General features: G+C 65.3%; 58 protein-coding genes, 1 other RNA gene and 1 pseudogene (1 of these 60 cut by a window edge). 31 read left to right on the forward strand and 29 right to left on the reverse strand.

Going from position 1 to position 55,525, the window contains the following annotated elements:
- Positions 1-142: 142 nt before the first annotated feature.
- Entirely contained in the window at positions 143-2,443 is a 2,301-nt protein-coding gene (parC, locus tag IE122_RS15540; protein WP_189622170.1) for a DNA topoisomerase IV subunit A, read from the reverse strand.
- A gap of 114 nt (positions 2,444-2,557) precedes the next feature.
- Between parC and IE122_RS15545 the strand changes: the two genes are divergently transcribed.
- Positions 2,558-3,097 (forward strand): type 1 glutamine amidotransferase domain-containing protein, encoded by a 540-nt coding sequence (locus IE122_RS15545; RefSeq protein ID WP_189622226.1) that lies wholly within the window; start codon positions 2,558-2,560, stop codon positions 3,095-3,097.
- A gap of 3 nt (positions 3,098-3,100) precedes the next feature.
- On the opposite strand, the gene IE122_RS15550 is transcribed toward IE122_RS15545, so the two are convergent.
- The 3 genes from IE122_RS15550 to IE122_RS15560 are packed head-to-tail and all read right to left on the reverse strand — an operon-like array spanning position 3,101 to position 5,543.
- Complete coding sequence (locus tag IE122_RS15550; RefSeq protein WP_189622171.1) at positions 3,101-3,433, reverse strand: 2Fe-2S iron-sulfur cluster-binding protein; 333 nt, start codon at positions 3,431-3,433, stop codon at positions 3,101-3,103.
- Positions 3,434-3,435: 2 nt separating this feature from the next.
- Positions 3,436-4,515, reverse strand: a complete 1,080-nt coding sequence (locus IE122_RS15555; RefSeq protein WP_189622172.1) for a cysteine desulfurase family protein — start codon at positions 4,513-4,515, stop codon at positions 3,436-3,438.
- Positions 4,512-5,543, reverse strand: a complete 1,032-nt coding sequence (locus IE122_RS15560) for a cysteine desulfurase family protein (protein ID WP_189622173.1) — start codon at positions 5,541-5,543, stop codon at positions 4,512-4,514. Before IE122_RS15560 ends, IE122_RS15555 begins: the two co-directional genes overlap by 4 nt.
- A 125-nt stretch (positions 5,544-5,668) precedes the next feature.
- Between IE122_RS15560 and IE122_RS15565 the strand changes: the two genes are divergently transcribed.
- Positions 5,669-6,325: an alpha/beta hydrolase gene (locus IE122_RS15565; RefSeq protein ID WP_189622174.1), complete on the forward strand. Its 657-nt coding sequence runs from the start codon at positions 5,669-5,671 to the stop codon at positions 6,323-6,325.
- 3 nt (positions 6,326-6,328) lie between these two features.
- Here the strand turns inward: IE122_RS15565 and IE122_RS15570 are convergent, their stop codons facing one another.
- Complete coding sequence (locus tag IE122_RS15570; RefSeq protein WP_189622175.1) at positions 6,329-6,538, reverse strand: hypothetical protein; 210 nt, start codon at positions 6,536-6,538, stop codon at positions 6,329-6,331.
- 64 nt (positions 6,539-6,602) lie between these two features.
- Between IE122_RS15570 and IE122_RS15575 the strand changes: the two genes are divergently transcribed.
- The 4 genes from IE122_RS15575 (at position 6,603) to IE122_RS15590 (ending at position 10,643) form a co-directional block, all read left to right on the forward strand.
- The gene (locus tag IE122_RS15575) at positions 6,603-8,468 is read left to right on the forward strand and encodes a DUF885 domain-containing protein (RefSeq protein ID WP_189622176.1); all 1,866 of its coding nucleotides are present in this window, start codon (positions 6,603-6,605) and stop codon (positions 8,466-8,468) included.
- 486 nt (positions 8,469-8,954) lie between these two features.
- A complete protein-coding gene (locus IE122_RS15580) occupies positions 8,955-9,188 on the forward strand; it encodes a type II toxin-antitoxin system Phd/YefM family antitoxin (RefSeq protein ID WP_189622177.1) in 234 nt (77 codons plus the stop codon).
- A complete protein-coding gene (locus tag IE122_RS15585; protein WP_189622178.1) occupies positions 9,185-9,571 on the forward strand; it encodes a type II toxin-antitoxin system VapC family toxin in 387 nt (128 codons plus the stop codon). Before IE122_RS15580 ends, IE122_RS15585 begins: the two co-directional genes overlap by 4 nt.
- Positions 9,572-9,794: 223 nt before the next feature.
- A complete protein-coding gene (locus IE122_RS15590; protein WP_189622179.1) occupies positions 9,795-10,643 on the forward strand; it encodes a hypothetical protein in 849 nt (282 codons plus the stop codon).
- Positions 10,644-10,750: 107 nt separating this feature from the next.
- Here IE122_RS15590 and IE122_RS15595 read toward each other — a convergent pair whose 3' ends face one another.
- The 3 genes from IE122_RS15595 to IE122_RS15605 all read right to left on the reverse strand — a co-directional run bounded on the left by IE122_RS15595 (position 10,751) and on the right by IE122_RS15605 (position 13,239).
- Positions 10,751-11,101: a hypothetical protein gene (locus IE122_RS15595; protein WP_189622180.1), complete on the reverse strand. Its 351-nt coding sequence runs from the start codon at positions 11,099-11,101 to the stop codon at positions 10,751-10,753.
- Positions 11,102-11,170: 69 nt separating this feature from the next.
- Positions 11,171-11,626, reverse strand: a complete 456-nt coding sequence (locus IE122_RS15600) for a phage tail protein (RefSeq protein ID WP_189622181.1) — start codon at positions 11,624-11,626, stop codon at positions 11,171-11,173.
- Positions 11,627-11,637: 11 nt separating this feature from the next.
- Entirely contained in the window at positions 11,638-13,239 is a 1,602-nt protein-coding gene (locus IE122_RS15605) for a phosphoenolpyruvate carboxykinase (protein ID WP_373299145.1), read from the reverse strand.
- A 233-nt stretch (positions 13,240-13,472) separates the two neighbouring features.
- Between IE122_RS15605 and IE122_RS15610 the strand changes: the two genes are divergently transcribed.
- From IE122_RS15610 to IE122_RS15640, 7 genes are all read left to right on the forward strand, one after another.
- A complete protein-coding gene (locus IE122_RS15610; protein WP_189622183.1) occupies positions 13,473-14,243 on the forward strand; it encodes a response regulator transcription factor in 771 nt (256 codons plus the stop codon).
- Positions 14,224-15,837 (forward strand): sensor histidine kinase, encoded by a 1,614-nt coding sequence (locus IE122_RS15615; RefSeq protein ID WP_189622184.1) that lies wholly within the window; start codon positions 14,224-14,226, stop codon positions 15,835-15,837. The genes IE122_RS15610 and IE122_RS15615 overlap by 20 nt, the downstream gene beginning before the upstream one ends.
- Positions 15,830-16,276 carry an HPr kinase/phosphorylase gene (locus tag IE122_RS15620; RefSeq protein ID WP_229814261.1) on the forward strand — a complete coding sequence of 149 codons (447 nt, stop codon included), beginning with the start codon at positions 15,830-15,832 and terminating at the stop codon, positions 16,274-16,276. The genes IE122_RS15615 and IE122_RS15620 overlap by 8 nt, the downstream gene beginning before the upstream one ends.
- Before the next feature lie 65 nt (positions 16,277-16,341).
- The gene (gene rapZ / locus IE122_RS15625; protein ID WP_189622186.1) at positions 16,342-17,286 is read left to right on the forward strand and encodes an RNase adapter RapZ; all 945 of its coding nucleotides are present in this window, start codon (positions 16,342-16,344) and stop codon (positions 17,284-17,286) included.
- 66 nt (positions 17,287-17,352) lie between these two features.
- Complete coding sequence (locus IE122_RS15630; RefSeq protein ID WP_189622187.1) at positions 17,353-17,757, forward strand: PTS sugar transporter subunit IIA; 405 nt, start codon at positions 17,353-17,355, stop codon at positions 17,755-17,757.
- Complete coding sequence (locus IE122_RS15635) at positions 17,754-18,032, forward strand: HPr family phosphocarrier protein (protein WP_189622188.1); 279 nt, start codon at positions 17,754-17,756, stop codon at positions 18,030-18,032. Before IE122_RS15630 ends, IE122_RS15635 begins: the two co-directional genes overlap by 4 nt.
- A gap of 18 nt (positions 18,033-18,050) precedes the next feature.
- Positions 18,051-18,857, forward strand: coding sequence for a TrmH family RNA methyltransferase (locus tag IE122_RS15640; protein ID WP_189622189.1), 807 nt, complete (start codon positions 18,051-18,053; stop codon positions 18,855-18,857).
- 265 nt (positions 18,858-19,122) lie between these two features.
- Here the strand turns inward: IE122_RS15640 and IE122_RS15645 are convergent, their stop codons facing one another.
- Complete coding sequence (locus IE122_RS15645; protein WP_189622190.1) at positions 19,123-20,646, reverse strand: DNA recombination protein RmuC; 1,524 nt, start codon at positions 20,644-20,646, stop codon at positions 19,123-19,125.
- An 81-nt stretch (positions 20,647-20,727) separates the two neighbouring features.
- Positions 20,728-21,297, reverse strand: coding sequence for a peptide deformylase (def, locus tag IE122_RS15650; RefSeq protein ID WP_189622191.1), 570 nt, complete (start codon positions 21,295-21,297; stop codon positions 20,728-20,730).
- 173 nt (positions 21,298-21,470) lie between these two features.
- On the opposite strand from def, the gene IE122_RS15655 reads away from it, so the two are divergent.
- The gene (locus tag IE122_RS15655; RefSeq protein WP_189622192.1) at positions 21,471-21,650 is read left to right on the forward strand and encodes a hypothetical protein; all 180 of its coding nucleotides are present in this window, start codon (positions 21,471-21,473) and stop codon (positions 21,648-21,650) included.
- 15 nt (positions 21,651-21,665) lie between these two features.
- Here IE122_RS15655 and recR read toward each other — a convergent pair whose 3' ends face one another.
- Positions 21,666-22,262 (reverse strand): recombination mediator RecR, encoded by a 597-nt coding sequence (recR, locus tag IE122_RS15660; protein WP_189622193.1) that lies wholly within the window; start codon positions 22,260-22,262, stop codon positions 21,666-21,668.
- A gap of 58 nt (positions 22,263-22,320) precedes the next feature.
- Here recR and fmt point away from each other — a divergent pair, with 58 nt between their 5' ends.
- The 3 genes from fmt to IE122_RS15675 all read left to right on the forward strand — a co-directional run bounded on the left by fmt (position 22,321) and on the right by IE122_RS15675 (position 26,001).
- The gene (fmt, locus tag IE122_RS15665) at positions 22,321-23,229 is read left to right on the forward strand and encodes a methionyl-tRNA formyltransferase (protein WP_189622194.1); all 909 of its coding nucleotides are present in this window, start codon (positions 22,321-22,323) and stop codon (positions 23,227-23,229) included.
- 136 nt (positions 23,230-23,365) lie between these two features.
- Positions 23,366-24,109, forward strand: coding sequence for a tRNA pseudouridine(38-40) synthase TruA (truA, locus tag IE122_RS15670; protein WP_189622195.1), 744 nt, complete (start codon positions 23,366-23,368; stop codon positions 24,107-24,109).
- A 113-nt stretch (positions 24,110-24,222) separates the two neighbouring features.
- Positions 24,223-26,001 (forward strand): MASE1 domain-containing protein, encoded by a 1,779-nt coding sequence (locus IE122_RS15675; RefSeq protein ID WP_189622196.1) that lies wholly within the window; start codon positions 24,223-24,225, stop codon positions 25,999-26,001.
- Between the two features lie 3 nt (positions 26,002-26,004).
- On the opposite strand, the gene IE122_RS15680 is transcribed toward IE122_RS15675, so the two are convergent.
- From IE122_RS15680 to IE122_RS15690, 3 genes are all read right to left on the reverse strand, one after another.
- Complete coding sequence (locus tag IE122_RS15680; protein WP_189622197.1) at positions 26,005-26,790, reverse strand: energy transducer TonB; 786 nt, start codon at positions 26,788-26,790, stop codon at positions 26,005-26,007.
- A gap of 4 nt (positions 26,791-26,794) precedes the next feature.
- Positions 26,795-27,787, reverse strand: a complete 993-nt coding sequence (gene cobS, locus IE122_RS15685; protein ID WP_189622198.1) for a cobaltochelatase subunit CobS — start codon at positions 27,785-27,787, stop codon at positions 26,795-26,797.
- Between the two features lie 72 nt (positions 27,788-27,859).
- A complete protein-coding gene (locus tag IE122_RS15690; RefSeq protein WP_189622199.1) occupies positions 27,860-28,564 on the reverse strand; it encodes an HxlR-like winged helix-turn-helix transcriptional regulator in 705 nt (234 codons plus the stop codon).
- Between the two features lie 144 nt (positions 28,565-28,708).
- Between IE122_RS15690 and IE122_RS15695 the strand changes: the two genes are divergently transcribed.
- The 8 genes and pseudogenes from IE122_RS15695 to IE122_RS18570 form a co-directional block, all read left to right on the forward strand.
- A complete protein-coding gene (locus IE122_RS15695) occupies positions 28,709-29,386 on the forward strand; it encodes a glutathione S-transferase family protein (RefSeq protein ID WP_189622200.1) in 678 nt (225 codons plus the stop codon).
- A gap of 23 nt (positions 29,387-29,409) precedes the next feature.
- Positions 29,410-29,781, forward strand: coding sequence for a DUF1428 domain-containing protein (locus IE122_RS15700; RefSeq protein ID WP_189622201.1), 372 nt, complete (start codon positions 29,410-29,412; stop codon positions 29,779-29,781).
- 2 nt (positions 29,782-29,783) lie between these two features.
- Positions 29,784-30,578, forward strand: a complete 795-nt coding sequence (locus IE122_RS15705) for a VOC family protein (RefSeq protein WP_308430422.1) — start codon at positions 29,784-29,786, stop codon at positions 30,576-30,578.
- A gap of 29 nt (positions 30,579-30,607) precedes the next feature.
- Positions 30,608-31,237 carry a glutathione S-transferase family protein gene (locus IE122_RS15710; RefSeq protein ID WP_189622202.1) on the forward strand — a complete coding sequence of 210 codons (630 nt, stop codon included), beginning with the start codon at positions 30,608-30,610 and terminating at the stop codon, positions 31,235-31,237.
- Positions 31,234-31,734 carry a VOC family protein gene (locus tag IE122_RS15715; protein WP_189622203.1) on the forward strand — a complete coding sequence of 167 codons (501 nt, stop codon included), beginning with the start codon at positions 31,234-31,236 and terminating at the stop codon, positions 31,732-31,734. Before IE122_RS15710 ends, IE122_RS15715 begins: the two co-directional genes overlap by 4 nt.
- Positions 31,731-32,384, forward strand: coding sequence for a glutathione S-transferase family protein (locus IE122_RS15720; protein WP_189622204.1), 654 nt, complete (start codon positions 31,731-31,733; stop codon positions 32,382-32,384). The genes IE122_RS15715 and IE122_RS15720 overlap by 4 nt, the downstream gene beginning before the upstream one ends.
- A 15-nt stretch (positions 32,385-32,399) precedes the next feature.
- Positions 32,400-32,840: an SRPBCC domain-containing protein gene (locus tag IE122_RS15725; protein ID WP_189622205.1), complete on the forward strand. Its 441-nt coding sequence runs from the start codon at positions 32,400-32,402 to the stop codon at positions 32,838-32,840.
- 594 nt (positions 32,841-33,434) lie between these two features.
- Positions 33,435-33,575, forward strand: a pseudogene (locus IE122_RS18570) (transposase); the annotation flags it as partial.
- A 114-nt stretch (positions 33,576-33,689) separates the two neighbouring features.
- Here IE122_RS18570 and IE122_RS15730 read toward each other — a convergent pair.
- The 13 genes from IE122_RS15730 to hrpB form a co-directional block, all read right to left on the reverse strand.
- Positions 33,690-35,546: a M2 family metallopeptidase gene (locus IE122_RS15730; RefSeq protein ID WP_189622206.1), complete on the reverse strand. Its 1,857-nt coding sequence runs from the start codon at positions 35,544-35,546 to the stop codon at positions 33,690-33,692.
- Positions 35,547-35,624: 78 nt separating this feature from the next.
- Positions 35,625-36,386, reverse strand: coding sequence for an alpha/beta fold hydrolase (locus tag IE122_RS15735; protein ID WP_189622207.1), 762 nt, complete (start codon positions 36,384-36,386; stop codon positions 35,625-35,627).
- The gene (locus tag IE122_RS15740) at positions 36,383-36,832 is read right to left on the reverse strand and encodes a GFA family protein (protein WP_189622208.1); all 450 of its coding nucleotides are present in this window, start codon (positions 36,830-36,832) and stop codon (positions 36,383-36,385) included. The genes IE122_RS15735 and IE122_RS15740 overlap by 4 nt, the downstream gene beginning before the upstream one ends.
- A 22-nt stretch (positions 36,833-36,854) precedes the next feature.
- A complete protein-coding gene (locus IE122_RS15745; protein ID WP_189622209.1) occupies positions 36,855-37,256 on the reverse strand; it encodes a type II toxin-antitoxin system VapC family toxin in 402 nt (133 codons plus the stop codon).
- A complete protein-coding gene (locus IE122_RS15750) occupies positions 37,256-37,495 on the reverse strand; it encodes a FitA-like ribbon-helix-helix domain-containing protein (protein WP_189622210.1) in 240 nt (79 codons plus the stop codon). Before IE122_RS15750 ends, IE122_RS15745 begins: the two co-directional genes overlap by 1 nt.
- A gap of 70 nt (positions 37,496-37,565) precedes the next feature.
- Entirely contained in the window at positions 37,566-38,264 is a 699-nt protein-coding gene (locus IE122_RS15755; RefSeq protein ID WP_189622211.1) for a hypothetical protein, read from the reverse strand.
- A 5-nt stretch (positions 38,265-38,269) separates the two neighbouring features.
- On the reverse strand, positions 38,270-39,301 hold the full coding sequence (locus IE122_RS15760) for an aspartate-semialdehyde dehydrogenase (protein ID WP_189622212.1): 1,032 nt from the start codon (positions 39,299-39,301) through the stop codon (positions 38,270-38,272).
- Positions 39,302-39,589: 288 nt separating this feature from the next.
- Positions 39,590-41,989, reverse strand: coding sequence for an endopeptidase La (lon, locus tag IE122_RS15765; RefSeq protein WP_189622213.1), 2,400 nt, complete (start codon positions 41,987-41,989; stop codon positions 39,590-39,592).
- A gap of 172 nt (positions 41,990-42,161) precedes the next feature.
- On the reverse strand, positions 42,162-42,497 hold the full coding sequence (locus IE122_RS15770; RefSeq protein WP_189622228.1) for a YbaB/EbfC family nucleoid-associated protein: 336 nt from the start codon (positions 42,495-42,497) through the stop codon (positions 42,162-42,164).
- Positions 42,498-42,499: 2 nt separating this feature from the next.
- Positions 42,500-44,425, reverse strand: coding sequence for a DNA polymerase III subunit gamma/tau (locus tag IE122_RS15775; protein WP_189622214.1), 1,926 nt, complete (start codon positions 44,423-44,425; stop codon positions 42,500-42,502).
- Between the two features lie 122 nt (positions 44,426-44,547).
- Positions 44,548-44,642: signal recognition particle sRNA small type (ffs, locus tag IE122_RS15780), an RNA gene on the reverse strand.
- Between the two features lie 47 nt (positions 44,643-44,689).
- A complete protein-coding gene (locus IE122_RS15785) occupies positions 44,690-44,968 on the reverse strand; it encodes an ETC complex I subunit (RefSeq protein ID WP_189622215.1) in 279 nt (92 codons plus the stop codon).
- Positions 44,969-45,013: 45 nt separating this feature from the next.
- Positions 45,014-47,470, reverse strand: coding sequence for an ATP-dependent helicase HrpB (gene hrpB, locus IE122_RS15790; protein WP_189622216.1), 2,457 nt, complete (start codon positions 47,468-47,470; stop codon positions 45,014-45,016).
- 129 nt (positions 47,471-47,599) lie between these two features.
- Between hrpB and IE122_RS15795 the strand changes: the two genes are divergently transcribed.
- Positions 47,600-49,552 (forward strand): putative bifunctional diguanylate cyclase/phosphodiesterase, encoded by a 1,953-nt coding sequence (locus IE122_RS15795; protein ID WP_229814265.1) that lies wholly within the window; start codon positions 47,600-47,602, stop codon positions 49,550-49,552.
- On the opposite strand, the gene IE122_RS15800 is transcribed toward IE122_RS15795, so the two are convergent.
- Entirely contained in the window at positions 49,553-50,350 is a 798-nt protein-coding gene (locus tag IE122_RS15800; protein ID WP_189622218.1) for a hypothetical protein, read from the reverse strand. It abuts the gene before it with no gap.
- A 272-nt stretch (positions 50,351-50,622) separates the two neighbouring features.
- Here IE122_RS15800 and IE122_RS15805 point away from each other — a divergent pair, with 272 nt between their 5' ends.
- Positions 50,623-51,603, forward strand: a complete 981-nt coding sequence (locus tag IE122_RS15805; protein ID WP_189622219.1) for an MlaA family lipoprotein — start codon at positions 50,623-50,625, stop codon at positions 51,601-51,603.
- Between the two features lie 5 nt (positions 51,604-51,608).
- A complete protein-coding gene (locus IE122_RS15810; RefSeq protein WP_189622220.1) occupies positions 51,609-52,874 on the forward strand; it encodes a glycosyltransferase family 4 protein in 1,266 nt (421 codons plus the stop codon).
- Between the two features lie 7 nt (positions 52,875-52,881).
- Here the strand turns inward: IE122_RS15810 and IE122_RS15815 are convergent, their stop codons facing one another.
- Positions 52,882-53,898, reverse strand: coding sequence for a polyprenyl synthetase family protein (locus IE122_RS15815; RefSeq protein ID WP_189622221.1), 1,017 nt, complete (start codon positions 53,896-53,898; stop codon positions 52,882-52,884).
- Positions 53,899-54,029: 131 nt separating this feature from the next.
- Here IE122_RS15815 and IE122_RS15820 point away from each other — a divergent pair, with 131 nt between their 5' ends.
- From IE122_RS15820 to IE122_RS15830, 3 genes are all read left to right on the forward strand, one after another.
- Complete coding sequence (locus tag IE122_RS15820) at positions 54,030-54,350, forward strand: chorismate mutase (RefSeq protein WP_229814267.1); 321 nt, start codon at positions 54,030-54,032, stop codon at positions 54,348-54,350.
- Between the two features lie 134 nt (positions 54,351-54,484).
- Positions 54,485-55,465 carry a DUF7064 domain-containing protein gene (locus IE122_RS15825; RefSeq protein ID WP_189622223.1) on the forward strand — a complete coding sequence of 327 codons (981 nt, stop codon included), beginning with the start codon at positions 54,485-54,487 and terminating at the stop codon, positions 55,463-55,465.
- A 2-nt stretch (positions 55,466-55,467) separates the two neighbouring features.
- On the forward strand, positions 55,468-55,525 hold the 5' portion of the coding sequence (locus IE122_RS15830) for a carotenoid biosynthesis protein (RefSeq protein WP_189622224.1). The gene runs 818 nt beyond the window's last position; 58 of the gene's 876 nt are visible here — the first part of the coding sequence; the start codon lies at positions 55,468-55,470; its stop codon lies beyond the right edge, outside the window.

Genomic DNA, 55,525 nt, shown 5'->3' on the forward strand with positions numbered 1-55,525 from the left:
TATCTCGACATGGCAGCACCTGTCTGAGGTGTTGCACTTCGTTTGTGAACTCAGAGGGGCCCCGCTTAATCCGGCTGGAAGAAAAGCGGGATCCCGGGTCAAGCCCGGGATGACGAGCTGGGTAGCGAGCTTATCGACCCGCTCAGAACTTGTTGTCCCGCGGAAAACCATTCGGCGGCAGCCGCCCCGCGGCCCCGCGCGCCACCTTCCACATCACCAAGTCCTTTTCGGTGCGGGTGCGGCCGCTCTCGCCGCCCATCGTCCACGACAGGCCCTCTTCCAGCCGCAGCGTCACCGCGTCGGACAGGCCGCCGTCGCGATAGCGCTGGAGAGTGACGCCCTGCCCCTTGGCCATGACCGGCAGTTCCTCAAGGCTGAACACCACCAGCTTGCGGTTATCGCCGACCACGGCGACGTGATCGTGCTCCGCCGGGATTTCGCGCACGATCGCGAGGCGCACGCCCGGCTTGGTCGACATGACGCCCTTGCCCTTGCGGGTCTCTGCCAGGATTTCACCGGTCTCGACCGCAAAGCCGCGCCCGGCGTTCGATGCCAGCAGCAGTTGCCCGTTCGGCTTGTGGATCAGCGCGGCGACGATCTGCGCATCGGCGTCGATATCGACCATCGTCCGGATCGGCTCGCCAAAGCCGCGCGCGCCCGGCAGCTTGTCAGCCCCCAGGGTGTAGAACCGGCCGTTGTCCGCCGCGATCAGCAGCTTGTCGGTCGTCTGCGCGTGGAAGGCAAAAGCGGGGCCATCCCCTTCCTTGAACTTGAAATCGCCCCCCTTGCTGTCAGGCCCCAGCGCCACATGCCCCCTGGCCGCCCGGATCCAGCCGCGCGCCGACAGGATCACCGTCACCGGCTCCTTCTCGATCATCGCGTCCATGCTGAATGCCACCGTCGGCGCAGCGAGCGCGATGGTGGTGCGGCGGCGTCCGAGCGCAGTGTCCTCGGCATAATCCTTGCGCAAGGCGTGAAGATCGCGCTTCAACCGGGTGCGTTGGCGCGCCGGGCTGTCGAGCAGCTTGTTGAGCTCGTCCTGCTCCTTCAGCAGGTCGTCGCGCTCCTGGCGCAGTTCCATTTCCTCCAGCCGCCGTAAGGACCGCAGCCGCATGTTGAGGATCGCCTCGGCCTGCCGGTCGGTCAGGTCGAATTCGGCCATCATCACCGGCTTGGGCTCGTCCTCGGTCCGGATGATCTCGATGATCCGGTCGAGGTTGAGGTACGCGACGATATAGCCTTCGACCAGTTCCAGCCGGCTGGCGATCTTTTCCAGCCGGTGCCGGGTGCGGCGCAGCAGGATGTCGATCTGGCTGTAGATCCACTCCGACAACAGCAGCTTGAGCCCCAGCACCCCCGGCGTGCGATGCGAATCCAGCACGTTGAGGTTGAGACTGAAACGACTTTCGAGGTCGGTCAGCCGATAGAGGCTTTCCTTCAGCAGTTCCGGATCGACATTGCGGCTCTTGGGCACGAGGACGATGCGGATGTCCTCATCGCTCTCGTCGCGCATGTCATCGAGGATCGGCAGCTTGCGATCGACGATTGCCTGGGCAATCTGCTCGATCAGCTTGCCCTTGGGCAGCATGTAGGGGATTTCGCTGATAACCAGTTGCCACTGGCCGCTGCCCAGCTTCTCGATGCCGGTCGCTTCCCAGTTGCCCTCCGCATCGCGCCCGGTGGAAAACCGCCCGCGAACCCGAAACGCACCTTTGCCGGTTTCGTAAGCGAGCGAAATCGCCTCGGGACTGTCCACCACCAGGCCGCCGGTGGGAAAGTCGGGGCCGCTGAACAGTGTCATCAGTTGAGCATGGTCGGCCTGCGGGTTGTCGATCAACAGCAGCGTCGCATCGACGATCTCGGCGACGTTGTGGCTGGGGATCGAAGTCGCCATGCCCACCGCGATGCCGGTCGCGCCGTTCGCGAGAAGATTGGGGAACAGCCCCGGAAAGATTTCCGGCTCGCTCTCTTCGCCGTTGTAGGTCGGCAGGAAATCGACCGTGCCTTCATCCAGCCCGGACATGAGTTGGATCGCCGTGCGCGTCAGCCGGGCTTCGGTATACCGATAGGCGGCGGCATTATCGCCATCGATGTTGCCGAAGTTGCCCTGCCCTTCAACCAGCGGATAGCGCAGCGAGAAATCCTGCGCGAGGCGGACCATCGCATCGTAGACCGAGGCATCGCCGTGCGGGTGATATTTGCCGATCACATCGCCGACGACGCGCGCGGATTTCTTGAACGCCTGGCCCGGATCGAGCCGAAGCTGGCGCATTGCCCACAACAGCCGGCGGTGCACCGGCTTCAGGCCGTCTCTCAGGTCCGGCAGCGAACGTGCTGTAATCGTGGACAGGGCATAGACGAGGTAACGCTGCGACAGCGCCTTGTCGAAAGGCGCGTCGATGATCGCGTCGAAGGGATCGGCTGCGTCGTTCGGGCTCACCATGGCCAAATGGCCCTAGCAACGCGCCCGGCCGAGGGGAACGCCGGGAACCGAAGTTTTCCGCCGTTCATTGATCGCCATATCCCTTTCCCCATGCCATTTATCCGGAGAACGATGATGACCAAGCCCGTGCTGATCCTGGCAACCGACGGTTTCGAGCAATCCGAACTGACCGGCCCGCGCGATGCGTTGAACAAGGCCGGGCACAAGACCGTCATCGCCAGCCTGGAACCGGGCGAGATACGCGGCTGGCAGCATACCGACTGGGGTGACAGCGTGCAGGTGGACCTGACCGTGGATGCGGTGCGCCCGGAAGAGTTCGCCGGTCTGGTCCTCCCGGGTGGCCAGATGAACCCGGACGTGCTGCGAATGAACGCCCAGGCGATCGAGATCGTTCGCGAGATGGCGGCGCTCGAACGGCCGGTCGCAGCGATCTGCCACGGGCCGTGGCTGCTGGCCGAAGCGGACCTGATCCGAGGCCGCACGGTGACAAGCTGGCCCTCGATCCGCACCGACTTGCGCAATGCAGGGGCAAACGTGGTCGATCAGGAAGTAGCGGTGGACGGCAACCTTATCACCAGTCGCAAGCCGGACGACATCCCCGCGTTTTCTCAGGCGTTGATCGATGCGCTGGAGCATGCCAGCGCCAGCGCATAACCCTCAGCCGATCTGCATATCGTGCGCGACTGCGGGGATTTTCACCCGCATGCCATCGAGCGCCGCCGTCAGGGTGATCTGGCAGGACAGCCGGCTGGTCCGCTGCACCCCGGCGGCAAGGTCGAGCATATCCTCCTCTTCACCCGAGGCCGCGGGCAGCTTTTCGAACCAATCCGGCGCGATCAGCACGTGGCAGGTCGAGCAGGCCATCTGCCCTTCACAGGTGCCTTCGAGCGGCATCCCGGCGTTCTGCGCCACTTCCAGCAGGCGCGCGCCTTCCTGCGCCGTCACCGTGGCGCGCGTGCCGTCAGCGCTCAAGAATTCAATGTTCAGCAAATTCACACTCCCTGCGCCGCTGCCGCCTCATCGATCATTGCGCAGGCATCCTCGATTTCCCGGAGCGTACTATATCGTCCGAATCCGAGACGGATAGAGCTTTTGGCCTGTTTTTCGTCCAGTCCCAGCGCCTTGAGCACATGACTGGTCCGTCCCGACCCGCTCGCGCAGGCCGATCCTGCCGAAAAGGCAAGCCCGCGCAGATCGGACATCAGCCTCGCCACGTCGAGCCCGTCGCGCCGGACGTTAAGGTTACCGCGCCAACGCGCCTGTTCGCAGCCGTTGACGGTCCACCGCGAAAGCACCCCGCGCGCGGCAGTCCACAGCGTTTCGACATGCGCCGCATCCGCCGCCATCTCTTCGCGCGCAACCACAGCAGCAGCGCCGAACCCGGCGCACAGCGCCGGTGACAGCGTGCCCGATCGCAGCCCCTGTTCCTGCCCGCCGCCATGGATCAAAGGTGCCAGCGCAACGCCGTCACGCACCCACAGCGCACCGATGCCTTTGGGGCCATAGATCTTGTGGGCCGATATCGCGATCAGGTCCGCGTCTGCGGGCGCGGTCATCTTGCCATACCCCTGCACCGCATCGCACAGGAACAGCGCGCCCGCTTCATGCGCCCGCGCCGCCAGCTCTGCGACCGGCTGCACCGTGCCGATCTCGTTATTGACCTGCATCACCGAGACCAGCCCGATTTCGCCATCGGGAACGGCCGCCGGATCGACCAGCCCCCGCCCGTCTACCGGCAGGATCGTCAGCCCCGCATCGTACACGCGCGCCGTATCCAGCACCGCGGCATGCTCGATCGCGCTGACCGCGATCCTCGTGGCAGCCGTCCCGGCGATTGCAAGGTTCAGCGCCTCGGTCGCGCCGCTGGTGAAGATCACCCGGCCGCCCGCTGGCAGCAGTGCCGCCACCTGATCGCGCGCCACTGCGACGGCGGCGGCAGCGGCGCGGCCTGGGCGGTGCGGGCTGTGCGGATTAGCGCAGCCCAGCGTATCCGGCCCGCCCAGCCACGGCAGCATCGCCTCGCGCGCTTCGGGGGCGAGCGGCGTGGTCGCCTGGTAATCGAGATAGATCATGCCCCTGCGATCTCCCGCCAGCCGGCCAGGAACCGTAGAACATCGGCCTCGCGCGTCTCCCGGCCGAGCGATACCCGGATCACCTCCGCCGCACCATCGACGTTCATCGCCGTCAATACATGGCTGGTGCGCAGCGAACCCGAGGAACAGGCGCTGCCGGCGGACACCGCGATGCCCATCCCGTCGAAACGGATGAGTTGCGCATTGGCGGACCGGCCCGGCATGCGATAGGCCGCGATCGTCGGCACCCGTTCGGCCTGCCCGGCGATCAACTGGCCGCCCATTTCGCCGATGCCTTGGTCCAGCATCGCTCGCAACCGCGCAGCCTCGATCAGCCAGCCGCGCTCCGTTTCCAGCGCCGCCACCATCGCCAGAACGCCGGGAAGGTTCTCTGTACCGGCGCGGTAGCCACGCTCCTGCCCGCCAGTGGGCGAAAGCAAAGCCCAGTCACGCACCAGCAGCGCCCCGGTGCCGATCGGCCCGCCGAACTTGTGTGCCGATAGCGCCACCAGATCGGCCGCCGGAACGGGCAGCTTCCCCGCACCCTGCGCGGCATCGACCAGTAGCACCCCGCCGCCTGCGCGCACCGCCTCGGCAATGGCGGTGAGCGGCTGAATCACCCCGGTCTCGTTATTGACCTGCTGCACGGCGACCAGCCCGGCCAGCGCACAAGTTTGCGGATCGACCAGCCCGTCAGCCCCCACTGCCAGCCGCCGGGCATCGCCCGCGTGGCGCAGCACCGCTTCATGCTCCACCGCGCTCACCGCCGCCAACGGAGCCTGCGCGCGCGTGATCGCCAGCGCCAGCGCCTCGCTCGCGCCGGAGGTGAACACCACTTCCCCATCCCAGCCCAGCGCTGCTTTCATCCGCGCGCGGCCATCCTCCAGCGCCGCGCGGGCAGCCCGCCCGGCACGGTGCGGGCTCGATGGATTGGCCCACATTTCAACGCCCTGCGCCCAGGCTTCGCGGGCCTGCGGCAGCAGCGGCGCGGTGGCCGCGTGATCGAGATAGAGGTCCTGGTAAGTCATCGCCTTCGCGAAGTTGTTTTCGTGACGAAGGAATCTATATAGCGATCCTTCACAATTTCACTGCCACGTCCATCCGCTTGCCTCTGTTTCGCGGTGGTTTCAACAGGTCAGGTCACAAAACGCTCATGCCAGCCGTTATTTTCCCCGGTCCCGAAGGTCGTCTCGAAGGTCGCTTCCAGCCCGCGCCGCGCCCGCGCGCGCCTGTGGCGATGATCCTTCACCCGCATCCGCAGGCGGGCGGGACCATGAACGACCGCGTGACCCAGCACCTCTACAAGACCTTCGTCAACCGCGGCTTTGCCACCCTGCGGTTCAACTTCCGCGGCGTCGGGCGCAGCCAGGGCAGCTTCGACAACGGCATCGGCGAACTGTCCGACGCTGCCGCCGCGCTCGACTGGGTGCAGTCCATCCACGCCGAAGCATCGACCACGTGGATCGCGGGCTATTCCTTCGGCGCGCTGATCGGCATGCAGCTCCTCATGCGCCGCCCGGAAATCCGGGGCTTCATCTCCGTTTCGCCGCCGGCCAACATGTACGATTTCAGCTTCCTTGCCCCCTGCCCCGCCTCGGGCATCATCGTCCAGGGCGCGGGTGATACGGTGGTGACGCCAAATTCGGTGCAGAAGCTGGTCGACAAGCTGCGCACCCAGAAACACATCACCATCCACCACGACGAGATCCCGCGCGCCAACCACTTCTACGAGACCGAGATCGAGCCGTTGATGGCCTCGGTCGATAACTACCTCGACATGCGCCTCTCGCCGGATTGCCCGATCAAGTAACGGTCATTTCGGCAATTGCTTCTCCGCCTCGGCCGACAGGGTCGAGCCGGAGGGGCCGGGCAGCGTCCAGATCACGATGTTCCCTGCCAGGATCGCCGCCAGCACCAGCATGAGCAAGGCTTGCCGGCGATAGCCGTCGCGCTTCCACAGGAAGAGCGCGCCAAGAACGAGGGCAATGGCGGTGAGCGAGAGCAGGGAGAGCGCCAGATCCATGGCCCGCTCCTAACCCATTGCCCCAAGGTTTGACAGCCCGCCCGCACCGGGCCATCAACCCGGCATGAACGATTTTTCAACTTCGACGCCGCTTGATCGGCGCAGCGCACTGGGCATGCTGGCGGCCTCGACGGCAGCGATTGCCTGTTCCGGCACGGTCGGCCTTGCCGGTCCGGCGCTGGCGGCGGCCCCCGCTGCACCGCCCGCCGATCCGGCCGCCGTGCTGGACCGCATGGCCTGGCGCTTGCTGGAATGCGCGCCCGAAGGAGCCACCGGGCTGGGCGTGGACACGGGCGAGCATGCGGGTCTGCGTGAGCGCCTCGAAGATCGCTCGATCGCCGGGCGGCAGGCCGTGGCGCGGGTGCTGCGCGCCGATCTCGCTACATTGTCCGCGATCGACAGCGCGCGGGTGGATCACACCACCGCCACCAGCTTCGCCGTGGTGCGCAGCGCCTATTCCACCGCTCTGGACGGCTTCGCCCTGCCTTATGGCGATGTGGCGGTGGGCGGCTGGCGCAACGCGCCCTACGTCGTCATCCAGAACGTGGGGGCATACCTTGATACGCCCAAGTTCCTTGATGCCGATCACCCCGTCAAGAATGCCGAGGATGCCGAGGCGTACCTGGCGCGGCTCACCTTTTTCGACGCGCAACTCGACGGCGAACTTGAGCGGATGCAGGTCGCCACCGCGCACGGCCTCGTCCCGCCCGATTTCCTGCTCGATCGCGCGCTGGCGCAGTTGGCCAGCACCATTGCGGACGCGCGGCGCGGCGGCGGCGGGCTGGTCCATTCACTGGTCAGCCGCACGAACGGCATTCCCGGCGACTGGTCTTCCCGTGCGACCGCCATCGTCGCCGCCAAGGTCGTCCCGGCGCTGGAACGCCAGTTGGCCGAACTCCAGCGGCAGCGCGCCGTGGCGAAGTCCGATCCCGGCATGCGCGAACGCCCCGATGGCGATGCCTTCTATGCCTGGGCCCTGCGCGCCAGCACGACCACGCGCGTGCCGCCCGCCGAAATCCACCAGCGCGGGATCGAGGAACTGGCCGCCCTCCACGCGCGGATGGAGCCGATCCTGGTCTCGCTCGGCTACACCAAGGGCACTGTCGGCCAGCGCATGGCCGCGCTCGGCAATGACAAGCGCTTCATCTTCCCCGCCGGCGATCCCGGCCGGAGCGAGATCATGGCCTTCATCCGCGCCCGCATTACCTGGATTCGCCAGCAGATGCCGCGCGCGTTCCGCCAGACGGTGCCCGGCAATGTCGAAGTGCGCCGCCTGCCCCTGTCCGAGGAACCCGGCGCACCCACCGCCTATGGCGGGGCGGGATCGAAGGACGGCAGCATCCCCGGCAAGATGTGGATCAACCTGCGCACCACCGATCTGCACCGCAAGTACGACCTGCCGACACTGGTCCACCACGAATCGATCCCCGGCCACGTCTGGCAGGGCGAATACGCCAACCGCCTGCCGCTGATCCGCTCCATCCTCGCCTTCAACGCCTATTCCGAAGGCTGGGCGCTCTATGGCGAGCAACTGGCCGACGAACTGGGCGCGTATGACAGCGACGCGGTCGGCCGGCTCGGCTATCTCCAGTCGATCGCCTTCCGCGCCTGCCGCATGGTGGTCGACACCGGCCTTCACGCCAAGGGCTGGACCCGCGAACAGGCGATCGCGTTCTTCATGGAAAAGAACGGCAACAAGCGCGAGGAAGTGGTCAACGAAGTGGACCGCTACTGCTCGTGGCCGGGCCAGGCGTGTGGTTACAAGATGGGCCACTCCGAAATCAACCGCCTGCGCGACGGCGCGAAAGCGAAGCTCGAAGGCGCATACGACCTGCGCGATTTCAACCAGGCGGTGGTGGATGGCGGCAACGTGCCGCTGGACGTGCTGGCGGGGAATGTGGACGCCTATGTGGCGCGGCGGCTGGTTTAGACGAAGCAGGCGGGCAACTGCAGGTTGTGAGGCCAAGCCGGCAAGCGGTGCCCGGGGCGCAGATACCCGCTCCGAAGTTTACAAAGGTTACAGTGTGTAACTTTCGAAAATCGCATTTTTCCGTTTTTTAACAATGCTTTGTCGGAAATATCGAAAGTCACAGTCTACGCCGCCGATTCGCTGAATCCAGTATCTCGTCATCGTGCGCGACCGGAGGTCGTGAGATGATCCAGAGGCGGCTCCAGCCGCCCTGGATTGCTTCGCCTGCGGCTCGCAATGACGAAGAATGGGTCGGGCGCTCCTCAATATATCGTGAGGTCCCGGCTGGCGAATGGCGTGCGTGGGTGGGGCGGATCGACAATGGCAAAGAGCGGCGCGGAGGATAGCGCAGGCCGGGCGGTGTAGGAAAGCGTGGGACGTCGATCTCACTACGCTCGTTGCGATTGCCAAGCACCTTAGCTATATAGTTAGCCAAGGAGACAAGCCATGGCCCAGTTTTCGGTTCACGATGCCAAGACCAACCTCTCCCGGCTGATCGCCGAAGCGCTGGCGGGGGGTGAGGTCGTGATCGCGCGCGGGAACGTGCCGGCCGTGCGCTTGGTGCCGGTCAACCCGCCGGGGCGGCGGTGTTTCGGGGCATTCAAAGGCAAAATCGCGATGGATGAACGGTTCGACGATCCGCTGCCCGAGGACGAGCTGGGCGGCTGGAACCTCGGTTGAGACTGCTGCTCGACACCCACGCGCTGATCTGGTGGCTGGCGGGCGACCAAGCGCTGAGCATGACTGCGCGAACGGCAATCGCCGACGCGGACAACGCCATCTTCGTCAGCGCCGCCTCGGCGATGGAAGTCGCCACCAAGTTCCGCATCGGCAAGCTGCCCGATGCGGTATTACTGGCGCAGGATTTCGAAACGATCATCGCCGGGCAAGGCTTCGTCGCGCTGCCGATCAGCCTCCATCACGCCCGGATGGCTGGAGAAATGAACATCCCGCACAAGAACCCGTTCGACCGCTTGCTGATCGCGCAGGCGCAAGCGGAGGATATGGCGCTGGTTTCGAACGAGGTGCTGTTCGACGGGTTCGCGGTGAAGCGGCTGTGGTAGTTTCCGGTGGCGTGGCAGTTGGAATGGGGTGCTGACTTTCGCCGGGGAAAGTGCCGTTCCGGACATGCCGACAAAAATGTCGTAACGTCCAAGGCTGCTTAGCGCCCATTCTTGCCCTAGCTTTATCCGAATTGATCTTGGAGAACAGACGGGCAATTGGCTCTTACCGAGTTAAATATTAGAGAGACCATGTATGCCCACAAAATCTAAGTCGCATGCCGAGATGGCAGATCTCTTCGCTTCTCTTGGGGCCTTCCTCGGCAAAGATATTGCCGTCGCCATTTCCGAAATTGCTGAGACTGCCGATTTTGAAATGAGCGACGCGGCAAATGAACCTTTTGTGAAGTTCATAGAATGGATCAATCCGCGCCCGGCGTTCATCGCGGCTTGGCGTAGCGATCCCGCGCTGGAGCGTAAACACTATTTGCGTTTCATGTCAGGTCTCGAAGCTGCCCGTGACGGGTATCGCGCAGCCGTGTACCATCTTGAGCGACTGCGTGGGATGGAGGACCAGTTGCACGCCATTCTCGCAAAGTTCGATTTCGCCAAGTCAGTGCCGCCCGGCAGTGTGGCGGCGATCGGGAATGCGAGACGTTGGTCATTTGAGTATCAGGCCTTTGTTCTTGCTTACAGACGTGCGCTTGACAGCGTAGCGTGGGGTCTTTCGACCTATTTCAAAGCAGAACAATCTTCTTTCAAACAGTTTGCAAAGAATCTGGCGAAACACCATCCTGCACCAGTTGCATGTGTTCTAGCAAGGGCATGCGCGCGCCACATAGAGCATTTCGATTTCGTGATCGGCACCGAGCGCGGGCGATCGGTGCGCGACAGAATTGCCCATCGCGAATCGATACAAGCTGGCTATATCAATGTTGGCGCGTTCGGCTTCCGAATTGTGGGAGGAGGTGAGCGCTTAGGCATCTCCGATTTCAACGATAGACAGCGCCTCGCCGACGTTCTCGAAAATAGACTGCAGGTGCTTCACGCCTGCCTTGCGGATATTTTAGATACTTTCCGAGAAGCAGTAACCGCTTATGAGGCGGAGGTGATCGTGTCCCCGCCCTCCCGTTAACCGAAATCCAGATTTTTCGAACGCGCGATTGTGCCGCCGTCTGAAAGCGGTGAGTTCATCTTGGATGAGCGTCAACTTTGACCGACTTCTTCGCCAGAGCCCGCCGCTCAGCTCCCGAACAGCCCCTTCGCCAGTCTGCCCAGATCGTTCAGCGGATTGCCGTCGCCGTCCTTGTCGAAGAACGCCGAGATCTTCGACGGGTCCGCAGCGATGGCGCTGGCGAACTGGGAGAGCGAGCCTTCGCCGCCGATCGCGCCGATCACCTGCTGGATGGTGCCGAGATCGAGACCGGTCTTTTCAGCGGCCAGCGTGGCCGTATCGCCGGGTTGCTGATGCGCGACGCCGAGCGCGGCGATGGCTTTTTCGGCCATGGCGGGATCGATACCGAGCTTGCCGGCAAGGTTCGCCACATCGGCATGTTCGCTCACCTGGCCGAGGATGCCGTCGAAAAGTCCCATAGCGCGTCTCCTGGATAGGCGGCCACTGCATACCCCTTGCGCCTGCAAGTCAAGCGCCGGGAGCGCGCGTCAGATTTCGGGCGGCGCAATCGGCGCGAGGTCGGGCTCCACCCAGGCCCTTCGCGCTGCGATCGAGAACAGGCGGTCCCGGCTGTAGTGGCTGAGCGGCCAGTCGCGCAGGGCGATCGGGCTGGCCAGCAGCGCCTGGACCGTATCGGCCAACGACCCGCCGCCATGGCGCGCCAGGAACGCACGGATCGCGCGGATATAAAGCTGGGTGACGGTTTCGTGATAGCCCTGCGTATCGTCGTTCACGCCGCCCAGGCTTTCGTTGTAGCCGGCGATGATGCCCGGCATGTCGCGCTCGGGCACGATCTCCGGGCGCTCCACAAGCAGAAAGACGCACGCGGCCAGATGGGCCTCGTGCGTCCATTCCTGTTTCGGCAATGTCCGGTGGATCAGGCCTTCGCCGATCCGCCGCACACTCGCGTCATCGGCGAAGGCGCGGTGGGCACCCTCGCTCATGACCGATAGTCTCAGGCTGCGACCGGGGCGGCCTTGCGCACGCCTTCATCGACATGCGCTTCGAACTGGGCGAAGTTGTCGATGAACTTGCGGACCAGTTCCTGCGCCGTCTTGTCGTACTCGGCCGGGTCGGCCCAGGCACCGCGCGGGTCGAGCAGCTTGCTGTCAACCCCGGCAACGGCGACCGGAACTTCGAAGCCGAAGTTGGGATCTTCCTTGAACTCGGCGCTGTTGAGGCTGCCGTCGAGCGCGGCGTTGAGCAGCGCGCGGGTTGCCTTGATCGGCATCCGCTTGATGCCTTCCATGGTGGCCTTGCCGCCCGACCAGCCGGTGTTGACCAGCCAGCACTTCACGCCGCCCTTGGCGATGCGCTCCTTGAGGAGGTTGCCGTAGATCGACGGGTGACGCGGCATGAACGGCGCGCCGAAGCAGGTGGAGAAGGTGGCTTCCGGCTCGGTCACGCCGATTTCGGTTCCGGCGACGCGCGCGGTGTAGCCCGAAAGGAAGTGATACATCGCCTGATCGGGCGTGAGGCGCGCGATCGGAGGCAGCACGCCATAGGCATCCGCCGTCAGGAAGATGATGTTCTGCGGCACCGGGCCGAGGTTTTCGGCCGAGGTGTTGGGGATGAAGTCGATCGGGTAGGAGCCGCGGCTGTTTTCGGCCAGCGACGCATCGTCGAGATCGATTTCGCGGGTTTCGGCATCGATCACCACGTTTTCCAGCACCGTGCCGAAACGCTTGGTGGTGGCGAAGATTTCCGGCTCGGCTTCGGCCGAAAGGCGGATCATCTTGGCGTAGCAGCCGCCTTCGAAGTTGAACACGGCGGTGTCCGACCAGCCATGCTCGTCATCACCGATGAGCTGGCGCGAAGCATCGGCCGAGAGCGTGGTCTTGCCGGTGCCGGAAAGGCCGAAGAACACGGCGGTATCGCCATCGGGGCCGATGTTGGCCGAGCAGTGCATCGGCATGACGCCCTTGACCGGCAGCAGGTAGTTGAGAATGCCGAACACCGACTTCTTCATTTCGCCGGCATACTTGGTGCCGCCGATCAGGATCAGCTTCTCCGAGAAGTTGACCGCGATGACGGTCTCGGTGCGGCTGCCGTGGCGGGCCGGATCGGCCTGGAAACTGGGCAGATCGATGATCGTGTATTCGGGGGTGAAGCCGGCGAGTTCATCGGCGGTGGGACGGACCAGCAGGGTGCGGATGAAGAGATTGTGCCAGGCGAGTTCGTTGATCACGCGCACCTTGACGCGGTTCTCGGCCTGCGAGCCGCCGAACAGATCGGCGACATAGAGCTTGTCCTTGCCGCCCAGCGCGGTGATGAAATCCGCCTTGAGGTTGGCGAAGTGCTCCGGCGTCATCGGCACGTTGGTCTTGCCCCACCAGATCGTGTCTTCGGTTTCGGCATCGCGGACGATGAACTTGTCCTTGGCCGAGCGGCCCGTGTGCTTGCCGGTCTCGACGACGAAAGGACCGTCCTTGGCCAGCACACCCTCGCCGTTGCGGACGGCGTGTTCAACCAGGGGAGCCGTGCCCAGATTGGCGAAAATCTCGGCGTTGGTTTCGATGCCCTGTTTGGCGAGCGGGTAGCTAAGCGCAGCGGTCAATGTCATCTCCTCGAAAGTCGCAACGGGCAAAGGAACACCCGTGATCAAACCTGCAATTCCGTCCCAAGAATCGAGCGGCGAATAGTCGACGCATCCTTTTCCGTCAAATTGCGCAAAATTGGAACCTTATCGTGCACACATACCCGCTGGGGATGGCGCAAATCCGCAATTGTCAGGGCCGATCCGAAGCGCTAGCAACGCAGGCAGGCGGAAAATTACGTTTGCACTGCAGCATGACAGCAAGCCCCCAGGTCCCGGAGCCGGCCACCGCCGAGTCGCTGCCCAGCCCCGGCGGCCGCAAATGTATCGCGCTCGTCGATGATGATCGCAACATCCTGACCACCGTGTCGATCGGCCTCCAGGCCGAAGGCTTTGCAACCCGCGTCTATACCGACGGCGAAAAGGCGCTACGCGCGCTACTGGATAACCCGCCCGATCTGGCCATCTTCGATATCAAGATGCCGCGCATGGACGGCCTGCGCCTGCTGCAAGCACTGCGCGCGCAGTCCAGCCTGCCGGTCATCTTCCTGACATCGAAGGACGAGGAGCCGGACGAGGCGCTGGGGCTGGCGCTGGGCGCGGATGATTACATCACCAAACCGTTCAGCCAGCGCCTGCTGGTGGCGCGCATTCGCGCCATCCTGCGCCGGGCGGAACTGGCCGGCGTCCCACCGGAGGACCGCGATGCCGAAAGCGTGCCCGAGGCACTGGTGCGCGGCCGGCTGAGGCTTGATCCGGCCCGCCACGAAGTAGCGTGGGGTGGCCGGCCGGTGGCGCTGACGGTGACCGAACTGCTGATCCTCGAAGCGCTGGCGACGCGGCCCGGCGTGGTCAAGAGCCGCAACCAGTTGCTGGACGCGGCCTATCACGAAGACGTCTTCGTCGATGACCGCACGATCGACAGCCATATCAAGCGCCTGCGCCGCAAGTTCCGCGCGGTCGATTCCGAGTTCGCCGGGATCGAGACCCATTACGGTGCCGGCTATGCCTTTTCGGACGGCTAGGTCGGAGCGGGATCTCCTTTCACCGCTGCACCGCTTCACCGCAACCCGGCTCGGCATTTCCTGGCGCGTCTCGCTCACCGCGCGCATCCTTGCGGTCAACATCATCGCCCTGGCCCTGATGGCCGGCGGGCTGTTCTATATCGACAGCTATCGCCGCGAACTGCTGGCCGAGCGCTTCCGCCTGGCGCGGGGCGAGGCCGAGATCGCCGCCGATGCGCTGTCGGGCGCGGCCGGGGCGGAGCGGGACCGGATCATGGTCGCGATCGGCACGCGGCAGGACCTGCGCCTGCGGCTCTACGGCGCGGATGGCCGGCTGCTGGCCGACACCTTCCGCCTCGCCCCGCCCTCCTACGTGCTGATCGATCCCGCGACCGAACCGTGGTACCAGCAGACCGCCCGCATGCTCGATCGCGGGATGGACGCGATCCTCGGCGCGCCGCCGATCCCGCGCTATCACGATGCGCCGGACACCACGGCGGCCGACTGGCCGGAAATCCGCACCGCGCTGGCCAAGCGCATCACCAGCACGCACCAGCTCGCGGCGCCGGATCGCACGCCGGTCATTGTCGCCGCCACGCCGGTCGGCACCGGCGGCACGGCGCTGCTCGTCACCCGCAACGCGCGGGACATTACCGAGAACGTGCGCGAGGCCCGCCAGACGCTCGCGATCATCGTGGCCGGCGCGCTTGGCGTGTCGATCCTGCTTTCTCTGTTCCTGGCGCGGACCATCGTCGAGCCGCTGCGCAAGCTGGTTCGCGCGGCGGTGCGCGTGCGGCTGGGCCGTGATCGCAGCGTGGTGGTTCCCCGCCTGCCCGACCGGCGTGACGAGATCGGCCTGCTCGCCCGCGCCATTTCGGACATGACCGCCGCGCTGCGCCAGCGGATCGACGCGGTGGAAAGCTTCGCCGCCGATGTCGCGCACGAATTGAAGAACCCGCTCACCTCGCTGCGCAGCGCGCTGGAAAGCCTTGATCGGGTGGCCGATCCGGACTTGCGCCGGCAACTGCTCGGCATTGCCGCTGACGATGTACGGCGGATCGACTTCCTCGTCACCGAAATCGCCGACGCCAGCCGGATCGACGCGCAATTGAGCCGCGCCACGTTCGAGCCGGTCGATATGTGGCGGCTGGTCAACGGCCTGGTGGGCGAGCGCGATCAGCGCGGCGTCAACGGGGCCTGCCGCGTCCTCGTCAGCCGCCGCGACGCCGAGGATCTCGTGGTGGCAGGCGATGCCGCCCAGCTCGAACGGGTGCTGCACAACCTGCTCGATAATGCCGTGTCGTTCTCGCACGAAGGAACGGCGATCGAGGTCGAGCTGTCGCGCAGCGGCCCGCGCGTCCAGATCGCGGTATCCGATCACGGCCCCGGCATCCCCGCCGAGGTGCGCGAAAAGGTGTTCGAGCGGTTCCATTCGCTACGCCCCTCGGACGAGGCTTTCGGCAAGCACAGCGGCCTCGGGCTGGCGATCGGCCGGACCATTGCCGAGGCCCACTACGGCAAGCTGGTAGCCCTGCCACGCCACGATGGACGGCCCGGCGCGCGGCTGCTGGTCTCGCTTCCGGCATGGCAACGCGAGGATGCGGCCGGTGGCTGAGCCGCCCTCCCTCTCACCCATCGCCCGGCAGACCACCTGCATCGCCATCGGCGGGCGCGCGGTGCTGATCACCGGCGCACCCGGAACCGGCAAGTCGAGCCTCGCGCTCATGCTGATCGATCGCGGCGCGCTGCTCGTCGGCGATGACAGCGTCATGCTGCAAGCACGCGCCGGCACGCTTTACGCCGCGCCGCATCCGCAGACGCGCGGGCTGCTCGAAGTGCGCAACCTGGGCCTGCTGCCGTTTCCCTGCGCGGATGATGTGCCGGTGGCGCTGTCGATCCACCTCGATCCCGCCGCGCCGCGCTTCATCGAGACGCCGGAAGAAGTGGCGCTGCTGGGCGTATCGCTGCCCCACTTGCGCCTCTGGCCCGAGCCGGCGTTGCTGCCGCGCAAGGTCGAACTCGCGCTCGATCGCTACGGCGCGCAAATCGGTTGAAGGTTCGGCGGTGACGGCGACACCCCCTTCCTTTTCCCCGGTGCCGGGCGCAAAGTGATCGCTTCATGCCAGACGATTCTGCCGTTTCCAGCGCCACGCTTCCCCCGCAACGCCTGCTGCTCGTCACCGGCATGCTGGGTGCCGGGAAGACCACCGTGCTGCGCGAGCTGGAGGATCTGGGCTGGGAAATCATCGATAATTTCCCCATCCGCCTGCTCGACCGGCTGATGGAAACCCCCGGGGCCGGCGGCGGCCAACCGGGCGTGCGCGCGCCGATCGCGATCGGCTTCGATTCCCGCACCCGCGGCTTCGATCCCGAACAGGTGATCCGCCGGATCAAGACCTTCTCCAACCGTCCCGAACTGGAACTCAGTACGCTGTTCCTTGACTGTTCGAGCCAGGAGCTGGAACGGCGCTACAACGAAACCCGCCGGCGACACCCGCTCGCCAGCGATACGCCCGCCGCTTCGGGCATCCGGGCCGAACGCGAACTGCTAAGCCCGCTGCGGCGCTGGGCGGAAATGCTGATCGACACCACCGAACTGACCACGAACGATCTGCAGCGGCTGATCCGCGAACGCTTCGCGGTCGGCACGGATGAAAAGTTGGTGCTGACCATCTCCAGCTTCGGCTTTTCGCGCGGAATGCCGCCGGTTGCGGACTTCGTTTTCGACATGCGGTTTCTTGAAAATCCGCACTGGGACGCCGATCTTCGTCCCATGACAGGCAGGGATGCCGCCGTTGGCGACTATATCCGCCGCGACCCGGCCTTTGACGAGGCTTTCACACGCATACGCGACCTGATCCTGATGCTGCTGCCGCGCTTCGAAGCGCAGGGCAAAAGCTATGTGCATATCGCCTTCGGCTGCACCGGCGGGCGGCACCGTTCGGTGTTCACTGCGGAGCAGATCGCCGAAAGCTTGCGCCAGAATGGATTTTCCCCCACATTGCTGCACCGCAACCTGGGATCGCGAGCGACCGACCTGCTCGAAAGGGGCGCAGTGACGTGAAGGCGACGTTAAGGCGCGTTGGGGCACCCCGATGCATTCAGACAAGACTCGGAGCATGACGGCCAGATGATTGGCATGATTCTGGTGACGCACGGCGAGCTTGCCGACGAATTCGTCAAGGCGATGGAGCATGTCGTGGGTGCGCAGGCCGATGTGGCGACCGTGTGCATCGAAGCCAACGACGATATGGAACAGCGCCGCGAGGATATCGCCCAGGCCATCGTCCGGGTGAACTCCGGCAACGGCGTCATCATCCTGACCGACCTGTTCGGCGGCACGCCGTCCAACCTCGCCATTTCGCTGATGCATGCCGGCAATGTCGAAGTGATCGCGGGCATCAACCTGCCCATGCTGATCCGCCTTGCCAAGGCCCGCGGCTGCATGCCATTGCGCGAAGCAGTCGCCGCCGCGCGCGACGCCGGGCGCAATTACATAACCATCGCGTCCGAGTATCTGGGGCAGGACGCATGATCGATTGCCGCGAAGCTGTACTCATCGTCAACAAACGCGGGCTCCATGCCCGGGCCAGTGCCAAGTTCGTCAACAATGTTGCCGAACTTCCGGGATCGGTTCGCGTCGTCGTCAGCAAGGACGGCACCGAGGCTGAGGGCGGGTCGATCCTGGGCCTGATGATGCTGGGCGCGGCCAAGGGCGATACCATCGAGATCTGCTGCTCCGGCGAAGGTGCCGAAGACGCCCTCGCCCACCTCGCGACCCTCGTGCGCGACGGTTTCGGCGAAGAGTGACGGGCTGGAGCTGACGCCTTGGCCTTGCGCCGCACCATCACCGGTTTTTCCAATCCGCTGGTCAAGTTCCTCCGCTCGCTGCGCGACAAGAAGCATCGTCGGCGCGAGGGGAAGTTCCTCGCTGAAGGCCTGCGCCTGCTGACCGATGCGCGCGCCAGCAGCGTGCTGCCCGAAATGCTGGTGATGGCCACCGGGCGCGAACCGCACCCGCTGCTCGACGCGCTCGAAGCGGCAGTCGCGGCGGCGGGGGGCGAGATCGTCGAGATGGACGTCGATATCCTCGCCAAGGTAACCGGCAAGGACAACCCGCAGGCGGTGGCCGGGGTCTTCGCCGAATTCGATACCCGCATCGCTTCGCTGGACCGCCATGCCGCACCGATCTGGCTGGTCGCGCAGGCGCTGCGCGATCCCGGCAACCTCGGCACGATGCTGCGCACCGGCGATGCCGTCGGCGCGGGCGGGCTGATCCTGATCGATGACTGCGCCGATCCGTTCTCGGTCGAAGCGGTGCGCGCCAGCATGGGCGCGATCTTCACCCAGAAGCTGGCCTGCGCGCGCTGGGACGAATTCATCGGCTGGCTGCGCGCCAGCGAAGGCCAGTTGGTCGCCGCATCGCTGCGCGATCCCACCGACTATCGCATCGCCGCTTACGCCGCGCCCTGTTTCCTGATGGTCGGCAACGAATCGCAAGGCCTGCCCGCTTCGTATGAGGAAGCCTGCGACTTGCGCGTAACAATCCCGATGCGCGGCCGCGCCGACAGCCTTAATGCCGCTGTTGCGGGCGCGGTGCTGGCCTATGAGGCGCTGGCGCGGCTGGAGGGGTGAGTGTTCGGCGGTGAGTGCCGCCGCCTCTTTTCTTCGTCACTCCGCTCTCTTTCGTTATCCCTGCCTTCTTTTCGTCATCCCCGCGCACGCGGGGACCCATCTGATGTTCGTGCAACACGAACCGTCAGGAGCTGGGTTCCCGCCTTCGCGGGATTGACGAATTTTTTGGATAATCTCAGCGTTACGCAGGAACGCCACGCCGGAAGTGGCGCAAAATCGTTCAAACCGCCAATTGGACGAGGTGAGGTGCCGTCAATGCAGCAACCTACTTTGCCACATCAGATTCCGGCAATTCATCATCGAAATCCGCTATATTCGCCGCATCAGCCAAACCATAGCGCGGTCGGGATTCAACAGTTGCAACATCTTCAATCTCGCGCTTGCCAATTTCGATGTGCTTGTCCCGAAGCCGGCGGCCTGATACTAGAACTTTGCTCTCAAAGCTACCGACAAACTTGTTATAATTGGTAACAGCGGTTTCTAGGCCACTACCTACCCGCTTAAGATGTTCGGCGGCCATGGCTAGCCGGTCATATAGTTCGCCACCCATGCGCCCTATTTCTTTGGCTTCACGAGCAAGACCATCTTGCCGCCAAACTTGTGCAACTGTCCGAGCAATAGCTACCAAGTTCGTGGGCGTCGCGAGAAGCACGCGATTTTGAAACGCGAAATCCCACAGCCCCGGGTCCTGTTCAAGTGCGGCGGCGACGAAATGTTCGCCAGGAACGAACATCACTACGTAATCCGGGGTGTCTTCGAACTGGCTCTGATACGATCGAGCTGCGAGCGTCTGTACATGATTGCGCATTGAGCGAACGTGCAAATCCAAGTGACGTTTGCGCGTATCGTCGTCAACAGCCTCGAACGCCGCTTGATACGCATTGAGCGAGACCTTGGCGTCGATCACCAGTTGCTTGTTGCCGGGAATGCGCACGATCGCATCCGGCCGCAGCCGCCCCTCATCCGTGTTGAGCGAGTGCTCCAACTCAAAATCGGTGTGCTCGGACAGGCCGCACTGTTCGAGCACGTTCTGCAATGCCCGTTCGCCCCAGCGCCCCCGCGCCTTGGGCGCATTGGTCAGCGAGTTGCCCAGCCGCGCCGCTTCCTCGCGAACCTTTTCCTGCCCTTCGCGCATCGACTGGATCAGACCGGTCAGTTGGCCGAACGAATCGACGCGCTTGGCTTCCAGCGCGGTGACCTGTTCCTCATAGCTTTTCAGCCGCTCCCCGACCGGGGCCAGCAGCGTGCGCAGGCGCTCGGCATTGGCCTTCTCGGTCTCGGTGAAGCGCGCATCGGCGCGACGCAGGAACGCTTCCTGCGCCCCTTCCAGAACCTTTGCCCCGGCGTTCTCGAATTCCTTGCGCAAAGCTTCCTGCGCCTCGATCAGCAGCCGCTTCTGTTCGTCGAAGTTGGCCGTCTTTTCCCGCAGCGTGGCAAGTTCGGACGCGAGCTGGCGCTGTTCGGTGCGCAGGGCCTCCACTTGCGCGGCATGGTCCTGCCGGGCGCGCTCCAGCGTTCCGGCCGCTTCAAGGCGCAGGCGGTCCAGCGTTTCGGCATGGCCGACCCGCGCCGCGTCAAGCGCCTGGCCGAGATCATCCGCCCGGCGCGCGCGTTCGCTTTCGGCGGCCAGATCGACGATAGCCTTGCGAAACCGCTCCTCCAGCTCCGCCATCGCGCGCTCGCGCACAGCGGCTTCGGCACGCAGCGGTGCGGCCGCCCGCGAAGCGAGCAGCCAGCCCAGCGCGAGGCCGATGACAAGGGCGACAATGGCGGTGACGGCAATTTCCATGCCGCCACTATAGCCGGAACATTAAGAGAACGCCAGCCCAGCGCCGGATTTATCCCCGGCGCGGGCCAATGCAGCGGAAACTCACGCCGCGCGGCGCAGCTTGTCCAGCTTCTTGAGCAGCATCTGCCGCTTGAGGCGCGACAGGTGGTCGATGAACATGATGCCTTCGAGATGGTCCATCTCGTGCTGGAGGCAGACCGCGATCAGCCCTTCCAGTTCCTGCTCATGGAAATTGCCGTCCAGATCCTGCCAGCGGGCACGGATCCGGGCCGGGCGTTCCACCTCGGCATAAATCTCCGGAACCGAGAGGCAGCCTTCCTGAAAGGCGCACCATTCCTGCGATTCGTCGAGAATCTCGGGATTGATGAACACTTGCGGTTCGCGCTTGTGGACCTTGTGATAATGCGCGTGGCCGCCGTGCGTGGTGCACAGTTCCGGCTCGGCCTCGGTATCTTCGGGTTGCAGGTCGATCACCAGCACCCGCAGCGGCACGCCCACCTGGATTGCCGCCAGCCCGATCCCGGGGGCGTCATACATCGTCTCGAACATGTCGGCGATCAGCGTGCGCAGATCTTCGTCGAACACGGTGACGGGTTCGGAGATCTGCTTGAGGCGCGGATCGGGGACTTCGATGATTTCGCGAATGGCCATGAGGCGCAGATAATCGCGGGCGGGCAGGAGTGCAAGCAGGGACCGGACGATCAGAGAATTCGCTACAAACGATTTAACGGACGTTCAACTTTGTTCCTATATTACTTGTGTCAGCAAGCAGCCAAAAGCGGATCGGCGCGGATCGGGCGTCACCCGCAAAAGGGGACAGGACGATGTATTACGATCATCACAGCTTCGCCGCCGCCGCGCCGCCCTATCGCGCCTACGATGCGCTGCCCGAACTGGAATGGATCGCGCGCAAACGCCCGCGCGATGTTCTGAACGGCATGGTCTTCGCGGTCGGCTTCTCCGCCGTATGCTGGATCGCGCTGGCAGCCTGGTGGCTGTCCTGATTCGAACGGCCTGATCTAACCCAGCGGCCGCCGCGCGCGGATAGCTTGCGCCAGCGTGCCTTCGTCCAGATAATCCAGCTCGCCGCCCACCGGCAGGCCATGCGCCAGTTGGGTGACCCGCACCGGCAGACCTTCCAGCCGCTCGGCAATATAATGCGCGGTCGTCTGCCCCTCCAGCGTGGCGTTCATCGCCAGCAGCACCTCATCGATGCCGCCCGCAGCCACCCGTGCCAGCAGCCGGTCGATCGTCAGATCCTCGGGCCGCACGCCGTCCAGCGCCGAAAGCCGGCCGCCCAGCACGTGATACCGGCCGGTGAACAGCCGCGCGCGATCGAGCGCCCACAGGTCCGCCACTTCCTCCACCACGCACAGCGCGCGCGCATCGCGGCGCGGATCGGCGCAGATGCTGCATGGATCGGTGGTGTCGACATTGCCGCAGGTGCCGCATTCGACGAGCGTGGCGCGCACCGCGCCCAGCGCCTCGACCAGTTCGACCAGCGCACCTTCGCGGCGCTTGATCAGCCACAGCACCGCGCGCCGGGCCGATCGCGGGCCCAGCCCCGGAAGGCGGGCGAGCGCGGCGGTCAGACGTTCGATCTCTTGCGATGCCATGTTGCCGGAGATAGGGCTTGCCGCCCGTCCTGCAAAGCCGAGAGGCCCGTCCGTCCACATGCGCATCGTCTTCATGGGAACCCCCGATTTCGCAGTGCCGGCGCTGCGCGCGCTGGTTGCGGCGGGGCATGACGTCGGCGCTGTCTATTCGCAGCCGCCGCGCCCCGGCGGGCGGCGCGGCAAGGAACTGACCCCTTCCCCCGTCCATCAGGCCGCGCAAGCGCTCGATATCCTGGTCCGCCACCCGGTCTCGCTCAAGCGCGCGGACGAACAGGCCGCCTTTGCCGATCTTGCGGCGGACATCGCGGTGGTGGCCGCTTACGGGCTGATCCTGCCGCAGCCGGTGCTCGACGCGCCGCGCCTGGGCTGCCTCAACATCCACGCCTCGATCCTGCCGCGCTGGCGCGGTGCCGCGCCGATCCAGCGCGCGATCCTGGCCGGCGATCCCACCACCGGGGTGACGATCATGCAGATGGAAGCCGGGCTTGATACCGGGGCGATGCTGGCCACCATCCGCACGTCGATCGAAACCAAGACCGCCGGCGAACTGACCGCCGAACTGGCCGACAAGGGGGCGGCCCTGATGGTGGAAACCCTGCGCCACCTCCCCCACCATCGCCCGGTCCCGCAGCCCGATGCCGGGGTGACTTATGCCCGCAAGATCGACAAGGCCGAAGCCCGCATCGATTTCAGCCAAAGCGCCGGGCAGGTGGAACGGCTGGTCCGGGCGATGAACCCGGCCCCGGGCGCGTTCTTCGAACTGGAGGGCGAACGCTACAAAGTGCTGACGGCCGAAGTGGTCGATGGCGAAGGTTCGGCGGGCACAACCCTGGACGACGCGCTGACAGTCGCCTGCGGCGACGCCGCCCTGCGCATCACCCGCATCCAGCGCGCGGGCAAACCGGCGATGGACACCGCCGTGCTGCTGCGCGGGCGACCGATACCGGCGGGGACGCGGTTGTGTTGAGGGCCGCGTCGCTCTCTCCCCTTCAGGGGAGAGATACGCAGGCTTGGGCGCTTGCCGCCCTAGCCGAAGTAGAGAGGGGCATGTGCCCTTACGCCCCCCTCTCCCAACCCTCTCCCCTGAAGGGGAGAGGGCTACAGTGACCCGCTTCGCTTTCACGCTCGAATTCGATGGCGGCCCGTTCATGGGTCTGCAGCGGCAGGCGCATGGCCCATCGGTGCAGCAATGCGTGGAAGAGGCGGCGGAAACGATCCTGGGGCAAAGCGTCATCATGCATGCCGCCGGACGCACCGATGCCGGCGTTCATGCGCTGGGGATGCGGGCGCATCTCGATAGCCCCAAGCCGCTGAGCCCGTTCCGTTTCATGGAAGCGATGAATGCGCGGCTGAAGCCCGCGCCGATCGCGGTGCTCGATTGCGTGGAAGTGGCTGATGACTGGCACGCCCGGTTTTCCTGCATCGGCCGTGCTTACCAGTATCGCATCGCCAACCGCCGCGCGCCGCTGACGCTGGAGCGCGGGCGGGCCTGGCAGGTGGTCCGCCCGCTCGATGCCGCTGCCATGCATCGCGCGGCGCAGGCGCTGGTCGGCAAGCACGATTTCACCACCTTTCGCTCCACCCAATGCCAGTCCGCCAGCCCGCTCAAGACGCTCGACGTGATCGCGGTGCGGCGCGAGGGGGAGACGGTGCTGATCGAGACGTCGGCGCGCAGCTTCCTGCACCATCAGGTACGCTCGATGGTGGGCTGCCTGGCGCTGGTCGGCCTGGGCCACTGGCCCGAGGGCCGGATCGCCGATGCGCTGGCCGCGCGCGACCGGTCTGCGCTGGGCCATAATGCTCCGCCGGAGGGGCTATATTTCGTTAACGCGTTTTATCCAAAATAATCGGATCCGGGACGCCGCCGCGACGGATTTCCGCAGAAAATCGATCCAATTCGGGACGCGGATGACGGTTTTGTAAGCGAAGTCTTAACCAGATCGCCTTCAAATGTCATCGCATGAACAGCGCCGAAATCTCCGTGGATCACGGTGACAGCCGGGGCCGGGGTGCGGACGCCGCACTGACGGCGGCCCTGTGCTATTTCGTGCTCGCGGCGGCGACTATTCATCTGACCAGCGACGGGCGCAATCATGCGACGATGTGGCCCGCCGATGCGGTCATCCTGGCGCTGCTGCTGCAACATGCCCGCAAGCACTGGCCGGTGATCCTGGCCGCCGGCTGGGTGGCCAACCTGGCAGCCAACGCGGTGACCCGCGGATGGAGCATAGGGGTGCTGCCCTATGGCGCGATCAACATGGCGCAAAGCTGCATCGCCGCGCTGATCCTGACCCGCGCCGGGCGGGTGGACAATCTGCTGCGCGATCTCCCCACGGTGGCGATCTTCATCCTCTCCGCCGGTATCGTCGCGCCGTTGCTGGGCGCACTCGCGGGATCGGTGGTGTCGATGGTGAACTATGGCGAGCCGTTCGGCCCGCAGGTGCTGCGCTGGTTCATGGGCAATTCGATGGGCTACCTCATCGCGACGCCGTGCCTGGCGGCGCTGTTCGACGGCAGCTATGTCCGCAATATCCAGAAGATGAGCCGCATGCAGCGGCTGGAAGTGCTGGTGCTGCACGCCTCGCACGCGATCACCGCCTACGTCGTGTTCGCGGTCGCGCGGATGCCGTTGCTGTTCCTGCCGATCACCACGCTGACGCTGTTGGCGTTCCGCACCGGCCGGCTCGGCATCCAGCTCGGCATCGTCATCCTGGCGTTGGTCGGTGCCGTCCAGACTTTCCTCGGCCACGGCCCGCTCAACATGATCGCTGGGGACCTGCAACTGCGCGATTTCTACTTCCAGGTCTACGTCGCGGTGCTGCTGCTGACCGCGCTGCCGATCGGCGCGGCGGTCTCGACCCGCACCGAAGCCTTGCAGATCGTGGCCGAACGCGGCGAGGCATTGCGCCTGATCCTGGGCCAATCGCGCGATGTGGTGCTGGGTTTTGACGGCAACGGTGCCTGCCGCTGGGCCGACGGCCCGATCGAACGGCTGATCGGCATAGACCGCGCGGCCATCCTGGGCCGGACCACCGAAGTGCTCTGCCTGCTCGCCCCGCCGGCACTGGGGCGGATGCTGGCCGATGTCGAGCGCATAGCGGAAGGCGGCGAACGCCTGGAATTCACCCCGCTGCTGCGCAGTCACCTGACGGTGGAAGCTGCCGTGAGCCCGATCCCCCGAACCGCCGATACCGCCGGTTTCGTGATCGTCCTGCGCGATGTGACCGAGCGCAAGGCCGCCGAGCGCGCGGTGCGCGCCGAGGCTCAGACCGATGATGTCACCGGCGTGCTGACCCGCCCCTCCTTCCGCCGCATCGGCGCGACGACCAAGCGCAAGGGCGGTGCGAGTTGCCTTGCGCTGATCGATATCGATCAGTTCAATTCGATCAACGAAACCTATGGCCACGAAGTGGGCAACGCAGTGCTGGGTGAGATCGCCCGGCGGCTCGCCGTGCACTTGCGCGAGACCGACATCATCGGCCGCATGGGGCACGATGAATTCGCGATCCTGTTCGAATGCGATCTGGCCACGGCCCGAACCATCGGCGAACGGCTGATCGAGGCAGTGCGCAGCACCCCGGTCTACACCCGCGATACGGTCTCGATCATCGCCACCATCAGTTGCGGCATGACGACGCTGGACCAGACCATCGGCCTCGACGACGCCTTCGAAGCCGCCGACCGCGCCCTGCGCGAAATCCGCCGCACCGGCCGGAACGGTATCCTGATCGCGGCGTGAGGCCTATCTGCGCTCTTGCGCGCGCCTGTCCATCTGCGTCAGGGACAGGAGCATCTTGCGACTGGGAGCCTCGAGAACATCGACGAACATCTGGTCCGGATGGCTTCTGCATTTCATTCGCGCGGCATCCCATTCGGCGCGATGGGCCGCTACCATGCTGCGAAAGCCAGCAAGGCCACCGGCAAAGACGCCACCGGGTTGAAGCAATGTGCGCGATCCCAGCAGAATGCGGTCGAGAGCATCGGGCTCGCGCTTTCCATTCTTTTCCGGACTGACTGAGTCCCACCAGTCCTGATCGAGCGTGAAATCGGCGCAGGAATAACCCGAAAATCTGCGGTCATCCCCGGGCAACTCCCATTTGTAGAACTTGTAAACGACCTGGCCCCGCAATTCCCCCTGGCGGTTGCCAGCCATTGCAGCCACCCTGAATTTCGCCTTCTCCAATGCCTGCGTCGCCGCCGCATCAAGCAGAGGTGAATGGCTGCTGTTCACAAGTTCGCTAGCCTGCAGGGTCCCATCTGCGCCGACCAACACCGAGAAAACAACTTTTCCGTGATGGCCGAGCGCCTTCGCTGCCTCCGGGAAATCGGTAACGGCACCACTCAGGATGATCGACCCCGAACCAGAGCCTGGCAACGTCGGAGAAACCGTAGACGGCGGCGGAGGTGGTGCGGCTCCCGGCTCTTCGACCGCGCTGATCTTGCCCCCTGAAACGGGGGACTCGGCGCGAGCCGGAACCGAGGCGGCGGTCAGCAAAAGGCAGACTGTTGCCCAAACTGCCTCCCGCATCGCCTCACGCCTTCCCCACGACGCTTTCCGGCAGGTCCTTGCCGAACACGCGCTGATAGTATTCCGCCACCAGCATCCGCTCGGTCTCGTCGCACTTGTTGAGGAACGAGAGGCGGAAGGCAAAGCCGATGTCGTTGAAGATCGCCGCGTTCTGCGCCCAGGTGATGACCGTGCGCGGGCTCATCACGGTGGAGATATCGCCGTTGATGAAGCCTTGGCGGCTGAAATCGGCAACCTTGACCATGCTGGCCACAGTGCCCGCGTCGATCTGCGGCACCTTCTTCCCAACGATTTCGGTCTCCACGTCCGCCGCGAGGTAGTTGAGGCCGACGACGATGTTCCAGCGGTCCATCTGGCCCTGGTTGATCTGCTGGGTACCGTGATAAAGCCCCGATGTATCGCCGAGGCCCACCGTGTTGGCGGTGGCGAACAGGCGGAAATGCTTGTCCGGGCGGATGACCCGGTTCTGGTCGAGCAGGGTCAGCTTGCCTTCGGTTTCCAGGATGCGCTGGATCACGAACATCACGTCCGGGCGGCCGGCGTCGTATTCGTCGAACACCAGCGCCACCGGATGCTGCAGCGCCCAGGGCAACAGGCCTTCGCGGAACTCGGTCACCTGCAAGCCATCGCGCAGGACGATGGCATCGCGGCCGATCAGGTCGATACGGCTGATGTGGGCATCAAGGTTGATGCGCACGCACGGCCACTTGAGCCGCGCCGCCACCTGTTCGATATGGGTCGACTTGCCGGTACCGTGATAGCCCTGCACCATCACCCGGCGGTTGAACGCAAAGCCGGCCAGGATCGCCAGCGTGGTATCCGGATCGAACACATAGGTCGTATCCAGATCGGGCACGCGCTCGTCCGCCTCGGAAAAGGCGGGAACCTTCATGTCGATGTCGATCCCGAACGTCTCGCGCACGTCGAGTTCGATATCGGGGGCGGCAAGGACGGTACGATCGCGGGATTCGGTCATGGTCAGGGCAGCTTCCTTCATGGCAGACCCGCCTAACGAAGCGCGCGCTGCGCCGCAACACCGATTGCGCAGCCCGGCGCAACCGCCGTCGCTCTATCCGGTCAGCTTGGCCGGCAATTCGAACAGCGCCAGAAACCGCGCCGCAAGCCGGGGATCGCCTTCGATGGTCAGCCGCGATCCGCATTCCTCCGGTGCCTTCTTGCCATAGAATACCGGCAGGAAATCGCGCGCATCAGGTGCCGTGAAGCGCAGGTCAGGCGCGGCCAGCCGCTCTCCGCCGGGGTGGACGGACAATTCACCGTGCGCCAGCCGCCCGGCGAAATGCTGCCCGGCGATTTCGAACCCGATCCACAGGCCCAGATCGCCCACCCGCTCCGCCGCCAGCATCGTGCGCATCGACAGCAGCAGCGCCACCGGAGTCATCGTCAGTTGCGGATCGTGAAGCGGCGAGCGGACGGCCCAGCGCCCCAGTTCCTGCATCACCGGCTCCAGCCCCCTGCCCCACTCGGTCAGCGCATAGACTTGCGCGGAAGCGGGCGGCGGCAAGTGCCGCTTCTCGACGATCCCCAGCGCCTGCAGCGACCCCAGCCGCTCGGTCAACGTTTTGGCTGAAAGGCCGGGCAGCGCGGCGCGCAGTTCGGTGAAGCGGCGGCCACCCAGCATCATCTCGCGCACGATCAGCAAGGTCCAGCGTTCGCCGATCAGCTCCATCGCAAACGCGGCCCCGCAGCCGTCGGCATACCAGCGGCCATGGACTTCGCCCCGCTTGCCAGCGGGGGATGTGTCTGCTCGACCCATAACGGTTTCTTTTTGTACCTATGAAGTTGAAATCCGTAACCACGCTGCCACGCTCCTGCAAGACCGACTCGCTACCATTCCGGAGGCAGTCGCCGGCCGCCTCATCGCCAGCGGGACAGGGTGGGTCCAAGGGAGAACGCGAGGATGCCGATCGATCCGCAAGCAAAGCTTGAGATCACTGCTTTCAGTTGGGTCCCGCCCTTCGCGCATGGCCTCGTCCGTGACCTGAGGGTCCGCTGGGCCTGCGAGGAACTGGGCCTGCCCTATCGCGAGCGGCTGGTCAGCGCGATGGACCGGCCCGAGTGGTACTACGCCGAACAGCCGTGGGGCCAGGTCCCCTACCTGCGCGATGGGGAGGTGACGCTGTTCGAAAGCGGGGCCATCCTGCTGCACATCGCCGAAAGCACCGGCCGGCTGCTCGCCCCGTCTGGCCAGGAACGCGCCTGCGCGCTGAGCTGGCTGTTCGCCGCCTTCAACTCGGTCGAGCCGGGACTGTTCGAGCTGTCGAACATCAATACCTTCTCGAAGAACGAGGAATGGGCGAAGCTGCGCAAGCCCTCGCTGCTCGCGGCGGTCGGGCAGCGGCTCGATCGGATGCAGGCGCAGCTTGGCGATTTCGAATGGCTTGCCGGTGCCTTCTCGATCGCGGACATTGCGATGGTCACGGTGCTGCGCAACCTCGCGCTGGCCGACATGCTGGTCGATCGCCCGGCGCTGGCTGCTTATGTCGAGCGCGGCACTGCTCGCCCCGCGTTCCAGACCGCGCTGGCCGATCAGCTCGCCGCTTTCGCGCGCAATGCCCCCGAACCCGCGCGCACCTGACCGATAACACCGGGAGAATGCCGATGACTTATGTGGATGGCTTCGTGATCCCCGTTCCGCACGCGGACAAGGAACGCTTCATCGCCCATGCCCGCGAAATCGATCCGGTCTTCCTCGAACACGGCGCGCTGCGCGTGGTCGAGTGCTGGAGCGATGACGTTCCGCCCGGCAAGCAGACCGATTTCTACCGCGCCGTGGCGGCCAAGGAGGAAGAGGCGGTGTGCTTCAGTTGGATCGAATGGCCGGACAAGGCCACACGCGATGCCGGAATGGGACGAGTCATGGAACGGATGCGCGATGATCCCCGTTGTGACCCTGAAAAGAACCCGGTGCCGTTCGATGGCGCGCGCATGATCTTCGGCGGTTTCGAAGCCGTCGTCGAATTGGGAGAGTGATCGTGACCGCAGGCAGCTTCATCTGGTACGAGCTGATGACCAGCGACATCGACGCCGCCACCGCTTTCTACGGCGCGGTCGTCGGCTGGAAGATCACCCCGGGCATGGTGACCGATGCCGGGGTCGATTATCGCATGATCGGGCGTGACGATGGCGGCCACGCCGGCGGCGCGCTCGCGCTCAGCGCCGAAATGATCGCGAACGGCGCACGCCCCGGCTGGCTCGGCTATATCTGCGTGCCCGATGTCGATGAGAAGGTGGACCAGATCGTGGCCGAAGGCGGCGTGGTCCACATGCCCGCCATCACCATGGACGGCGTCGGCCGCATGGCGATGGTCGCCGATCCGCAAGGGGTGCCGTTCTATGTGATGACCCCGCAGCCCCCCGCCGATGCGCCCGATGCGGTGAGCGACGTGTTCACTGTCGATCGCCCGCAGACCGTGCGCTGGAATGAACTGGTCGCGACCGATGATCTGGCTGCGGTCGATTTCTACACCCGCCATTTCGGCTGGACCCAGGACGCCGCGATGCCGATGGGCGAACTGGGCGATTATCGCTTCATCCAGTGCGACGGCGTGGCGATCGGCGCGATCATGAAGAAGGCCGATTTCATGCCCAGGGCCGGATGGACCTTCTATATCGGCGTGCCCGACATTGACGCGGCGGTGGCGGCGGTCAACTCTGGCGGCGGGCAACTGCTGGGCGAGCCGATGGAAATCCCCGGCGGCGAATTCAGCGCCCATGCCATAGACCCGCAAGGCGCGTTCTTCGGCCTCGTCGGCCCGCGCCACGCCTGAGCGGACCCGACGCAGCGCAGGAGCAATGCATGAGCGACTATACCTTCTTCACCAACCCGATGTCGCGCGGCCAGATCGCCCGCTGGGCCCTGCATGAAGCGGGGGCCGACTATCAGCAGGTGCTGGTGGACTGGGGCAACAAGCCGCAACTGCTGCTCGATGCCAATCCGATGGCCAAGGTACCGACGCTGATCCACCACGCGGCTGACGGGGTGGATCGCATCATCACCGAAGGCGCGGCGATCTGCGCCTATCTCGCAGAGATGCACCCCGACGCAGATCTTCAGCCTTACGAGGACGAAATGGCGGATTACTTCCGCTGGATGTTCTTCGCCGCCGGTCCGATGGAACAGGCGATCACGAACAAGGCCATGGGCTTCTCCGTCCCCACCGAGCGCGAGGCGATGGTGGGGTACGGCAGCTTCCAGCGCTGTGTCGATGCGCTGGACGGCCACTTTTCCGAAAACACCTGGGTCTGTGGTGAACGCTTCACCATGGCCGACGTCTATGTCGGCAGTCAGGTGGACTGGGGCCTGACCTTCGGCACCCTGCCCCCGTTACCCTCGTTCGCCGCCTATGCCGAACGGCTCCAGGCGCGCAACGGTTACAAATCGGCCAAGGCGATAGATGCCCGGCTGATCGCGGAGATGAAGAAATGACCGGACCTTCGATCGACAAGCTGCGCCTGTGCATCTGGTACAACGGCACCGCGCTGGATGCCGCGCGGTTCTATGCCGAAACCTTCCCTGACACTTCGGTCGATGCCGTGCACCACGCTCCGACCGACTATCCCGATGGTTCGGCGGGCGATGTGCTGGTGGTCGAATTCACGGTGATGGGCATCCAGTGCATCGGCCTGAACGGTGGCCCGCAGTTTCCCCAGACCGAAGCGTTTTCGTTCCAGGTGGCGACCGAAACCCAGGAAGAGACCGATCGCTACTGGAACGCCATCGTCGGCAACGGCGGGGCGGAAAGCATGTGCGGGTGGTGCAAGGACAAGTGGGGGGTCAACTGGCAGATCACCCCCCGCGCGCTCACCAATGCCATGGCCAACCCCGATCGCGCCGCCGCCAAGCGGGCGATGGAAGCGATGATGACGATGCGCAACATCGATATCGCCGCCATCGAGGCCGCGCTGGCAGGAGCGCCGGTGTGACGCTTGCCCTCTACGGCCACCCCTTCTCGTCCTACACGTGGAAGGCGCTTATCCCGCTCTACGCCAGCGAAACCCCGTTCGAATTTCGCGCCATCGGCCCGGATCAGCCGGATAACTCGGCATTCGTCGCCGCTTCCGGGCCGGCGGGCAAGTTTCCGGTGCTGCGCCACGATGACAACACGGTGTTCGAGGCGACCACGATCATCGAATACCTGCATCTCAACGTCGTTCCCGATGCCGGCCTCATCCCCGCCGATCCGCACGCTGCGCTGATGGCGCGGAAGATGGACCGGGTGTTCGACAACTATGTCATGGGCAACATGCAGGACGTGGTGAACGAACACTTGCGCAATCCCGAGGCGCCCGATGCCGACCGCACCGCCGAGGCCCGGGCGCGGCTGACGAAGGCTTACGACTGGCTGGAACACTGGCTGGCCGATCATCCCCCCGCGTCCGGCGTGACGCTGGTGGAATGCGCCGCCGCCCCGGCGCTGTTCTATGCCGACTGGGTGTTGCCGATCGGCGATGGTCGCCCGCGCCTTGCGGACTGGCGCGCCCGGCTGCTGGCCCTGCCCGCCGTCTCGCGCTGCGTCGAGGATGCCCGCCCGTTTCGCGCCTACTTCCCGCTGGGTGCCCCCGACCGCGATTGAGAAGGATAATCAGCCATGGCCCACGAACTGTCGATCACCCGCTACATCGCCGCGCCGCCCGCAGAAGTGTGGGATGTCCTCGCCAACCGGCAGGAAGAATGGTGGTGTCCGGCCCCGTGGAAAGTGCGCCTCGACGAGCAGGACCGCCGCCCCGGCGGGGTCGCCCGATCGACGATCCTGGGCCCTGACGGCGAAGAAATGCCGCAGGACGGCATCTACCTCGCCTGGGACGAAGGCCGCCGCATTGTCGCGACCGATGCCGTCACCGCCGATTTCCAGCCTTCCGGCCCGTTCATGATCGGCTTCTGGGAAATCGCCCCCGAAGGCGAAGGCACCCGCTATACCGCCGGTGCCCGCCACTGGACCGCCGAAGCGATGGAGCAACATCAGGCCATGGGCTTCGAACAGGGGTGGAGCACTGTGGCCGACCAACTCGCCGCGCTGTGCGAAGGGTGATAGGCGGCGGCAGGACCCAGCACGGCTGAAGTTGCGTTGGTGTCGAGCGTAGTTGATACAAGGGGTGTTCGCGAGCCTTGAGTAGACCGTAAATTCATAAATCCTAAATGATAGTGGATGAAGGCTGCCTGCATGCTATGCATTGACAATGCGCTTGAAGGCATCACTTCTTTTGCTCTGCTGCCTGACTGGATGTGTGACGGCGGAGCCTCCTCATAATTTCGAATTTGGATGCAATGATGTGGCCGTGGTTGGACGCATCAAAACACTCGGTCAGACGGCCCTCCAAGGCTACGATCCGCTACCCGGCTGGCAAAGTGCATATCGGCTGCAGGTCCAAATCAAACGAGTGCTTCGCGGTACCGAACGCAGGAGAGTGGTTCCGGCCACAGCCGTAGCGCATGCTCAAATCCGCGATGATCGTGATTTCCTGATCGTTCTTACGCCAGATGGTAAAGGCGGCTACTCCTTGGCGACGGCCTCTCTTTGGCAATACCGGCCCAAGCTCAGCGCATCATGCTCGTAGAGCTTTTAGTTCACTGACGGCTTTTCGAAGGCGTCGTGTTCTGATTCAGGGTCCGGATGAGATGAGATGATCTTACCGACTTCGAGTGGGCGCGTGATCGAATCGCTGCTGCCCGACAAACCCAGGGTGTGCCACGCGTTGTTCATCGCAGCCTGCTGAACGGCATTTTCTGGCTACTTCGACACCAGCGCACTATCAGTGACCCGCCTCCGCTTCGTCTTTGCGAGCGACCGCAGGTCGCGCGGCAATCCAGGGCGGTTTACGCCGCCCTGGATTGCTTCACCCGCTGCGCGGGTTCGCAATGACGATCGAAGCCTTTGACGTCACCAACCCGCCGTCTGGCCCTTGTTCTGCGCGTCCAGCCACTTCTGCAGCGGGGCGAAATAGTCCAGCATCGGCTTGGCGCTGATCTTCGGGCTGCCGGTGAACACTTTCAGCGCATCGGGCCAAGGCTTGGACTGGCCCATCTCGAGCATCTTGTTGAGGTTTTCGCCCACCTTCTTGTCGCCGTAGAAGCTGCACCGATGCAGCGGCCCCTTCCACCCGGCCTGCTTGCACGCCGCCTGATAGAACTGGAACTGCAGGATGCGCGCCAGGAAGTAGCGGGTATAGGGCGTGTTGCCGGGGATATGGTACTTGGCGCCGGCATCGAAGGCATCGTCCGGGCGGGCCGATGGCGGCACGATGCCCTGATAGTCCATCCGCATCTTGGTCCAGGCCTTGTTATAATCGGCGGGCTGGATCGAGCCGTCGAAGATGCCCCAGCGATAGCGGTCGATCAGCAGGCCGAACGGCAGGAACGCCACCTTGTCCATCGCCTGGCGCAGCAGCAGGCCGATGTCCTTGTCGGCGCTGGGGACCTTGGCCTTGTCGAGCAGGCCGATCTGGACGAGGTACTGCGGCGTGATCGACAGCGCGATGAAATCACCGATCGCCTCGTGGAAACCGTCGTTGGCCCCGTTCTGGTACAGGTACGACTGGTTCTTGTAGGCGCGCTGGTAATAGTTATGGCCCAGTTCGTGGTGGATGGTGACGAAATCGTCCGCATTTACCTTGGTGCACATCTTGATGCGGATATCGTCCATGTTGTCGATATCCCATGCCGATGCGTGGCAGATCACCTCGCGGTCGGCCGGCTTGGTGATCATCGAACGGGTCCAGAACGTATCGGGCAGCGGCTGGAAGCCGAGCGAGGAATAGAACCCTTCGCCTGCCTTCACCATGTCGATCGGCGTCTTGTTCTGCGCGGTCAGCAGATCGCCGATGTCATAGCCCACATCGCCCGCCCCCGCCGGCGCGACGAGCGGGTAGATGTTGCCCCATTCCTGCGCCCACATGTTGCCGAGCAGATCGGCGCGGATCGGGCCGGTCTTGGCCTGCACCGCATCGCCATACTTCTCGTTCAGCTTGCGCCGGACATAGGTGTGCAGCGCCAGATAGAGCGGCTTCACTTCCTGCCACAGCCGTTCGGTCTCGGCGGCGAACTGCTCGGGCGTCATGTCGTAGCCGGAACGCCACATCGCGCCGACATCGGCATAGCCCAGCTCCTTCGCGCCCTTGTTGGCGATCTCCACCTGCTTGACGTAATCGGCCTTCAGCGGCTTGCCGACATTGTCGTGCCAGCTCGTCCACATCTCGGCATATTCGCCCGGGGTGTGGTTGACGTTGCCCATCTCTGCCTCGATGTCGGACCCGTTGATCGGCTTGCCGTCCAGCGTGCCCTTGCCCTTGCCATAGGCAGAGGACATGCGCGTGCCGATATCACTCAGTTCTGCGGCTGCGCCGGGTGTGCTGGGGGCCGGCATGACGATGTTCTGGCGCAGGATGCCGAGCTTGCGGGCCACGTCGGGATCGAGCCCGGCCACCCCGGCATAGCGCGCCGCCTGGGTGGCATAGCTCACCTGCTTTTCAGTGAAATCACCGTTCGCCTTGGCGGACAGCGCGTCGGTATCCTCGTTGATGTAGGTGTAGTTGATCCAGTTGGCCCGGTTCACCTCGATCGACGATTTGGCGAAATCCGCCTCTACCGCCGCAACATATTGCGCGGCCCCGGCGGGGGTGGCGGGATAGGTTGTGGCGGCGGGCGCGGCGGGAGCCGCAGCGGCGGTGTCCTGCGCCAAGGCGGGCGCGGTGGATGCGGCCGCCAGTCCGGCGGCCAGCGCGATCAGCGAATATCTCATGAAACGAAATCCTCGTGCGAACCTTGTTATGGCCGCAACCCTAGTCGCTCGCTTCCGCAGATCAACCCGTAAGGTGAATCAGCTTTCAAGAAAGTCGGCGATCGCCCGGCCCATCTCCTTGAACGTGACGGAGGACATGTGGTTGCCCGGCGTTTCCGCATAAGTCCCGTCCGGCAGGGCAGCCGCCAGTTCGGGAGCCGAGCCGTTGTCATGGTCCTGCGCCCCGCATACGCACAGCGTGGGCATCGTGATGCCCGCCAGCGCCTCGGGCGGGGTATCGTCTACCGAGCCGAGCAGCAGCCGGGCGGCAACCCGATCCACCTTCATCGTCTTCATGAACGCCTGCGCCACGAACGCCGGATCGCCGCGCTCTATCGTCCCGAAGCGATCGATCGCCCCGACAAAATGCGCGCTGCGCCGTTCCCATCCGGCCAGCCCGGAAAGCCCCATCCCGCCCAGCACCAGCCGGCGCGGCCGCAAGCCCGCCAGCACCCCCCGCACGGAGGTGCGCGAACCGAGCGAGAAGCCGCCCAGATCATAGTCGGCAAGCCCCAGTGCTGCGATCGTGAGCCGCAGATCCTCGACCAGCACGTCGGCGGGATAGGCCGCGGGATCGTGCGGTGCATCGCTCGCCCCATGGGCGCGCAGATCGGGCATGAACAATTGAAAGCCCCGCTCGGCCAGGACCGTCGCGTTGCCGTACTTGATCCAGTTGACCTCCGCGCTGGAGAACAGCCCGTGCAGCAGGACCAGCGGCCGGCCCGAGGACGGGCCCGTCCGATGGACCGCCAGCTTTGCACCGCCAAACCCGTCAACGAATTGCAAATCGACCCCGGTCATTCCGGCACCTCCAGCCCGGCCGCCTGCCAACGGCTGGCGACGCTTTGCGTGGTGGCGCTGAAATGGCGCGGCAGATCGCGCGTATCGAGCCACGCCTCATGCATGCTCTCGCACCCTGCATGCGCGACGGGGCGGAACGCCTCCGGCCGATCGAAGCTGCCGAGGGTCAGATCCATATTTCCACTATCCTGCATAAACATGAAGCCCAGCGGCGTGCCGCAGGCGGAACAGAACGGTCGCCGGGCAATCGGCGAACTGGCGTACCAGTCCGGCTCCGTCACCCACGCGACCGCCCGCGTCGGCACTTGCACGAAGGTAGCGACGAACCCGCCGGTCGCGCGCTGACACATGCGGCAATGGCACAAGTACGCCTCGTCATGATCGAGCGCCACGGTATAGCGGATACGGCCGCACTGGCAGCCGCCGGTGTGATCTACGGGGGTCATATCGGTCCTGACAACATACAACTCAGATCAAGAGCGTTGCCAGCGAATGGTAGGGCGACTGTTCCAGTTTGCCTACGAATCTTCGATCGGCGGTGATCAGCCGATCGCCGTCCGCGAGTGCTGCGGCAACGTAAAGGCAGTCATAGACGGGATGATCCAGCTCCGTCGCGATCCGCAACGCGGTGGCCACCAGCTTTTCGGCGGGGCGCAGAGTGGCGAAAAGGCAAGGCATCTGCTCCAGCGCCTGGGTGACCGACTGCTCGTCGAGCGCCCCTGCCCGCCATGCCTTCCACAGGACATTGGCAACCTCGATCAGGATGAAATCCGGCGCACACAGATCGCTGCGCGCCAGCAGATCGATCGCGGCGGGGCTGTCGGCTTCGCGCAGGACCCACTTCACCGCGACGCTGGCGTCGATGATCATCAGCTGTTGTCCCGGTCCTCGCGCAGAAGGTCGAGACTGCTTCGCTCTAGCTTGCCCATATCGGCACCGGCGCGGATGGCATCCAGCGCCCGGATCGCATTGGCCCGCGCCTGATCGCTCACCGCCCGGGTGAGTTCCGCATGCAGTTCAGCCTGCAACGAGCGGCCGTTAGCATCCGCCCGGCGCTTCCACGCGGCAATAACGCTTTCATCAAGGTTGCGGATCAGCAACTGGCCCATAGGCACATGATAGCACCATGCTATCATGGCCGCAACGGGTCTGCCGGTCCACTGGCAGTTTCTGAATTCTCTAAGCCAACGAGCCGTTGAACAGTCGGTTTTCATTCACGAAAGCCGGGCGTCCGAAAATCCCGAACCGACTCAGGTGGGGTAAAAAAATCAGTCGGCCTGCCTTAGGAGATCGATAAAGCTGAGCCGAGACATTTCCCCAGCCCACCGGAACATTTGCCACCAGTTCGGCTTCAAACCACTCGACTATCAGTTCGCGGACATTTTTCAGCCCAAAACAGACTACAGCTTCTGGGTGGCCCAATTTACCCAATGTCCATCCGAGAAGAGAGTTTCCGAGTTCGATTGCAGCAGCAACGCTCGATTTCGGCATTTCCGTCCAAGAGGGACTTCTGAATGGCACGAACTGAAATGAAAGAATTTCTTCGGGCAAGACATGGCTGTAATTTCGCGTGACCAAAAGCTGTATCTGACGCTGTAGTGGCGTGTAAGCTCCGTCTTTACCCCAGGGCTGGTCGAAATACGAATTCCTGACGGTCGGATCGGCACCGTCTTGGCTGAGGTGAGCATCTTCTGCCCAGCCACCGTCGGTCGTTCTACCTCCGCCGGGGTTTAGCCCAATGGTTACCAATTTCGGTTGCAACCGTGATTTCGACGGCCCGAAAATGTACGTCCACCCAAGTTGATGTCCGCCGGACGCGTAAGCAGTGGAGATCAGCGCGACAACATCTTCAGATGTAGACGACGCACTGATCTCCATGTTCGTCACCCCTTCTTGAGATGACGCCGGCCGAGCAGTTCGGCGATCTGGACCGCGTTCAGCGCCGCGCCCTTGCGCAGGTTGTCCGAAACGCACCACAGCGCCAGGCCGTTGTCGATCGTCGGGTCCTCGCGCACGCGGCTGACATAGGTCGCGCCATCGCCGACGCATTCGATCGGGGTGATGTACCCGCCGTTCTCGCGCTTATCGACCAGCATCACGCCCGGTGCCTCGCGCAGGATATCCTGCGCTTCGGTCGCCGAAAGCTCTTTCTCGAATTCGATGTTGAGCGATTCGGAGTGGCCGACGAACACCGGCACGCGCACGCAGGTCGCTTGCACCTTGATCTTGGGATCGAGGATCTTCTTGGTCTCGACCACCATCTTCCATTCTTCCTTGGTCGAACCATCGTCCAGGAACACGTCGATGTGGGGGATGACGTTGAAGGCGATCTGCTTGGTGAACTTCTGCGGCTCGTTCATCTCGCCGACCGGCATGAAGATCGAGCGGGTCTGTTCGAACAGCTCGTCCATCCCCGCCTTGCCCGCGCCCGACACCGACTGATAGGTGGATACGATCACCCGCTTGATCTTCGCGCGATCGTGCAGCGGCTTGAGCGCGACGACCATCTGCGCGGTCGAGCAGTTGGGGTTGGCGATGATGTTGCGCGCGGTGTAGCCGTCGATCGCCTCGGGGTTCACCTCGGGCACGATCAGCGGCACGTCGGGTTCCATGCGATAGAGCGAAGAGTTGTCGATCACCACGCAGCCCTGCGATGCCGCCTTGGGCGCATAGATCGCGGTCGGGCCCGAACCGGCGGCGAACAGGGCGATGTCCCAGCCGGTGAAATCGAAATGCTCGATGTTCTTGACCTTGAGTTTCCTGCCGGACTCGCCGTACTCGATCTCCGTCCCGGTCGAACGCGGCGAAGCCACCGCTGCGATTTCGTCGCAGGGGAATTCGCGCTCAGCCAGGATGTTGAGCATTTCGCGGCCGACATTTCCGGTCGCGCCGACAACGGCAACCCGGTAACCCATTTCAAGATCCTTCTAGCAAGTCCGGCACGGCCCATCGCATGTGCGGACGCGGCGCGTTACAAGGCGGGGAAGCGATAGGCAAGTGCCCAAGAAACCTGACCTTTCGCTCAGGTTTCGTCGGGAGAGTGAACGCATATCGAAGCGACCCATGCGCGGCCTATCCCCTCCGCTTCGTCTTTGCGAGCGACCGAAGGTCGCGTGGCAATCCAGAGCGGCTTGCCCCGCCCTGGATTGCTTCACCCGCTTCGCGGGTTCGCAATGACGACTGAAGGCCGGGCCCCCGCCCCGTCAGTGCGCGGTGGCACCCGTCCCCGGTGCCGGCGGGGCCGGAGCCGCCGCCAGATCATCAGCCTCGGACCACTCGATCGCTTTGACCGGCTCGGTCAGCGCCAGCGACAGTACTTCGTCGACGTGACTCACGGGAACGATTTCAAGGCCCTGCTTCACGTTCTCGGGAATCTCTGCGAGGTCCTTGCGGTTCTCTTCGGGGATCAGCACGAGGGTGATGCCGCCGCGCAATGCCGCCAGCAGCTTTTCCTTGAGGCCACCGATCGGCAGCACCCGGCCGCGCAGGGTCACCTCGCCGGTCATCGCCACGTCCTTGCGCACGGGAATACCGGTGAGCGTGGAGACGATCGAGGTGACCATGCCGATGCCCGCCGACGGCCCATCCTTGGGCACCGCGCCTTCGGGCAGGTGGATATGGATGTCCTTCTTGCCGAAGATCGACGGCTTGATGCCATAGGCAGGGCTGCGCGCCTTGACGAAGCTGAAGGCGGTCTGGATCGATTCGGTCATCACCTCGCCCAGCTTGCCGGTAGCCTTGATCTGGCCCTTGCCCGGCACGGTGACGCTTTCGATGGTCAGCAGTTCACCGCCAACCTCGGTCCACGCCAGCCCGGTCACCGCGCCCACCTGATGCTCGTCCTCGCCTATCCCGTGGCGGAAACGGCGGACACCGGCAAAATCAGCCAGGTTTTCCGGGGTGATGACCACCTCGGTCGCCTTGCCTTCCAGGATCTGGCGCAGCGACTTGCGCGCCAGCTTGGCCACTTCGCGCTCCAGCGTGCGCACGCCGGCTTCGCGGGTGTAATAGCGGATCAGGTCGCGCAAGGCCTCCTGGGTGAGCGTGAATTCGCCCTTCTTGAGGCCGTGGGCCTTCACCTGCTTGCCGATGAGATGCCTCTCGGCAATCTCGACCTTTTCGTCCTCGGTATAACCTTCGAGGCGGATGATCTCCATGCGATCAAGCAGCGGCTGCGGCAGGTTGAGGCTGTTCGCGGTGCACACGAACATCACGTCCGAAAGATCGATATCGAGTTCGAGATAGTGGTCCTGGAACTTGGCGTTCTGTTCCGGGTCCAGCACTTCGAGCAGGGCCGAGGCCGGATCGCCGCGGAAATCCTGGCCTAGCTTGTCGATCTCATCGAGCAGAAACAGCGGGTTTGACTTGCCCGCCTTGCGCAGGTTGGTCACGATCTTGCCCGGCAGCGAGCCGATATAGGTGCGCCGATGGCCCCGGATCTCGGCCTCGTCGCGCACACCGCCCAGCGACTGGCGAACGAATTCGCGCCCCGTCGCCTTGGCGATCGACTTGCCCAGCGATGTCTTGCCCACGCCCGGTGGGCCGACGAGACACAGGATCGGCCCCTTCAGCTTGTTGGTGCGCGCCTGGACCGCCAGATATTCGATGATCCGGTCCTTGACCTTGTCGAGCGCGTAATGATCGGAATCGAGGATTTTCTGCGCTTCCGAAATGTCGCGCTTGAGCTTGGAGCGCTTGCCCCACGGCAGGCCCAGCAGCACGTCGAGATAATTGCGGATGACCGTCGCCTCGGCGCTCATCGGCTGCATCGACTTGAGCTTTTTCAGCTCTGCAGTCGCCTTTTCGCGCGCTTCCACGGACAGACGGGTCTTTTCGATCCGCTCCGCCAGTTCCTGAATTTCGTTCGCTTCCTCACCGTCGCCGCCACCCAGTTCCGACTGGATCGCCTTGAGCTGTTCGTTGAGGTAATATTCGCGCTGGGTCTTCTCCATCTGGCGCTTCACGCGGCCACGGATCTTGCGCTCCACCTGGAGCACGCCGAGTTCGCCTTCCATGAACGAATAGACCATCTCCAGCCGCCGCATCGGATCGGCTTCGGAGAGCACCGCCTGCTTGTCTGACACCTTGGCGGAAAGCTGCGCCGCCACCGTATCGGCCAGCTTGGCCGCCTCCTCGATATCGGACAACTGCTCGCCGGCGTCCTGGCTCAGCTTCTTGTTGAGCTTGGCGTATTCGTTGAACTGATCGACCACCGAGCGCATCATCGCGGCCACTTCGTTGCCGCTCGCCTCTACCGGCGCGATCCGCTCGATCGTGGCGACCAGCATCTCGCCCTCGGGGCCCTTGTCGCCGCGCAGCGCGGTCAGCCGCGCACGCTCCTGCCCTTCGACCAGCACGCGCACGGTGCCATCGGGCAGCTTGAGCAGTTGCAGGACGCTGGCGATCACGCCGGTATCATAAAGGTCGTCGCGATCGGGATCGTCGCAGCCCGGATCGAGCTGGGCGAGCAGGAAAATGTCCTTCTCCCCCGCCATCGCCGCTTCCAGCGCCGCCACCGATTTTTCCCGCCCGACAAACAGCGGGACGACCATGCCGGGGAACACGACGATGTCGCGCAAGGGAAGAAGCGGTAGCTGATTCACAGGCAATTCCAGTCCAAGACGTGCGGGCCCCGGTTATGGTCACCAGGCTCGCCACAGTCCGGGTGATATGGGGTCTCGGCTTTGGGGCGCAATGGATAACGCATCAAAGCCTGTGGAAGCGGTGGACGGCAACTCCGTTTTTGCCCTTATCGACCGCCACCGGATCGCCCGATCAGAACGGCATCTTGAAGCCGGGTGGCAGGCCCAAGCCCTGCTGCGCCTTGGCCATCTCCTCACCGGCGACCGAATCCGCCTTGACCCGCGCATCGTTGTACGCCGCGGCGACGAGGTCTTCGAGCATCTGCTTTTCGGAAATCTGCATCAGGCTGTCGTCGATCGAAACGCCGATCACCCGGCCCTTGGCCGAACAGCGGATCTTGACCAGCCCGCCGCCGGACAGCCCTTCGACTTCCAGCTTGTCGAGCTTGCCCTGGGTCTCGTTCATCTGCTTCTGAATGGTCTCGGCAGCCTGCTGGGCGGCCTGGATCATCTCTTCCATCGACTTCATCTTCATTGTCTCCAGTTGCGGCGAGCGCCCCCGCCGACAGCGGCGGCACGCTCATCCTCGATCAGTTCGGCCTCGGGAAAGGCCTCCAGCGCAGCCTTGACCAGCGGCGCGGCTCGCACTGCGTCGACTTCGGCGGCCTTGCGCGCATCGTCGCGCTCCACCAGCGTCGGCGCACCTTCGGCGGCGACCCGTTCGACCTGCCAGCGCTCACCGGTAGCGTGGTTGAGCCCGTCGCGCAGCAGCGGCGATATGTCTTCGCGAAAGGCCGGCGGCTGGGCGAAGCGCAGCAGCCCCGGTTCCAGTTCCACCACCCGCACCTGCATCCGCATGGTGGTGCCGATGGTCATCGCCGAAGGGTGGCCGGAGTGCTCGACATCGACAACGAGCTGTTCCCAATCGAGCCGGCGGGCCATCGCCACGGGCTGCCCGCCCGCCCCGCCACCCGGCGCGGGCCCGGCCAAGGCGGCGCTCGCGGCAAGATCTTGCAGCTTCTTCACCAGCGCGCCGGGATCGGGCATGTCGCTGGCGTGCATGATCCGCAGCAGCGCCATCTGTGCCGCCACCAGCGGATCGGGCGCGGACTTCACCTCTTCGAAACCCTTCAGCAGAAGCTGCCACAGGCGGTGGACCTGCCCGGCGGACATCGCCTTGGCCCATCCTTCGATCGCCGCCCGCTCCTCAGAGGATGCGGCATCAGGCAGTTCGCCGGCCACTTGCGCCACGGCGATGCGGTGGGCCAGTTCCATCTGCCCGCGCATGATCGCCACCGGCTCCACCCCCAGCGCGAACTGCTGCGCGACGAGTTCCAGCAGCACCGCCCCCTCTCCCGCCAGCACGGCATCGAGCAGCCGGCGCTGCGCGCCTTTGTCCGACAGGCCGAGCATGTCGCGCACCGTCTCGGCGCTGACCCGCGCGCCGTCGTGGCCGGCGTCAAGATCGGCGTGGGCAATCGCCTGATCCAGGATCGACAGACCATCGCGCACCGACCCTTCGGCGGCGGCGGCCACCATCGCCAGCGCCTCGGCATCGGCGGCCACGCCCTCGGCGGTGCAGACCCGGGCGAAATGTTCGGCCAGCATCGGCGCGGGGATGCGCCGCAGATCGAACCGCTGGCAGCGCGACAGGACGGTGACCGGCAGCTTGTCCACCTCGGTCGTCGCGAAGAGGAACTTCACATGCGCCGGCGGTTCCTCAAGAGTCTTGAGCAAGGCATTGAAGGCATTGCGCGAAAGCATGTGCACTTCGTCGATGATGTAGATCTTGTAGCGCGCCGAAACGGCGGCATAGCGCACCGCCTCGATGATCTCGCGCACGTCGTCGACGCCGGTGTGGCTGGCGGCGTCCATCTCGATCACGTCGATGTGCCGGCCCTCGGCGATGGCGACGCAAGGCTCGCAGTGTCCGCAAGGATCGATCGTCGGCCCGCCCTTGCCATCGGCACCGATGCAGTTGAGCGCCTTGGCGATCAGCCGCGCGGTGCTGGTCTTGCCGACCCCGCGCACCCCGGTCATCAGGAAGGCATGGGCCAGCCGCTCGCGCCGGATCGCGTTGGCCAGCGTGGTGACCATCGCTTCCTGGCCGATCAGCTCGGCGAAAGTCTGCGGGCGATACTTGCGGGCCAGCACGCGATAGGGCTGCGCTGCGGGGGCAGCGGCAGGCCGTGCGGATGCGGGCGGAGTCAGATCGACCGGCGCGCGTTCTTCGACGACTTTCGCAGGGGGCGCTGGCTCGGCCGTACCGAACATGCTGCCCTGCCCCGCCGCTTCCATCTCCGCCGCCGCAGGGCGAACTTCCGCCGGAGCGGGCTCGCCGAACATCGAGGCCTGGCCGGCAGCCTCAAGCTCGGCGGCGCTGGCCTTGTCTTCCGGCTTGTCCTCATCCTCGTTCCAGGGTGGGGTATCGCCGAACATGTCTGGGGAATCGCTCATCTGGGCGGCAATTTAGGGGCTGGTTGCCGGCTTGTCAGGGAAAAAGGCTCCACAGGCCCGACTTGCCGCGTGCTTGGCTGATCGGCTTGGCAAAACCGGGCGAGGACGCTTTTGTGGAGGGGTAAAAAGGAGCCGGCCGACCCGCCGCAACCCGTTGTGGCTGCTTCCTTCCGGACCTGACCAGGTTGGCGGACGCAAACGTCCGACCGACTCCCGGCGGCGCATATGGCGGCACTTCGGGCCCAAAGCAAGCCCGTTGAGAATTTACCGGAAGTTGTCGGCGTAAGCCTGAAGCTTGAGGCGGCGCGGCGGAGTGCCGTGCACTTCGGTCTCGATGCCGTAGCGATCGGCATAGGCCTTCGCTTCATCAACGGTCGGGAACTTGAGCACCACCTGCTGCTGGGTGTCGCCGGAACCGGCCCAGCCCATCAGCGGATCGGGCCGCTTCGCCTCGGCCGGCGCGAATTCAAGGATCCACTGACCGAGCAGCGCCTTACCGGACTGCATGGCGTTCTTCGGGCGCTGATAGATGCGTGCACTCATGAGCCAGCGCTTTGCCCCCGAATCACGCCCAAAAGCAAGCGGGAATCACTTGGCCCGCGTCGCCTCGAAGGCGTTGCGCGTCTTGAGGCTCGGCGCTTCCTTCCATGGCTCGTCCGGCCAGCGATGGCGCGGGTAGCGGCCCTTCATGTCCTTCGCCACATCGCGCCACGAACCGCGCCAGAACCCCGGCAGATCGCGGGTCGACTGGATCGGTCGCCCGGCCGGCGATGTCAGCTTGAGCAGCAGCGGCTGGGCGGGCTGCCCGAAACCGGGGTGCGTATCCAGCCCGAACAGTGCCTGCACCCGCAGTTCGACGGAGGGGCCGCCCTCATCCTCGTAATCGATCGGGTGGCTGGTTCCGGCCGGGCTGCGGAACTCTGCCGGGGCCAGCCGATCCATCCGCTGCCCCTCGTCCCAGCCGATGCGGTTGCGCAAGGCTTCGGTCAGCCGCCCCGGATCGATGGCGTCCAGCCGCCGTTCGACCAGCGGCCCGAGCCAATCCTCCAGATCGCCCAGCAGCGCTGCCTCACCCAGCGCGTCGATCCCGGCATAGCGCGCCCGGCGCAGTAGAGCGTGCGCGCCCTTGCCGAACGGCACGATTTCCAGACCCTTTTCACGCACGCGCCCCAGCAGGAAGGCGCGGATCGCGTCGCGGTCAGGCGCGGGATCTGGCCCGCTGGCCAGCGTGATCGCCCCCAGCCGCCGCTCCAGCCGCGCTTCCACGCGCCCGTCCTCATCATTCCAGCGCAGTACGGACCGGCGATCCATGCGATCGCCCAGCCAGCGCTCGACGTCCTCGCTTTCCAGCGGCAGGCCGGAAAGAATGCGCGCGCCGCGTGCCGCCCCTTGCGCATCGCCGATCACCAGCCATTCCCGCGCGGCCAGCGGCGAGGCCGGATCGAGCAGGTAGCCCCGGCCCCCGGCGCTCAGCCAGTTTTCACCGCCGGGATCGCGACGGCGGGCGATCATGTCCGGTCGCCCCAGCGCGAGCAGCACTCCCTCCGGCACCCCCGGTGACGGTGCGGACGGCGCGCCGGTGAGCTTCGCCGCCCGCCGCGCCCAGCCGTCTGCCAGCTTGCGCGCTGCCTGGGCGCGGGCCGAACGATCGGCGTTCCAGCGCGCCAGCCGCTGGCCCAGATCGTCGCCCCGGCCGCCCAGTCCGCGCTCCTGCAACAGCAGCGCCAGCCGCGCCGCCGTCGTCCCTTCGCCCAGCGCGGTCGCGCGCAGGATCATCGCCGCCTGCGCCGGGTCCATCGGCAGGCTGGCCACCTGCCGGCCGAACGCGGTGATGCGGCCGCCGTCATCCAGCGCCCCCAGCGCGGCAAGGCCGCTACGCGCCGCCGCCATCGCCGCGGCGGGCGGCACATCGAGCCAGGCCATCGCCTGCGGGTCTGCCGTGCCCCACAGGGCGAGCGAAAGCGCCAGCGGGGCCAGATCGCTGGTTTCGATTTCCGGGGCGTCAAACGCCGGGCGGCCGGGGTGCGCGGCCTCTTCCCACAGGCGATAGGCCGTGCCCGGCCCCTGCCGCGCCGCCCGCCCGGCGCGCTGGGCCGCTGCGGCCTGACTGGCGCGGTGCGTGACCAGCCGGGTGACGCCGGCCGCCTTGTCGAATTCCACCCGGCGCGACAGCCCGCAATCGACCACCACGCTCACGCCATCCAATGTCAGTGATGTCTCGGCAATGGCGGTGGCGAGGACCACCCGGCGGCGTCCCTCGGGATCGCGACGGATCGCGGCGCGCTGCGCCGTCGGCTCGCACTGGCCGTGCAGCGGCAGGACCAGCGCGCCCGGCAAGGCATCGGCCAGCAGTTCGGCCGTGCGCTCGATCTCGCGCACGCCGGGCAGGAACGCCAGCACATCGCCGGTCTGCTCGCGCCAGGCGGTCTGGATGGCACGGCTCATCGCCGGTTCGATCCGCTGTTCGGTGCCGGCACCCAGCCAGCGGATCGCCAATGGCCAGGCCTTGCCCTCGCTCTCGATCACCGGGGTATCGGCCCCCAGCAGCCGCGCGAACCGCGTGCCGTCGATCGTCGCCGACATCACCAGCAGCCGCAGATCGTCGCGCAGGACGGCGCGCGTTTCGATCGCCAGCGCCAGTCCCAGATCGCTGTCGAGATGCCGCTCGTGCGCCTCGTCGAACAGCACCGCCGACACCCCGGCCAGTTCCGGATCAGCGAGGATGGTGGCGACGAAGATTGCCTCGGTCATCACCAGCACCCGCGTGCGGGCCGAGCGGCGGGCATCGAGCCGGGTGACATAGCCGATGGTGTCGCCCGGCTCCTCGCCCAGCGTGGCCGCCATCCGCTCGGCCGCAGCGCGCGCGGCCACGCGGCGGGGGGACAGCACGATGACCATCCCGGAACACCAGTCGCTGCCAAGCAGCGCGGGGGCCACCGCCGTCGTCTTGCCGGCCCCCGGCGGCGCGATCAGCACCGCCGCCCCCTGCCGGTCCAGCGCACGCAGCAGCGGCGGCAGCACCGCGTGGATGGGAAGTTGCGACATCGATGGCCCCATAGTCTTTCCCGGCCCGGCGGAAAAGCCGCCACCGTAGCGACCCGCTTCATGACTTGGCGACCGCGTCCACTCTTCATCAAGATTTGGCCGCTATTACAGCCCCCGGAGACGAATGAATTGAACGACGGGGAAATCAACGCGATCAATCGCCTGCCCATCGGCCAGCATCCGCTGCCGATCGCGCAGTATTTGCGGCTGCGCGATCATGTTCCCCCGCTTTACGGCCTGCTATGCATCAACGCGGCGATTCTGGCCTATACCCATCGCGATCTTGCTCCCGTCGGCCTGACGCTCGGGGTGCCGCTGGTCCTCGCGATCCTGTGCGCGGCGCGCATCGTCGCCTGGCTGCGCCCTGTCGCGCCCGAAGCGCTGACCGTCGAGATCGCCCGCACCCGCTTGCGCCGCACCATCGGCTTGGCCTTCCTGCTGTCGGTTTCGTTCGTGAGCTGGGCGATGCTTCTCGATCGCTACGGCGACGCTTACGAGCACGGCCACGTCGCGATCTTCATCGCGGTGACGCTGCTCGGCTGCATCTTCTGCCTGTCCTACCTGCCGACGGCTGCCATCACTGCTTGCGTCACCGTCATCGGTGCCTACATGGTCCACTGCATCATCTCGGGCAGCGAAGTGATGATCGCCATCGCGGTGAACATCGCGCTGGTGGCGATGATGATGGTCAAAATCCTGCGCAATTCCTACGCCGGCTTCGTCAATCTCGAAGTGACGCAACGCGAACTGATGGGCGAACGCCGCCAGGCGCAGGCGCTGGGCGAGGAGAACGCCCGCCTTGCCCAGACCGACGCGCTGACCAGCCTGCCCAACCGCCGTTTCTTCTTTGCGATGCTCGAAGGGCTGTTGCAGAAATCGCCGCGCGCTGAACAGTTCTGCGTCGGCCTCATCGACCTCGACCGGTTCAAGCCGATCAACGATACGCATGGCCACGCCTGCGGCGACCAGTTGCTCAGGACCATCGGCCAGCGCATGCTCGATTGCTGCCCCGAAAACGCCGTCGTCGCGCGGCTGGGCGGCGATGAGTTCGGCCTGATCGTGCTGGGCGGCCCGCAGGAGGCCGAAGCCGTGGCCCAGGCTCTGTGCGACGTCATCCGCCAGCCGGCCCGGCTGGGCGATGTCACGGTGTCGGTCGGCTGTTCGGCCGGGCTTTCGGTTCACCCGGACACCGGCACCACCGCCAACCTGCTGTTCGACCGCGCCGATTTCGCGCTTTACCACGCCAAGAATCACAAGCGCGGCCAGTGCGTGCGGTTTTCGAGCGAGCTGGAAGGGCTGATCCGCAGCGAACAGGCGCTCGACGCGGCGCTGCAGGCAGCCGATATCGAGACCGAGCTGACGCTCGCCTACCAGCCGATCGTTTCCATCCAGACGCTGGAAACGGTGGGGATGGAGTGCCTGGCGCGGTGGAATTCGCCAAGGCTGGGCGTCGTGTCTCCAGAGGCGCTGATCGCCACCGCCGAACGCATCGGCCGCTCGCGCGAGGTGACGCTGGCGTTGTTCGACAAGGCGCTGGTGGCGCTGGCCGCCCTGCCCGCGCCGCTGCGCGCTACGTTCAACCTTTCGGGCACCGATCTGGGCGACGAGGAAACCATCTCCGCGCTGCTCCAGCGCATCACCGCATCGGGGCTCGATCCGCGCCGGCTGCTGTTCGAAATCACCGAAAGCTCGCTGATTGCCGAGATCGATCTGGCCTGCGCGGCGCTGGGTCGCCTCCGCGCGACCGGCGTGCGGATCGCGCTGGACGATTTCGGCACCGGCTATTCCAGCCTGTCCTCGCTCCACCAGTTGCCGCTCGACATGGTCAAGATCGACCGCAGCTTTGCCCAGCGACTGGATGACGCGGCCGGGCGGCGGCTGATTACCGCCATCCGCAACCTGGTCCGTTCATTGTCGCTTGATTGCGTGATCGAGGGGATCGAAACCGAAAGCCAGCTCTTCGGCGCAAGACTGGCCGGGTTCACGCTGGCGCAGGGCTATTTCATCGCCCGGCCGATGCCGCTGGCCGCCGTGCTGGACCTTGATCTGGGCTCCGAACCCTCCGTCTGGACGGCCGCCTGATCAGCCGTCCCCGGCCGCACCCTTGCTGCCGTATTCGATGCGGATGCGCACCCAACTGCCGATCTGCTGCTTGCCGTTGACCCGGGGCGGGATCACCTGGAACTGCCAGGCGGCGTTGAGCACCGCGCGGGCAAAGCCCGATCCGCGCGGCGATTCATCCAGTATCTGGCAGTTCTCTACCTTGTAGTGTTCGATCGTCTGGCAGGCGATCATGCCCCAGCCATACTGCGGCGAGCTGGGCGGCAGATAGCCCCCCAGTTGGGCGTCGGTCGGGCGACGGAACCAGTCGGCATTGTACAGGATCGCCCCACCCGGTCCTTCGCCGGGGCCATAAGTGCCCTTGGCATTGCCGCCCGCCACCGCGCCGCCGCCGGCGCTGGGCTTCATCGCGCCGATATCGGCCGCCGCGAAATCGCGCGAGGACATCTTGAGGAACGTGAACGCGGGTTCCTGCGTCTGCTTGGGTTCGGGTGACGGCACCGGAGCACGCGCCACCTCGCGCTGCGGCTTTTGCGTGCGATCGGGGGTGGGCTGGCGCTGGCGGTTCGCGCTGGACGATTGCTGCTTCGCCGCATCGCGATTGCCGGCAGCGACATCGAACGTCGCCAACGGCCGGCTTTCCGGCTGAGGCGGCGAAAGGTTTTGCTGGACGAAAAACGCCAGCAGGCCCGCCAGGACCATGATAAGCGCCGACAACAGCACCGACACCGCGCGCGAAGTGGGCGAGCCGGGGCGATAGCCGCCGCCCTGCTGCCGCTCCGGCAAACCCTCTTCTGTCCGGTCTTCGGGGGAGTCCATGTCGGCCCGCCTTTATAGGGGCCGCCGCCGGGGCACAATCGGCCTGTCAGACGGTGCGACACAATAATACGGCATACGTTGGCGCTCCGTACCGCGTTGCGGCAGACGGTGCGCTCCGGGGCATGACAAACCCCGCCGGCATGGCTAAGGCGGGGTGTGGACTGGCTGGTCCGGCAACGTCTTGGCGATGATGCGCCACGATGTCGCGCCGACCACAGGTGGATCACGCTGCCCCCGCAGCGCGCCGGTGTTCCAATGGAAGGTTTGCTTTCTTGAGCGTTTCGTTACTGGCTTTGCCGCTGCTGGCTGTCTCCGCCCCGCAAGTCCAGACGGTGCCCCCCTGCCCGCCGATCGCGGCACCGGTGGCGGCCGATGTTCCCCCGGCACCAGCGGCCCCGTCGACTGCTGCGCCTGTCGCCGGGCCTGCTCCTGCGCCCGCCGCCCTCGCTGAGGCCGCCGCACCGGCAACCCCGGCCGCCGCAGCCCCGCCGGCCAAGCCCGGCAACGAGATCATCGTTTCGCACCGCGCCCCGTCCGCCGCCGATCCGGTCGAAGCGGTCAATGTCGCCAGCTACAAGGTGGTGACGGCAGTTGACCAGGCGGTGATCGAGCCCGTGGCCCACGGCTATATGAGCTTCGTGCCCGAACCCATCCGCGATGGCCTGCACAATGCGGTCGACAATCTCGACGAGCCGATCGTGTTCCTCAACTTCATGCTCCAGCTCAAGCCGGGCAAGGCGCTGGAAACGGCGGCCCGCTTCGCCATCAATTCCACGCTGGGGCTTGGCGGGCTGTTCGACATCGCCAAGCGCAAGCCGTTCAACCTCCCCCGCCGCTCCAACGGCCTGGCCGATACCCTGGGCTATTACGGCGTCGGCCCCGGCCCGTACCTGTTCCTGCCGCTGATCGGCGCGACAACGCTGCGCGACGTGATCGCCCGCCCGCTCGATCTGTCGGTGGTGCCGTTCATGTTCGGCAAGCCGTTCAACGATCCCAAGTTCGCGCTGGGCAAGGGCATCGTCAGTTCGCTGGACGAGCGGGTGCAGATGGACCCGGCGATCAGGGCAATCCGCGCCAGCAGCGATCCTTATGCGGCGATGCGCAGCTATTACCTGCGCCGCCGCCAGGCCGAGATCGACGTGCTGAAGGGCAAGCGGGCGAACGCCGACGTGCCCTATCTCGAAGTGAAGGCCGCACCTGCCGTTACAACTCCCGGCGCACCGGCCTGCGCAGTCGCTCCGGCAGCGGACTGACATCGATGGCCACACGCCTGCGCCGCGATGCGCATACGGATCGGCTGCCGGATAAGGCACTGGCGCAACCCGCGCTCAGCGCTGTCAGCGATAGCGCACATGCCGATCCGGACGATCTTTCGCACCTGCGCATCGCCTTCATCAGCGGCAACTACAACTGCGTGCGCGATGGAGCCAACCGCGCGCAGAACATGCTGGTCGGCTACCTGCTGGAGCGGGGAGCGGCAGTGCGCATCTATTCGCCCACGATCGATACCCCCGCCTTCGCGCCGACCGGCGATCTGGTCAGCGTGCCGTCTTCGCCACTGCCGTTCGGCCGCAAGGAATACCGCATCGCCCGGCGCCTCCCCCGCGCCACTCGCGACGATATCGCCGCCTTCCGGCCCAGCGTGTTCCATATCTCGCTGCCGCTGTTCCACGGCCGCAGCGCGCTGCGCCTGGCCCGCCGAATGGGCCTGCCCGCCGTGGCCGCCATGCACACCCGGTTCGAAACGTACCCGCGCTATTATGGCCTGCAGATCTTCGAACGCCCGCTGATCGCCGCCCTTTCACGCTTCTATCGCGCCTGCGACGGTGTGGTCGCGCCTTGCGCATCGGCGGCGCGGACGATGGAGGCGATGGGCATGGCGCGCCATGTCGGCATCTGGACGCGCGGCACCGATCACAGCGTCTTCACCCCCGAGCGCCGCGACATGGCATGGCGTCGCGCCCTGGGTCTGGCCGACGATGTGCCGGTGATCGCGTTCCTCGGCCGTCTCGTGCTGGAAAAGGGTCTGGGCCAGTTCGCCGATACGGTCGAACGGCTGCGCGCCGGCGGCCGGAATTTCCGCGTTCTCGTCATCGGCGATGGGCCCGCGCGTGGACTGTTTGCCGAACGGCTGGGCGATCTGGCGGTGTTCACCGGCTATCAGGGCGGTGCCGATCTCGGCCGCGCACTCGCCAGCGCCGACATGCTGCTGAACCCGTCGGATACCGAAGCGTTCGGCAACGTCTCGCTCGAAGCGATGGCCTGCGGCATCCCGGTCGTCGCCGCCGACGCCACCGGCAACAGCGATATCGTGATCGACGGGCAGACCGGCGCACTGGTGCCCACCGGCGACATCGCCGGCTATGCCGCCGCGCTCGCCCGTTATCTCGATGACCCTGTCCTGCGCGCCAACCATGCCGCCGCAGCGATCGACCGGGGCCGCGAATTCACCTGGGACCGGGCCAACGCCGGGATGGTCGCAGCTTACGAAGCCGCCCTAAGTGCGACGCTGATGGCGCGCTGATGCGTCGTCAGTAACGCCGGGCGATCGCGAATTCGACCGCCTCGCACATCGCATTGCGCGCCTCGCCTGCAGGGAAGCCCGCCAGCGCGGCAATCGCCCGCTGGCCATAGACCCGCGCCCGCTCGCGCGTCGCCTCGACACAGCCGTGGCGGTTGATCAGCTCGACTGCCGTGGCCAGGTCCTCGTCCTCGGTGCGGAAACCGGCGATGGCTTCTTCCCAGAACCGCCGCTCGTCCGGCGTGCCGCGCGCATAGGCAAGGATCACCGGCAGGGTCATCTTGCCCTCGCGGAAATCGTCACCCTTGTCCTTGCCCGATTCCTGCGCGTCCGAATCGTAGTCGATGGCGTCATCGGTGAGCTGGAAGGCGATGCCGAGGTTGCGGCCGAAGGCATCGAGCGCCTGCTCCTGCGCCTCGCCCAGTTCGGCAACCACGGCGGCGATACGCGTGGCGGCGGCGAACAGCGCGGCGGTCTTGGCCGAGATGATGTGGAGGTAATGGTCCTCACTCGTCTCGATCTTGCGGCTGGCGACCAACTGGTCGACCTCACCCTCGGCGATGATCCGGCTCGCGGACGAGAGGATCTTGAGCACCTTGAGGCTGCCGTCTTCCACCATCAGTTCGAACGAGCGGCTGAACAGGAAATCGCCGACCAGCACCGTGGCGGGATTGCCGAAGACGATGTTGGCCGCCGCCTTGCCGCGCCTGAGGTCGGAGCCGTCCACCACGTCATCGTGCAGCAGCGTGGCGGTGTGGATGAACTCCACCGCCGCAGCCAGCTTGTGATGACGGGTGCCGAGATAGCCGCACAGTTCGGCAGCCGCCACCGTCAGCATCGGCCGCATGCGTTTGCCCCCGCCCGAAATCAGATGCCCGGCCAGCGCCGGAATCAACGGAATTTCGCTCTGCATCCTGTCAAGGATGACGGCGTTGACGCTGTTCATGCCGGCAGCGGTCAGCGCCAGCATCGGAGCGAGGGAAGGCTGGGACCTGCGGGCGCGCAGGTTAATGACGTCTGCACTCATCGCCACGGCCCTTGCGCGCTGGCGCGCCCCAACGCAAGCGCGAATGCCCGCCTTGACGGCGAAACCGGCGAAACTCGCGACCTGCGGTTCGGCCTAGAACCCGGCGCAAGGTCATGCTAGCGCGGCGGACGATGACCCAGACCGCCACCACCCAAACCCCCGCACCTTCCGCAGATCCGGTCCTGGCCGGCTTCCGGTCGAGCATCGACAACATCGACGCGGCGCTGATCCACATGCTGGCCGAACGGTTCCGCATCACCCAGGCGGTGGGTGCCTACAAGGCGCAAAAGGACCTGCCGGCGTCCGATCCCGGCCGCGAGGAGCGCCAGATCGCCCGGCTGCGCAAGCTGGCCGAGGACGCCCACCTCGACCCCGATTTCGGCGAAAAGTTCCTGCGCTTCATCATCGATGAAGTGATCCGCCATCACGAGCAGGCGAAGAACGCCGGCTGACGCTACCTCAGCGAGCTGCGTACACAAGATACGTAGTTTCTTTACAACGTCGCAAATCTGCGTTCTACCTCCCCCTGACCCGACGATGGGTCGGGAAATTCGGCCATCAGAGCCGCAGGGGAGAGGCAACCCAGATGATCACCGATGCGGATGTGGATTTCCACCCGACCGACCCTGCCGCCCATGACTGGGCGGAAACCAACTATTTCGCGTTCTTCAACGCCGAAGAACGCGTCTTCGGGCATATCCAGGCGCTGTTTCGTCCCAACCTTAGCGTCGTGATGACCGAGGTGCGCCTGTGGCAGGGGCTGGTCGATCGCTCGCACGATGCGCTCTATGTCGCGAACCATCACCACCAGCCCGCCGGCCCGAGCCTGCGCCATTACGCCCTGCCCAGCGGCCTCACCGTCACCGCGCACAGCCCGCGCGACTATCGCGTCGATTATGTCGGCACCGACGATACCGTCATCGGCCTCGATGTGCGCGGGATCATGGAACCGTATGACATCGCCGATCCGGACATGGACCCGGTGACGCGCCGCCAGATGGACGGCGGCTTCGTGCTGGGCGAAGCCTATCGTGGCCACTGGGACATGCACGCCCGCGTGACCGGCACGATCCGTTGCCGGGGCAGGGAAATCCCGGTCGATTGCGTCCAGGTGATGGACCATAGCTGGGGCCCGCGCACCGAGGTGGAGCTGCCCGGAATGATGTGGCTGGGAGCCTATTTTCCGGAGACCGACACCGCCGTCCACGGCTTCTTCCCCGCCGATCCGGTGCACAGCGACCGGCTTGACCTTGCCCATGGCTATATCTGCCGCCAGGGCAAGGTGACCGGACTGGTGTCGGCCACGCTGGTGCTCGACCGGCTGAACTTCCTGCCGATCGCCGGCGAATGGCACGGCGAGGATGCCAACGGCGAAAAGTTCACGCTCTATGGCGCAGCCACGGCCGGCGGCCCCTGGCCGGTCTATCCCAGCGTCGATGTCGGCATCACCCTGATGCGCTGGACCATGGGCGGCGCGGTCGGCCACGGCATGGCGATGGAAAACACCGCGATGGCCTATCGCACCCGGTTCGGCCAGGGCGCGGCCCGCTTCCTCAAGGGAGCCTGATGGTGAGCGGGGGCAAGGCCGTCCAGGCCACGACGATCGCGGCGCTTGCGCTGTGGATCG

It is taken from the genome of Novosphingobium colocasiae, assembly GCF_014652555.1.
Taxonomy (GTDB): domain Bacteria; phylum Pseudomonadota; class Alphaproteobacteria; order Sphingomonadales; family Sphingomonadaceae; genus Novosphingobium; species Novosphingobium colocasiae.

Bases quoted from the DNA above. Each gene is read 5' to 3' on its own strand.
- parC (WP_189622170.1), bottom strand. From the start codon at position 2,443: ATGGTGAGCCCGAACGACGCAGCCGATCCCTTCGACGCGATCATCGAC.
- IE122_RS15545 (WP_189622226.1), top strand. From the start codon at position 2,558: ATGACCAAGCCCGTGCTGATCCTGGCAACCGACGGTTTCGAGCAATCC.
- IE122_RS15555 (WP_189622172.1), bottom strand. From the start codon at position 4,515: ATGATCTATCTCGATTACCAGGCGACCACGCCGCTCGCCCCCGAAGCG.
- IE122_RS15560 (WP_189622173.1), bottom strand. From the start codon at position 5,543: ATGACTTACCAGGACCTCTATCTCGATCACGCGGCCACCGCGCCGCTG.
- IE122_RS15565 (WP_189622174.1), top strand. From the start codon at position 5,669: ATGCCAGCCGTTATTTTCCCCGGTCCCGAAGGTCGTCTCGAAGGTCGC.
- IE122_RS15570 (WP_189622175.1), bottom strand. From the start codon at position 6,538: ATGGATCTGGCGCTCTCCCTGCTCTCGCTCACCGCCATTGCCCTCGTT.
- IE122_RS15575 (WP_189622176.1), top strand. From the start codon at position 6,603: ATGAACGATTTTTCAACTTCGACGCCGCTTGATCGGCGCAGCGCACTG.
- IE122_RS15580 (WP_189622177.1), top strand. From the start codon at position 8,955: ATGGCCCAGTTTTCGGTTCACGATGCCAAGACCAACCTCTCCCGGCTG.
- IE122_RS15590 (WP_189622179.1), top strand. From the start codon at position 9,795: ATGGCAGATCTCTTCGCTTCTCTTGGGGCCTTCCTCGGCAAAGATATT.
- IE122_RS15595 (WP_189622180.1), bottom strand. From the start codon at position 11,101: ATGGGACTTTTCGACGGCATCCTCGGCCAGGTGAGCGAACATGCCGAT.
- IE122_RS15600 (WP_189622181.1), bottom strand. From the start codon at position 11,626: ATGAGCGAGGGTGCCCACCGCGCCTTCGCCGATGACGCGAGTGTGCGG.
- IE122_RS15610 (WP_189622183.1), top strand. From the start codon at position 13,473: ATGACAGCAAGCCCCCAGGTCCCGGAGCCGGCCACCGCCGAGTCGCTG.
- IE122_RS15615 (WP_189622184.1), top strand. From the start codon at position 14,224: ATGCCTTTTCGGACGGCTAGGTCGGAGCGGGATCTCCTTTCACCGCTG.
- rapZ (WP_189622186.1), top strand. From the start codon at position 16,342: ATGCCAGACGATTCTGCCGTTTCCAGCGCCACGCTTCCCCCGCAACGC.
- IE122_RS15630 (WP_189622187.1), top strand. From the start codon at position 17,353: ATGATTGGCATGATTCTGGTGACGCACGGCGAGCTTGCCGACGAATTC.
- IE122_RS15635 (WP_189622188.1), top strand. From the start codon at position 17,754: ATGATCGATTGCCGCGAAGCTGTACTCATCGTCAACAAACGCGGGCTC.
- IE122_RS15645 (WP_189622190.1), bottom strand. From the start codon at position 20,646: ATGGAAATTGCCGTCACCGCCATTGTCGCCCTTGTCATCGGCCTCGCG.
- def (WP_189622191.1), bottom strand. From the start codon at position 21,297: ATGGCCATTCGCGAAATCATCGAAGTCCCCGATCCGCGCCTCAAGCAG.
- IE122_RS15655 (WP_189622192.1), top strand. From the start codon at position 21,471: ATGTATTACGATCATCACAGCTTCGCCGCCGCCGCGCCGCCCTATCGC.
- recR (WP_189622193.1), bottom strand. From the start codon at position 22,262: ATGGCATCGCAAGAGATCGAACGTCTGACCGCCGCGCTCGCCCGCCTT.
- fmt (WP_189622194.1), top strand. From the start codon at position 22,321: ATGCGCATCGTCTTCATGGGAACCCCCGATTTCGCAGTGCCGGCGCTG.
- IE122_RS15675 (WP_189622196.1), top strand. From the start codon at position 24,223: ATGAACAGCGCCGAAATCTCCGTGGATCACGGTGACAGCCGGGGCCGG.
- IE122_RS15680 (WP_189622197.1), bottom strand. From the start codon at position 26,790: ATGCGGGAGGCAGTTTGGGCAACAGTCTGCCTTTTGCTGACCGCCGCC.
- cobS (WP_189622198.1), bottom strand. From the start codon at position 27,787: ATGAAGGAAGCTGCCCTGACCATGACCGAATCCCGCGATCGTACCGTC.
- IE122_RS15690 (WP_189622199.1), bottom strand. From the start codon at position 28,564: ATGGGTCGAGCAGACACATCCCCCGCTGGCAAGCGGGGCGAAGTCCAT.
- IE122_RS15695 (WP_189622200.1), top strand. From the start codon at position 28,709: ATGCCGATCGATCCGCAAGCAAAGCTTGAGATCACTGCTTTCAGTTGG.
- IE122_RS15700 (WP_189622201.1), top strand. From the start codon at position 29,410: ATGACTTATGTGGATGGCTTCGTGATCCCCGTTCCGCACGCGGACAAG.
- IE122_RS15710 (WP_189622202.1), top strand. From the start codon at position 30,608: ATGAGCGACTATACCTTCTTCACCAACCCGATGTCGCGCGGCCAGATC.
- IE122_RS15715 (WP_189622203.1), top strand. From the start codon at position 31,234: ATGACCGGACCTTCGATCGACAAGCTGCGCCTGTGCATCTGGTACAAC.
- IE122_RS15725 (WP_189622205.1), top strand. From the start codon at position 32,400: ATGGCCCACGAACTGTCGATCACCCGCTACATCGCCGCGCCGCCCGCA.
- IE122_RS15730 (WP_189622206.1), bottom strand. From the start codon at position 35,546: ATGAGATATTCGCTGATCGCGCTGGCCGCCGGACTGGCGGCCGCATCC.
- IE122_RS15735 (WP_189622207.1), bottom strand. From the start codon at position 36,386: ATGACCGGGGTCGATTTGCAATTCGTTGACGGGTTTGGCGGTGCAAAG.
- IE122_RS15740 (WP_189622208.1), bottom strand. From the start codon at position 36,832: ATGACCCCCGTAGATCACACCGGCGGCTGCCAGTGCGGCCGTATCCGC.
- IE122_RS15745 (WP_189622209.1), bottom strand. From the start codon at position 37,256: ATGATCATCGACGCCAGCGTCGCGGTGAAGTGGGTCCTGCGCGAAGCC.
- IE122_RS15750 (WP_189622210.1), bottom strand. From the start codon at position 37,495: ATGGGCCAGTTGCTGATCCGCAACCTTGATGAAAGCGTTATTGCCGCG.
- IE122_RS15755 (WP_189622211.1), bottom strand. From the start codon at position 38,264: ATGGAGATCAGTGCGTCGTCTACATCTGAAGATGTTGTCGCGCTGATC.
- IE122_RS15760 (WP_189622212.1), bottom strand. From the start codon at position 39,301: ATGGGTTACCGGGTTGCCGTTGTCGGCGCGACCGGAAATGTCGGCCGC.
- IE122_RS15770 (WP_189622228.1), bottom strand. From the start codon at position 42,497: ATGAAGTCGATGGAAGAGATGATCCAGGCCGCCCAGCAGGCTGCCGAG.
- IE122_RS15775 (WP_189622214.1), bottom strand. From the start codon at position 44,425: ATGAGCGATTCCCCAGACATGTTCGGCGATACCCCACCCTGGAACGAG.
- IE122_RS15785 (WP_189622215.1), bottom strand. From the start codon at position 44,968: ATGAGTGCACGCATCTATCAGCGCCCGAAGAACGCCATGCAGTCCGGT.
- hrpB (WP_189622216.1), bottom strand. From the start codon at position 47,470: ATGTCGCAACTTCCCATCCACGCGGTGCTGCCGCCGCTGCTGCGTGCG.
- IE122_RS15800 (WP_189622218.1), bottom strand. From the start codon at position 50,350: ATGGACTCCCCCGAAGACCGGACAGAAGAGGGTTTGCCGGAGCGGCAG.
- IE122_RS15810 (WP_189622220.1), top strand. From the start codon at position 51,609: ATGGCCACACGCCTGCGCCGCGATGCGCATACGGATCGGCTGCCGGAT.
- IE122_RS15815 (WP_189622221.1), bottom strand. From the start codon at position 53,898: ATGAGTGCAGACGTCATTAACCTGCGCGCCCGCAGGTCCCAGCCTTCC.
- IE122_RS15820 (WP_229814267.1), top strand. From the start codon at position 54,030: ATGACCCAGACCGCCACCACCCAAACCCCCGCACCTTCCGCAGATCCG.
- IE122_RS15825 (WP_189622223.1), top strand. From the start codon at position 54,485: ATGATCACCGATGCGGATGTGGATTTCCACCCGACCGACCCTGCCGCC.